The sequence below is a fragment of the Mesorhizobium sp. M1428 genome (genome assembly GCF_040317515.1).
Lineage (GTDB): Bacteria > Pseudomonadota > Alphaproteobacteria > Rhizobiales > Rhizobiaceae > Mesorhizobium.
Window position 1 is genome coordinate 111436 of the sequence record NZ_JAMYKT010000005.1, and the last position, 57106, is coordinate 168541.

Annotated in this window: 52 protein-coding genes (2 of these 52 running past the window's edge); 24 read left to right on the plus strand and 28 right to left on the minus strand. The window is 62.0% G+C overall.

The genetic code is table 11. From position 1 onward, the window contains the following. Both dusA and NKG60_RS09395 read right to left on the minus strand, forming a co-directional pair. Nucleotides 1-121: the 5' end (the start) of a tRNA dihydrouridine(20/20a) synthase DusA gene (dusA, locus tag NKG60_RS09390; RefSeq protein WP_352974875.1), read on the minus strand. The gene continues 872 nt to the left of window position 1, outside the view; 121 of the gene's 993 nt are visible here — the first part of the coding sequence; it begins with the start codon at nucleotides 119-121; its stop codon lies beyond the left edge, outside the window. A 200-nt stretch (nucleotides 122-321) separates the two neighbouring features. Beyond that, on the minus strand, nucleotides 322-993 hold the full coding sequence (locus NKG60_RS09395; protein ID WP_352664994.1) for a GntR family transcriptional regulator: 672 nt from the start codon (nucleotides 991-993) through the stop codon (nucleotides 322-324). Between the two features lie 140 nt (nucleotides 994-1133). Here NKG60_RS09395 and NKG60_RS09400 point away from each other — a divergent pair, with 140 nt between their 5' ends. The 8 genes from NKG60_RS09400 to NKG60_RS09435 all read left to right on the plus strand — a co-directional run bounded on the left by NKG60_RS09400 (nucleotide 1134) and on the right by NKG60_RS09435 (nucleotide 9954). Beyond that, nucleotides 1134-1721: an amino acid synthesis family protein gene (locus tag NKG60_RS09400; RefSeq protein WP_352664996.1), complete on the plus strand. Its 588-nt coding sequence runs from the start codon at nucleotides 1134-1136 to the stop codon at nucleotides 1719-1721. Next, nucleotides 1714-3513, plus strand: a complete 1800-nt coding sequence (locus tag NKG60_RS09405) for an alpha/beta fold hydrolase (RefSeq protein WP_352868198.1) — start codon at nucleotides 1714-1716, stop codon at nucleotides 3511-3513. Before NKG60_RS09400 ends, NKG60_RS09405 begins: the two co-directional genes overlap by 8 nt. A gap of 5 nt (nucleotides 3514-3518) precedes the next feature. Then, entirely contained in the window at nucleotides 3519-4577 is a 1059-nt protein-coding gene (locus tag NKG60_RS09410) for an LLM class flavin-dependent oxidoreductase (protein WP_352665000.1), read from the plus strand. Beyond that, on the plus strand, nucleotides 4574-6049 hold the full coding sequence (locus tag NKG60_RS09415; RefSeq protein ID WP_352665002.1) for an aldehyde dehydrogenase: 1476 nt from the start codon (nucleotides 4574-4576) through the stop codon (nucleotides 6047-6049). Before NKG60_RS09410 ends, NKG60_RS09415 begins: the two co-directional genes overlap by 4 nt. A gap of 83 nt (nucleotides 6050-6132) precedes the next feature. Continuing rightward, nucleotides 6133-7152, plus strand: coding sequence for an ABC transporter substrate-binding protein (locus tag NKG60_RS09420; protein ID WP_352665004.1), 1020 nt, complete (start codon nucleotides 6133-6135; stop codon nucleotides 7150-7152). Between the two features lie 66 nt (nucleotides 7153-7218). After that, on the plus strand, nucleotides 7219-8079 hold the full coding sequence (locus NKG60_RS09425) for an ABC transporter permease (RefSeq protein WP_502911915.1): 861 nt from the start codon (nucleotides 7219-7221) through the stop codon (nucleotides 8077-8079). 1 nt (nucleotide 8080) lies between these two features. Beyond that, the gene (locus NKG60_RS09430; RefSeq protein ID WP_352665006.1) at nucleotides 8081-8881 is read left to right on the plus strand and encodes an ABC transporter permease; all 801 of its coding nucleotides are present in this window, start codon (nucleotides 8081-8083) and stop codon (nucleotides 8879-8881) included. Beyond that, nucleotides 8878-9954, plus strand: a complete 1077-nt coding sequence (locus tag NKG60_RS09435; protein ID WP_352665008.1) for an ABC transporter ATP-binding protein — start codon at nucleotides 8878-8880, stop codon at nucleotides 9952-9954. The genes NKG60_RS09430 and NKG60_RS09435 overlap by 4 nt, the downstream gene beginning before the upstream one ends. A gap of 591 nt (nucleotides 9955-10545) precedes the next feature. Here the strand turns inward: NKG60_RS09435 and NKG60_RS09440 are convergent. The 4 genes from NKG60_RS09440 to NKG60_RS09455 form a co-directional block, all read right to left on the minus strand. Then, on the minus strand, nucleotides 10546-11583 hold the full coding sequence (locus NKG60_RS09440) for a phosphatidylglycerol lysyltransferase domain-containing protein (protein ID WP_352665010.1): 1038 nt from the start codon (nucleotides 11581-11583) through the stop codon (nucleotides 10546-10548). A 273-nt stretch (nucleotides 11584-11856) separates the two neighbouring features. Beyond that, nucleotides 11857-12579 (minus strand): glycosyltransferase, encoded by a 723-nt coding sequence (locus tag NKG60_RS09445; RefSeq protein WP_352974876.1) that lies wholly within the window; start codon nucleotides 12577-12579, stop codon nucleotides 11857-11859. A gap of 89 nt (nucleotides 12580-12668) precedes the next feature. Further along, nucleotides 12669-13460 carry a glycosyltransferase family 2 protein gene (locus tag NKG60_RS09450; RefSeq protein ID WP_352665014.1) on the minus strand — a complete coding sequence of 264 codons (792 nt, stop codon included), beginning with the start codon at nucleotides 13458-13460 and terminating at the stop codon, nucleotides 12669-12671. 113 nt (nucleotides 13461-13573) lie between these two features. After that, a complete protein-coding gene (locus NKG60_RS09455; RefSeq protein WP_352665016.1) occupies nucleotides 13574-14737 on the minus strand; it encodes a glycosyltransferase family 4 protein in 1164 nt (387 codons plus the stop codon). On the opposite strand from NKG60_RS09455, the gene NKG60_RS09460 reads away from it, so the two are divergent. Further along, on the plus strand, nucleotides 14705-15919 hold the full coding sequence (locus NKG60_RS09460) for a glycosyltransferase family 2 protein (protein ID WP_352665018.1): 1215 nt from the start codon (nucleotides 14705-14707) through the stop codon (nucleotides 15917-15919). The genes NKG60_RS09455 and NKG60_RS09460 overlap by 33 nt on opposite strands. Before the next feature lie 30 nt (nucleotides 15920-15949). On the opposite strand, the gene NKG60_RS09465 is transcribed toward NKG60_RS09460, so the two are convergent. From NKG60_RS09465 to NKG60_RS09515, 11 genes are all read right to left on the minus strand, one after another. Then, nucleotides 15950-16645, minus strand: a complete 696-nt coding sequence (locus NKG60_RS09465) for a sulfotransferase family protein (protein WP_352665020.1) — start codon at nucleotides 16643-16645, stop codon at nucleotides 15950-15952. Nucleotides 16646-16659: 14 nt separating this feature from the next. Continuing rightward, on the minus strand, nucleotides 16660-17439 hold the full coding sequence (locus tag NKG60_RS09470) for a sulfotransferase domain-containing protein (RefSeq protein ID WP_352665022.1): 780 nt from the start codon (nucleotides 17437-17439) through the stop codon (nucleotides 16660-16662). Between the two features lie 302 nt (nucleotides 17440-17741). Next, entirely contained in the window at nucleotides 17742-18920 is a 1179-nt protein-coding gene (locus tag NKG60_RS09475; protein WP_352665024.1) for a glycosyltransferase family 9 protein, read from the minus strand. After that, nucleotides 18910-20097 carry a glycosyltransferase family 9 protein gene (locus NKG60_RS09480; protein WP_352665027.1) on the minus strand — a complete coding sequence of 396 codons (1188 nt, stop codon included), beginning with the start codon at nucleotides 20095-20097 and terminating at the stop codon, nucleotides 18910-18912. The genes NKG60_RS09475 and NKG60_RS09480 overlap by 11 nt, the downstream gene beginning before the upstream one ends. A 9-nt stretch (nucleotides 20098-20106) precedes the next feature. Continuing rightward, on the minus strand, nucleotides 20107-21288 hold the full coding sequence (locus NKG60_RS09485) for a glycosyltransferase family 9 protein (protein WP_352868209.1): 1182 nt from the start codon (nucleotides 21286-21288) through the stop codon (nucleotides 20107-20109). A 6-nt stretch (nucleotides 21289-21294) separates the two neighbouring features. Further along, entirely contained in the window at nucleotides 21295-23007 is a 1713-nt protein-coding gene (locus NKG60_RS09490) for an ABC transporter ATP-binding protein (protein WP_352974879.1), read from the minus strand. Nucleotides 23008-23320: 313 nt separating this feature from the next. After that, the gene (locus NKG60_RS09495) at nucleotides 23321-23863 is read right to left on the minus strand and encodes a class I SAM-dependent methyltransferase (RefSeq protein ID WP_352665034.1); all 543 of its coding nucleotides are present in this window, start codon (nucleotides 23861-23863) and stop codon (nucleotides 23321-23323) included. A gap of 425 nt (nucleotides 23864-24288) precedes the next feature. Then, entirely contained in the window at nucleotides 24289-24543 is a 255-nt protein-coding gene (locus NKG60_RS32230) for a DUF6894 family protein (RefSeq protein WP_353046777.1), read from the minus strand. Nucleotides 24544-24758: 215 nt separating this feature from the next. Further along, the gene (locus NKG60_RS09505; protein WP_352868216.1) at nucleotides 24759-24983 is read right to left on the minus strand and encodes a hypothetical protein; all 225 of its coding nucleotides are present in this window, start codon (nucleotides 24981-24983) and stop codon (nucleotides 24759-24761) included. Nucleotides 24984-25247: 264 nt separating this feature from the next. Further along, the gene (locus tag NKG60_RS09510; RefSeq protein ID WP_352665038.1) at nucleotides 25248-25790 is read right to left on the minus strand and encodes a hypothetical protein; all 543 of its coding nucleotides are present in this window, start codon (nucleotides 25788-25790) and stop codon (nucleotides 25248-25250) included. Nucleotides 25791-25796: 6 nt separating this feature from the next. Beyond that, nucleotides 25797-26138, minus strand: coding sequence for a hypothetical protein (locus NKG60_RS09515; RefSeq protein WP_352665041.1), 342 nt, complete (start codon nucleotides 26136-26138; stop codon nucleotides 25797-25799). A 94-nt stretch (nucleotides 26139-26232) separates the two neighbouring features. On the opposite strand from NKG60_RS09515, the gene NKG60_RS09520 reads away from it, so the two are divergent. Together NKG60_RS09520 and NKG60_RS09525 are read left to right on the plus strand one after the other, a co-directional pair. Further along, entirely contained in the window at nucleotides 26233-26775 is a 543-nt protein-coding gene (locus tag NKG60_RS09520; RefSeq protein ID WP_352665043.1) for a hypothetical protein, read from the plus strand. Beyond that, complete coding sequence (locus NKG60_RS09525; protein WP_352868225.1) at nucleotides 26775-27590, plus strand: methyltransferase family protein; 816 nt, start codon at nucleotides 26775-26777, stop codon at nucleotides 27588-27590. Before NKG60_RS09520 ends, NKG60_RS09525 begins: the two co-directional genes overlap by 1 nt. Here the strand turns inward: NKG60_RS09525 and NKG60_RS32235 are convergent. Beyond that, a complete protein-coding gene (locus NKG60_RS32235) occupies nucleotides 27511-28083 on the minus strand; it encodes a DUF982 domain-containing protein (protein ID WP_502911914.1) in 573 nt (190 codons plus the stop codon). The two genes, NKG60_RS09525 and NKG60_RS32235, sit on opposite strands and share 80 nt — an antisense overlap. Between NKG60_RS32235 and NKG60_RS09535 the strand changes: the two genes are divergently transcribed. From NKG60_RS09535 to NKG60_RS09555, 5 genes are all read left to right on the plus strand, one after another. Beyond that, nucleotides 28069-29130: a glycosyltransferase family 4 protein gene (locus NKG60_RS09535; RefSeq protein ID WP_352665049.1), complete on the plus strand. Its 1062-nt coding sequence runs from the start codon at nucleotides 28069-28071 to the stop codon at nucleotides 29128-29130. The two genes, NKG60_RS32235 and NKG60_RS09535, sit on opposite strands and share 15 nt — an antisense overlap. A gap of 47 nt (nucleotides 29131-29177) precedes the next feature. Continuing rightward, the gene (locus NKG60_RS09540; RefSeq protein WP_352665051.1) at nucleotides 29178-31340 is read left to right on the plus strand and encodes an amylo-alpha-1,6-glucosidase; all 2163 of its coding nucleotides are present in this window, start codon (nucleotides 29178-29180) and stop codon (nucleotides 31338-31340) included. Between the two features lie 179 nt (nucleotides 31341-31519). Continuing rightward, nucleotides 31520-33301, plus strand: coding sequence for an alpha,alpha-trehalose-phosphate synthase (UDP-forming) (locus tag NKG60_RS09545; RefSeq protein WP_352466252.1), 1782 nt, complete (start codon nucleotides 31520-31522; stop codon nucleotides 33299-33301). Next, entirely contained in the window at nucleotides 33298-34140 is an 843-nt protein-coding gene (gene otsB / locus NKG60_RS09550) for a trehalose-phosphatase (protein WP_352665053.1), read from the plus strand. The genes NKG60_RS09545 and otsB overlap by 4 nt, the downstream gene beginning before the upstream one ends. A gap of 128 nt (nucleotides 34141-34268) precedes the next feature. Next, nucleotides 34269-35726, plus strand: a complete 1458-nt coding sequence (locus NKG60_RS09555) for an NCS1 family nucleobase:cation symporter-1 (protein WP_352665055.1) — start codon at nucleotides 34269-34271, stop codon at nucleotides 35724-35726. A gap of 30 nt (nucleotides 35727-35756) precedes the next feature. Here NKG60_RS09555 and NKG60_RS09560 read toward each other — a convergent pair whose 3' ends face one another. The 5 genes from NKG60_RS09560 to tpiA all read right to left on the minus strand — a co-directional run bounded on the left by NKG60_RS09560 (nucleotide 35757) and on the right by tpiA (nucleotide 40781). After that, nucleotides 35757-36296: a DUF1697 domain-containing protein gene (locus NKG60_RS09560; RefSeq protein ID WP_352974882.1), complete on the minus strand. Its 540-nt coding sequence runs from the start codon at nucleotides 36294-36296 to the stop codon at nucleotides 35757-35759. Between the two features lie 11 nt (nucleotides 36297-36307). Next, nucleotides 36308-37936 (minus strand): CTP synthase, encoded by a 1629-nt coding sequence (gene pyrG, locus NKG60_RS09565; protein WP_352448839.1) that lies wholly within the window; start codon nucleotides 37934-37936, stop codon nucleotides 36308-36310. 147 nt (nucleotides 37937-38083) lie between these two features. Next, the gene (locus NKG60_RS09570; RefSeq protein WP_352665059.1) at nucleotides 38084-39205 is read right to left on the minus strand and encodes a L,D-transpeptidase; all 1122 of its coding nucleotides are present in this window, start codon (nucleotides 39203-39205) and stop codon (nucleotides 38084-38086) included. 199 nt (nucleotides 39206-39404) lie between these two features. Then, nucleotides 39405-39851, minus strand: coding sequence for a preprotein translocase subunit SecG (gene secG / locus NKG60_RS09575; RefSeq protein WP_352665061.1), 447 nt, complete (start codon nucleotides 39849-39851; stop codon nucleotides 39405-39407). A gap of 162 nt (nucleotides 39852-40013) precedes the next feature. Further along, complete coding sequence (tpiA, locus tag NKG60_RS09580; protein WP_352665064.1) at nucleotides 40014-40781, minus strand: triose-phosphate isomerase; 768 nt, start codon at nucleotides 40779-40781, stop codon at nucleotides 40014-40016. Nucleotides 40782-40923: 142 nt separating this feature from the next. Here tpiA and NKG60_RS09585 point away from each other — a divergent pair, with 142 nt between their 5' ends. The 5 genes from NKG60_RS09585 to NKG60_RS09605 are packed head-to-tail and all read left to right on the plus strand — an operon-like array spanning nucleotide 40924 to nucleotide 46354. Next, on the plus strand, nucleotides 40924-42816 hold the full coding sequence (locus NKG60_RS09585; RefSeq protein WP_352665066.1) for a SurA N-terminal domain-containing protein: 1893 nt from the start codon (nucleotides 40924-40926) through the stop codon (nucleotides 42814-42816). Continuing rightward, on the plus strand, nucleotides 42813-43823 hold the full coding sequence (gene trpD, locus NKG60_RS09590) for an anthranilate phosphoribosyltransferase (RefSeq protein WP_352665068.1): 1011 nt from the start codon (nucleotides 42813-42815) through the stop codon (nucleotides 43821-43823). The genes NKG60_RS09585 and trpD overlap by 4 nt, the downstream gene beginning before the upstream one ends. Nucleotides 43824-43827: 4 nt before the next feature. Next, nucleotides 43828-44640: an indole-3-glycerol phosphate synthase TrpC gene (gene trpC, locus NKG60_RS09595; RefSeq protein ID WP_502903390.1), complete on the plus strand. Its 813-nt coding sequence runs from the start codon at nucleotides 43828-43830 to the stop codon at nucleotides 44638-44640. A 2-nt stretch (nucleotides 44641-44642) separates the two neighbouring features. Continuing rightward, nucleotides 44643-45149 (plus strand): cyclic pyranopterin monophosphate synthase MoaC, encoded by a 507-nt coding sequence (gene moaC / locus NKG60_RS09600; protein ID WP_352665071.1) that lies wholly within the window; start codon nucleotides 44643-44645, stop codon nucleotides 45147-45149. Further along, the gene (locus NKG60_RS09605) at nucleotides 45149-46354 is read left to right on the plus strand and encodes a molybdopterin molybdotransferase MoeA (RefSeq protein WP_352665073.1); all 1206 of its coding nucleotides are present in this window, start codon (nucleotides 45149-45151) and stop codon (nucleotides 46352-46354) included. Before moaC ends, NKG60_RS09605 begins: the two co-directional genes overlap by 1 nt. Before the next feature lie 7 nt (nucleotides 46355-46361). On the opposite strand, the gene NKG60_RS09610 is transcribed toward NKG60_RS09605, so the two are convergent. Together NKG60_RS09610 and kynU are read right to left on the minus strand one after the other, a co-directional pair. Then, complete coding sequence (locus tag NKG60_RS09610) at nucleotides 46362-47192, minus strand: hormone-sensitive lipase (protein WP_352665075.1); 831 nt, start codon at nucleotides 47190-47192, stop codon at nucleotides 46362-46364. Between the two features lie 96 nt (nucleotides 47193-47288). Beyond that, a complete protein-coding gene (kynU, locus tag NKG60_RS09615; protein WP_352665077.1) occupies nucleotides 47289-48536 on the minus strand; it encodes a kynureninase in 1248 nt (415 codons plus the stop codon). Nucleotides 48537-48984: 448 nt separating this feature from the next. Between kynU and lexA the strand changes: the two genes are divergently transcribed. Continuing rightward, nucleotides 48985-49719, plus strand: a complete 735-nt coding sequence (gene lexA / locus NKG60_RS09620) for a transcriptional repressor LexA (RefSeq protein ID WP_352448829.1) — start codon at nucleotides 48985-48987, stop codon at nucleotides 49717-49719. On the opposite strand, the gene NKG60_RS09625 is transcribed toward lexA, so the two are convergent. Further along, nucleotides 49713-52178: a ComEC/Rec2 family competence protein gene (locus tag NKG60_RS09625; protein ID WP_352974883.1), complete on the minus strand. Its 2466-nt coding sequence runs from the start codon at nucleotides 52176-52178 to the stop codon at nucleotides 49713-49715. The two genes, lexA and NKG60_RS09625, sit on opposite strands and share 7 nt — an antisense overlap. 96 nt (nucleotides 52179-52274) lie before the next feature. On the opposite strand from NKG60_RS09625, the gene gltX reads away from it, so the two are divergent. Then, nucleotides 52275-53696 (plus strand): glutamate--tRNA ligase, encoded by a 1422-nt coding sequence (gene gltX, locus NKG60_RS09630; protein WP_352868237.1) that lies wholly within the window; start codon nucleotides 52275-52277, stop codon nucleotides 53694-53696. Nucleotides 53697-53875: 179 nt separating this feature from the next. After that, nucleotides 53876-55204, plus strand: a complete 1329-nt coding sequence (gene gltA, locus NKG60_RS09635; protein ID WP_254817305.1) for a citrate synthase — start codon at nucleotides 53876-53878, stop codon at nucleotides 55202-55204. A 78-nt stretch (nucleotides 55205-55282) separates the two neighbouring features. Here the strand turns inward: gltA and lpxB are convergent, their stop codons facing one another. Continuing rightward, the gene (lpxB, locus tag NKG60_RS09640; protein ID WP_352974885.1) at nucleotides 55283-56449 is read right to left on the minus strand and encodes a lipid-A-disaccharide synthase; all 1167 of its coding nucleotides are present in this window, start codon (nucleotides 56447-56449) and stop codon (nucleotides 55283-55285) included. Beyond that, nucleotides 56439-57106 carry the 3' portion of an LpxI family protein gene (locus NKG60_RS09645; protein ID WP_352665083.1) on the minus strand. It continues 235 nt past the right edge of the window, so the window shows 668 of its 903 coding nt (coding positions 236-903); the start codon falls outside the window, past its right edge; the stop codon is at nucleotides 56439-56441. The genes lpxB and NKG60_RS09645 overlap by 11 nt, the downstream gene beginning before the upstream one ends.

Sequence of the window (57106 nt, forward strand, 5' to 3'; positions counted from 1 at the left end):
CCACCACCATCTCGGTGTAGAGCAGCGCCTCGCGCGTCAGCTGGCGATGGAAGAACCGGCAGTGCCGGTCTGTCCAGTCCATCATCGGCGCCACGGCAAGTTTGTGACGTAGCATATTCATTTTACTATTTTCTCTGTCTCAGTCCGTCCGATACTCCGTTCGAATGACAGAGCAATTTGGCAAGAGATGCACACCCAACTAAACCCGATATACGATTTTGCCGCCGCAACTGAAAGCAATTTGGTCACGTCACACACCTCGCTGTACGCACCAGTTAGACGCCTTCCATGGAACGATGAACCGCGTTGGCGGCAAACCAGTCAGCCAAGGCGAAGCGTGTTGCGGGCGATCTGCCACGCGGATTCGACATGCCGCCGCGCCGCCGCCTCCGCCTCGTCCGGCTTGCGCGACCGGATTGCATCCATGATTTCGGTCATTTCGGCGATCGCCGGCTCGCGGCGGTTCTCCGATGCGATCGTCATTGAGCGGAGCTGATTGATGCGGACATTCAGCCCCGTCACGATTTCCCAGGCAATGCGCTTGTCGGCGGCCTCGAACAGCGTTTCGTAGAACTTGGTCGTTGCCCGCATCACCTCGACAGGCGCACCGAACGCCCACGCCTCAAGCAGGTTCGTCAAGGCGTCATCGAGCAAAGCGATCTGCGCGTCCGTGGCCGTTAGGGCGCAAGCCCGCGCCGCGATGCCCTCGAGCAGCGCCCGCAATTCATAGATTTCGTCGGTGCGGCCGAGATCCGGCTTGGCCACGGCGGGTCCGTGGCCCGGTATCATCTGCACCAGGCCTTCCGCCTCCAGCTGCCGCAGGACCTCGCGCACGACGGAACGGCTAACCCCGAGCTGATCGCATAGCGGCCGCTCGACCAGCCTTTCACCAGGCTGGAAATGGAAGCCCATGATCGCTTCACGCATGCGCTCCAGCGCCAGCGTCCTCAGCGTCTTGGCAGAGCGGTCGATCCGCAGCGTATCGCCTGACATCTTCTCTCCCTACCCCGATCCGGCCACAAAACAGATTCCATAGCCGATTGACAAGGCTCCTGGTGCTCCATAGTATGGTATACCATAATATGATGTAAAGATTTCGGCGTTGCACAGCGCCATGGCGACCGAGGACTTTCATGAAACCAGCCATTCGAAAGATCGTCACCTACATCGAGAACACGCTAGTCGAGGGCGGTAAGGAAGCCCCAAAACCGTTGCGTCTGATCGGCGTCGCCGCCGTGCTGACAAACCCTTGGGCGGGCCGCGGTTTCACCGACGACCTGTCGCCGGAGATCCGTGTCATTGCTCCCGTCCTCGGCGAACTGCTGACCCGCGAGATTATCGCCGTTGCCGGTTCCGGCGAGGCAATAGAGGGTTATGGCAAGGCCGCGGTCTGCGGCACGGCGGGCGAGATCGAGCACGCATCGGCGCTGATCCATACGCTGCATTTCGGCAACCATTACCGTCGCGCGGTCGGCGCCAAGACCTATCTCGCCTTCACCAATCTGCGCGGAGGGCCGAACACCCCGATCATGATCCCGCTGATGGACAAGAACGACGAAGGCCGCCGCTCCCACTATCTGACCGTACATTTCCAAATCGGCGACGCGCCCGCGCCCGACGAACTGGTGGTGGCGCTTGGCGCTTCGATTGGCGGCCGCCCGCACCATCGTATCGGCGACCGCTATCAGGACCTCAAGGAGGTCGGAGACCTGCATGGCTGACGTCGCTGCCACCGCATGGGTCCGGGACACGGCTCCGGACGGCACCGGCTTCATCCGCGCCGGCTCCGACGCGCCGGTTCTGCTCATTCACGGTGTCGGCATGAACGCCGCGATCTGGCACGATCAGATCGCGGCGATGAAAGACCATCATGACCTGATCGCCATCGACATGCTCGGCCACGGCGTTTCACCGCTGCCGCCGGAAGAAGCCAGCCTGTCGGATTTCGCCGATCAGGCGGTTCGCCTGCTCGACCATCTTGGCGTGGCGTCGGTGTCGATCGTCGGCCATTCGATGGGCGCGCTGGTCGCACTGGAAATCGCCCTTCGCGCCCCTTTGCGCGTTCGCGCCATCGTGTGCCTCAACGCGGTGTTCCGCCGCCCCGCGGCCTTGACGCAGGCCGTGCGCGAGCGGGCGGCCGCGCTTGGCCCCCGTGGCAATCCTTCCGCCATTGCGGCAACACTTGCCCGCTGGTTCGGCGACCCGCTGCCTGCGAACCTTGTCGACGCGGCCTCTACCGCGCGCGCCGCCCTTGAAAGGGTCGAACCCGAAGGCTACGCGCGCACCTATCGCCTCTTTGCCCGTGCCGATGCCGAGCATGCCGATGCCCTCCCGAGTCTTGCCGCACCGGCCCTGTTTATGACCGGGTCGCAAGACAGCAATTCGACCCCGGCCATGTCGGCGGCGATGGCGAGGCTTGCGCCGCACGGTCAATGCCTCGTGCTCAATGGAGAAAGGCACATGATGGCAATGGCTTCACCTGAAAAAGTGACCAAACACATCATGGAATTTCTCGACACGGCAGGAGACGCTGGCGTGAACCCGGAGACGGATGCAGTCTTTGACAGCGGCGAATTCCGGCGCGCGCTCGGCTCCTTCCTGACCGGTGTCACCATCGTCACAACGATCAGCACGGAAGGCGAACCGCGCGGCTTCACCGCCAACTCGTTCACCTCGGTCTCGCTCGAGCCGCCGCTGGTGCTTGTCTGCATCGCCAAGAGGGCGCTGGGGCACAGTGCTTTTTCGACGTCGAGAGGTTTCGCCATCAACATCCTGTCAGAGGACCAGAAGGCCCATTCCGGCATCTTCGCTTCCAAAGCAGCGGACAAGTTCGCGGCCGTGAGCTGGCAACCGGGCCGGACCGGCAATCCGCTGATCGACGGCTGCGTTGCGGTGTTCGATTGCGGCATGGAGCAGCTGGTCGATGCTGGCGATCACTCGATCCTCATCGGCCGCGTCCGTGACTTCAGTCACAACGGAGCTCAGCCCCTCGGTTATTGCAGAGGCACCTACGTCACGCCTGGCCTCAGCCAGGAGGCCCTGGCGGCGGCGCCCCCCGATACGGAGATCGGCGCCATTCTCGAGAATGAGGGCCGTGTGCTGTTCTTCGCAACGGCCGATGGGTTTCATGAATTGCCAGCCGGACGCGGATTGGGCACGCCGAACGATGCGCGCAGTCTCAAGGGGCGCCTTGCCGCCAAGGCCATAGACGCCCAGCTCGGCTTCCTGTTCGCGGTGTGGGACGATGCCGCCGAACCCTGGCGCACGCATGTTTATTATCGCGGAACGGTCGAGGGACCCTATTCCGACGATCGCCAGATGCGGCTTGTCGACATCGAGAAGATCGCGGATCTGAAGATCGCCGATCCCGCAGTGCGTTCGATGCTTGCCCGCTATGCGCGCGAACGTACGGAAGATGCATTCGGCGTCTATGTCGGCAACGAGGTCGAAGGCGAAGTCCGGCCGCTCGCCAAGCCCTCTCCTTCTCAAATTCGTCTTTCCGGCCGCGGGTGAAACCGATGAAATTTTCGCTTTTCGTCCACATGGAGCGGTCGGATCTGGCAAAGCCGCATTCCGAGCTTGTCGGCGAGTTGGAGGAGCTGGTGCTGCAGGCCGAAAAGGCAGGATTCGAGACTGCCTGGATCGGCGAGCATCACGGGATGGAATTCACCATCTCGCCGAATCCGTTCATCAACATCGCCTGGCTCGCCGCCAAAACCAGGCGCATCCGGCTCGGCACCGGAACCATCGTCGCGCCATTCTGGCACCCGATCAAGCTTGCCGGCGAAGCGGCGATGGCCGACGTCATCACCGGCGGCCGTCTCGACATCGGCATTGCGCGCGGCGCCTACGCTTATGAATACCAGCGACTTTTCCCAGGCCTCGAGGCCTGGGGTGCCGGCCAGCGTATGCGCGAGATGGTGCCAGCGATCCGGGGCCTTTGGGATGGTGACTTCGAACTCGCCGGCGAGTTCTGGTCGTTTCCTGCAACCACCTCGTCGCCCAAGCCGTTGCAAAAGCCTTATCCGCCGATCTGGGTGGCCGCACGCGATCCGAACTCGCACGACTTTGCGGTTTCCAGCAAATGCAACGTCCAGGTTACGCCGCTTGCCTCGGGCGATGACGAAGTGGCCAGCCTGATGGAGCGTTTCAACGCGGCGTGCAATGCCCACCCCGACGTACCAAGGCCGGAGATCATGCTGCTTATGCATACTTTCGTCGCCGAGGACGCCGCGGATGCTGACCGGCTCGCGCAGGATCTGTCGCAGTTCTACTGCCAGTTCGGCGCCTGGTTCCAGAACAAGAAGCCGGTGCACCAGGGCATGATGGAAGCGCTGACCGAAGACGAGATCGGGGCCATGCCGCAATATGCGCCTGACAAGATCAAGCAGAACCTGGTCATTGGCGAAGCCGACGAGGTGATCGCCAGGCTGAAGGCCTACGAAGCGCTCGGCTACGATCAGTATTCGATCTGGATCGACAGCGGCCTTTCCCATCAGCGCAAGAAGAAATCGCTGCAGCTCTTCATCGACAGGGTGATGCCGGCCTTTTCCGAGCCGAAAGCTAGATTGCGATGAGCACCACTCAATTCAGGAACTATATGGACGGCAGCTTCGTCGAAGTGGCGGCGACCTTCGACAGCATCGATCCCTCGACGGGCGCGCCATGGGCGACGATGCCCGCTGCATCATCTGATGATGTCGACCGCGCCGTCGAAGCCGCTCACCGGGCGCTGCGCTCCGCCCCGTGGGCAGCGATGACGGCAACGGCACGCGGCAAGCTTCTGGTGAGGCTCGGCGATCTGGTGGTCGCCAATGCCGACCGGCTGGCTGAACTCGAGACACGCGACACCGGCAAGATCATCCGCGAGACCCGCGCCCAGATCGCCTATGTCGGCGACTACTACCGCTATTATGGCGGGCTGGCCGACAAGCACGAGGGCTCATTCGTCCCCATCGATAAGGCCGACATGGAAGTAACCATCCGGCCCGAACCGATCGGAGTGGTCGCCGCCATTGTGCCGTGGAATTCGCAGCTCTTCCTGTCCGCCGTCAAGCTCGGGCCGGCGCTGGCGGCCGGTTGCACCATCGTTCTGAAAGCATCGGAAGACGGCCCTGCCCCGTTGCTGGCCTTCGCCGAGCTCGTCCATGAGGCGGGATTTCCCGCCGGGACCGTCAACATCCTGACCGGCTTCGGCCACGATTGCGGTCACCGCCTGACCAGTCATCCGCTCGTCGCCCGCGTCGCCTTCACCGGCGGTCCCTCGACCGCTCGGCAGATCGTCAGGAATACGGCGGAAAACCTCGCCTTCACGACGCTCGAGCTCGGCGGCAAAAGCCCGGTCGTGGTGTTTGCCGATGCCGATCTGGACAGCGCCGCCAACGCGGTCGTTGCAGGCATCTTCGCTGCCACCGGCCAGAGCTGCGTCGCCGGCTCACGGCTGCTGGTCCAGCGCTCCGTGAAGGACGAACTCCTCGCCCGGCTCAAGCGCAAGGCCGAGGCGATCAGGATTGGCGATCCGCAGGATCCCGCGACCGAAATGGGACCGCTCGCCACCTCGCGCCAGCGCGAATGGATAGAGAAGATCGTTGCTGAAAGCCTGGCCGCCGGCGGGCGGCTGGTCACCGGCGGCATCCGCCCCACGGGCATGGCGGGCGGCTTCTATTACGCGCCGACGATTATCGACGCGCCTGATCAGACCCTTGCCTGCGTGCGCGAAGAGCTCTTCGGCCCGGTGCTCTCGGTGCTTGCCTTCGACAGCGAAGCTGAAGCGCTTTCGCTCGCCAACGACACGAAGTTCGGCCTGGCGTCCGGCGTGTTCACCACCAATCTGGCAAAAGCCCACCGCATGGCGCGCGGCATCCTTGCCGGCGTGGTCTGGATCAACACCTATCGGGCGGTCTCGCCGCTGGTTCCGTTTGGCGGCTACGGCCAATCCGGGCTCGGCCGCGAGGGCGGCCTCGATGCGATCCGCGACTACACGCGTTCGAAATCGGTGTGGATACGCACCTCCGACGACCCGATTCCCGATCCTTTTGTCATGCGGTAGCCGCCGCTGGCCGGAGATGCGCGATCAAGGCGAAAACGACCGATCGCGAACAGACAACAACGAAAACAACAGAGGAGAACGACATGAAACTGATCATCACCGGCATCCTTGCCGGATTTATTGCAACGACAGTTCTGGCAACGACGGACGCAAAGGCCGAGGACATGGTGTTCACCAGCTGGGGCGGGACGACCCAGGAAGCGCAGACCAAATCCTGGGCCGAGCCGTTCACCGCTGCATCCGGGATCAAGGTCATGCAGGATGGCCCGACCGACTACGGCAAGCTGAAGGCGATGGTCGATAGCGGCAGTGTCAACTGGGACGTCGTCGACGTCGAGATGGATTTCGCCATCAAGGCGGCCAAGGACGGTCTGCTCGAGCCGATCGACTTCAAGACCGTGCCGAAGGCCGACCTCGATCCGCGCTTCACCACCGATCACGCCGTCGGCAGTTTCTACTATTCCTTCGTGCTCGCCTGGAACAAGGGCGCCGTTTCGGGTGAACCGGCCGGCTGGGCCGACATGTTCGATCTGACGAAGTTCCCGGGCAAGCGGACCTTCTACAAATGGTCGGCGCCCGGCGTCATCGAGATCGCGCTGCTGGCCGATGGTGTTCCGGCGGACAAGCTCTATCCGCTGGATCTCGATCGCGCCTTCAAGAAACTCGACACCATCAAGTCGGACATCGTCTGGTGGGGTGGCGGGGCGGAGTCGCAGCAATTGATCGCATCTGGCGAAGCAACGTTCGGCCAGCTGTGGAACGGCCGCGTCTTCGCACTGAACAAGGATGGCGCCGATGTCGGCGTCTCCTGGAACCAGAACCTGACCGCAGCCGACGTTCTGGTGGTACCGAAGGGTGCCAAGAACAAGGATACGGCGATGAAATTCCTCGCCGCGGCGAGCGGCCCCGCTGGCCAGGCCAAATTTGCCGAAGCCAGCGGTTATGCGCCGATCAACACCAAGGCCAGGGCAGAGATGCCGGCCGATGCCGTGAAATCGCTGCCGGATGCTCATGTCGACGGACAGATCAATCTCGACATGAACTACTGGGCCGCCAATCGCGACACCATCGCTGCGCGCTGGTATGCCTGGCAGGCGAAATAAGCCCGCCCTTGAACCGCAATGGACGAGACGGTTCGTACCGTCTCGTCCCGTAGCCGGGTCGCTGTCATGTCGGTCGAAACACGCCGGAACTTTGGAACGGTGCGGGTGCCGGCAGGTCTCAATGGCCTGCTGCCGGCCCTGATTCTGATTATGCTGTTCTTCGTCGTCCCCGTGCTGGCGCTGCTTTTGCGCAGTGTCACGGAGCCCGAGCCAGGCTTGCAGAACTATGCTGCCCTGCTTGGTGACGGCACCTATGCGCGGGTGTTCTTCAACACATTCCTGGTCGCGGCGTTGGTCACCATCGTCACGGTCCTTGTCGCCTTTCCGGTCGCCTGGATGCTGGCGATCATGCCTTCGGGACTGGCCTCGATCATCTTCGGCATCATCATCCTGTCGATGTGGACGAACCTGCTCACCCGCACCTATGCCTGGATGGTGCTCCTGCAGCGTACCGGCGTCATCAACCGGACGCTGATGACCATCGGCGCCATCGACCAGCCGCTGCCGCTCATCAACAATCTCACCGGCGTCACCATCGGCATGGTCTATATCATGCTGCCCTTCATGATCCTGCCGCTGGTCGGCACGTTACGGGCGATCGATCCGATGACGCTGCGTGCGGCGTCGCTGTGCGGCGCAAGCCCTTTCCAAGCGTTCCGCCGCATCCTCCTGCCGCTGTCGCTGCCCGGTGTCGCCGCGGGTGGCCTGATGGTCTTCGTCATGTCGCTTGGCTACTTCGTCACGCCGGCACTGCTCGGCGGCACGTCGAACATGATGCTTGCCGAAATGATCGCGCAGATGGTCCAGTCGCTGCTTAACTGGGGGCTCGGCAGCGCCGCAGCCTTCATCCTGCTTGTCGTCACCATGGCTCTATACGCGCTGCAGGTGCGCCTTGTCGGTGCCGGGCGCATTAGCGGAGGCATCTGAGATGCTGCTCGACTATGACCGCATGGGTGGACTGCGGCTTGCCCTGCTCGGCTTCACCGCGCTGGTCGCCGGCTTTCTTCTGCTGCCAGTGGTCTTCATTGTCCTGCTCTCCTTTGGCTCGTCGCGCTGGCTGGCTTTTCCGCCGCCCGGCTGGACGCTCAAATGGTACCAGGAGCTTTTTGCCGATCCGGCCTGGCTCGACGCCGCGCTGACCAGCGCTCGGATCGCCACCATGACGGCGATCCTGGCAGTAGCGATCGGCCTGCTCGCCTCCTTTGCCCTGGTTCGCGAAAGGTTTGCCGGACGTGAGATCCTGCGCGGCCTGCTGCTGACGCCGATGGTGCTGCCCGTCGTTGTCTTCGCCATCGCAATCTACGCCTTCTTCCTTCGCCTCGGCCTCGGCGGTACCACCACCGGCTTCGTCATCGCCCACACCGTGTTGGCGCTGCCCTTCGCCATCATACCGATCGCCGCGGCGCTCGAAGGGTTCGACAAGTCGATCGAGGACGCGGCAATCGTCTGCGGGGCAAGCCCGCTCGAGGCCAGGCTCAGGATCACCTTGCCGTCGATCCGGATCGGCATCTTCTCCGCCGCGATCTTTTCCTTCCTCGCGTCGTGGGACGAAGTCGTGGTTGCGATCTTTATGGCCAGCCCCAGCTTGCAAACCTTGCCCGTCAAGATCTGGAGCAGTCTGCGGTCGGACCTCAGTCCGGTGATCGCAGCCGCCTCAAGCCTGCTTGTCGGGCTGACGCTTGCCCTGATGGTGGTGACGGCGCTGCTGCAGCGAAAGTTCCGGACATGACCCACCCTTTCCTCTCCATCCGCAATCTGCGCAAGGCGTTCGGGGCGATTGTCGCCGTGCACGATGTCACGCTGGACATACCCAAGGGTGAGTTCCTGACCTTTCTTGGGCCCTCCGGCTCGGGAAAATCGACGACGCTCTACGCGATCGCCGGCTTTCAGGACCCGACTTCCGGCGATGTCTTGCTGGAAGGAAGATCACTGCTTGCAGTGCCCTCGCACAAGCGCAACATCGGCATGGTCTTCCAGCGCTACACCCTGTTTCCGCATCTGACGGTGGCCGAAAACGTCGCTTTTCCGCTGCGGGTTCGCCGCCGGCCGGACGCCGAGGTGAAGAAAAAGGTCGCCGACATGCTGGGCCTGGTGCGGCTCGAAAGCTTCGCCGGGCGCTTACCCGGCGCGCTGTCGGGCGGCCAGCAGCAGCGCGTCGCGCTGGCCCGGGCGCTGGCCTACGATCCGCCGATCCTTTTGATGGACGAGCCATTGTCGGCGCTCGACAAGAAGCTGCGCGAGGAAATCCAGGGCGAAATCCGCCGCATTCATCGCCAGACCGGCGTCACCATCCTCTATGTCACCCACGATCAGGAAGAGGCGCTGCATCTGTCGGACCGGATCGCCCTGTTCAAGGATGGCCGCATTGAGCAGACCGGCACCGGCGAGGATCTCTATCTCAGGCCAGCGACCGACTTCGTCGCCGGCTTCATCGGCAATTCAAATTTCCTCGCCGCCGAACATCTCGACACCACCAACGGCACGACAACGATCCGCATGACAGACGGTTCGGTCATATCCGGAGTGAGGTCCAACGGCACGTTCGGCAAAGGCCAGAAGAGCAGGCTGATGATCCGGCCCGAAGCCTTTAGCATGGAGCGGAGCCCGGCGAGCGCTGAACTGAATGTCGAGATCGTCGATATCGCATTTTACGGCGAGCGCCGGCGGATTGTCGCGCGCACCGCCGCTGGACAGGAGGTTGACATCAGGCCGACCTCCGCCGCCATGCAATCGCAGGGTGTGTCGCCCTGCAGCCGGCAGGTCTTTTTCGATCCGGCGGCGGCGTTCCTGTTTCAGGCTTGACTAAGCCGCGGTGGATCGCCGCCATCCAACGCTTCGCAGCGATGGAGGCGTGCGTAGGATAAGTTGTGGTTCGGTCCATCATCAACTGCGGTCGGCAAGCGCGTAACGTGGTCGACGCTACCGGCGGCTGATTGGATGGCGGGGGCAGCTCCTCTGTCCATTGACAGTCGTGATGCTCGGTTGGAAGATGAAGAAGGTCAGTGGCGATAGCCATACGGGAAGGCAATGGTCCAACCGCCAGATACCGGACACCATCCTGGCAGCGTCGTCGCGGTCATCGTCATTTGTTTGGTCATCGTTGCTTTGTTCTTCATAGGCTTCAGATACTCAAGGCCGGGTCAGGGTACTCTCGTTATTCCTGGCGGTGCGCAGCAGCAATAGTGAATCCGCTCGCTGGCGCGCTGATGCGGAGCCGGTGTCGGGCTGCCAAAGTGCTCCGGCGGACTGGGGGACGCCGCAGGGTGCTCCGGCGTTCGCAGCCGGTCTTTTAGTATCCCGCCGCGGCATTCCTTTCCCACCTAAACGACCAAGCCTGGCCGCTGTGAGGTCGACCATACTGGGAGACGACGAGCCCTCATCCTCCACCAAGCACTAGACGGCCCTGATCAGCCGGAGCAGAGAAAGCGCTTCGAAAAAGCTCCCCTTGCGAAAGGCGAGATAGGTCGGCTCTTCGACACCATGGAACCGGCGCTTGAAGGCCGCTTGCCCCTGCAGGTTGAAGCGGGTGCGATTGACCCAGGGCGAGTCATAGGCACGCTGGAAGGCGTGCCGCCAGAAATCGCTTTCGGCAAAACCGCTAGGTCCGATTTCGACAAGCGGCGACAGGCCCAGGGTGACGACGGAAACACCTTCGTTGCGAAAGCGGTCGACCGCGAACTTGGTCAGGCCGATCTCGGCATGCGCCGAGGCATCGATGTGCTTGCGCTTGAACGAGGTGGTGTAGCCGATGATCTTACCGTCGCTGAACAGCGGATCGAAATCCAGCAAGGCCACGAGTTCCCCATCCGGACCGTGCAGGACGAAACGGCGCATATCGACGCCAAGGTGATCGGCAAAGGGCCTGTTGAGAAATCTCATCTCCCAGCGCTTGACGATGCGGTCGGCCCGCCAATTCTGGGAGAGCCTGGCAATCTCGTCGAGGAAGATAGTCCCGTTGTCCTCTGCGAAAGAAAACCCCTTCCTCAAGAGCCAGCGTTCGGAATAGCGCACTGTCTCGTTGCGCTTTCCGGAAAAGTCGTGTCCAGGCAGGACAAGCCTGGTGTCGACGCCGAGGCGGTTGACCTGATAGCCAAGCCCGGCAAGCACGCGCGCCGTCTGTTCGCCGATCTGCACGAACCACGGGCTGCCGGCAACCTCGATGAAACGTTTGATGTAGTCGCGCCGATCGGCCGGGGCAGCCACTGGATCACCGAGCGCGAAATGATGTCGCGTTTTGCTGCCGTAAGCGATGTAGCCCCGGGCATCGCCGAAGTAGTGAAGCCCCTTCTGCACAGCGGTCGAATAGGCAAGGGAAAAATCACCATGGCGACGGACCAGCGCCAGGCGCTCGACATGGTTCAGCTGCAGCCGCGGTACTTTGGGCCCGCGGTTCTCCAGGAAACGATCGAGGCGTCTTCGCAGTGACGGCATGGTCGACTTTCGCGTGCCGGCTAGGCCGATGAAAGAGCTGACGGACCCCAAACCAATCATATTGCCGCGAGCTGATCCTTACCTGGGTGCGGCATGCTTACCCTGCCGAAACTGCCAGATTCCTAGGCGAAATCAGCCCCCATCCCGCCCCACGGCCGCACCATGCATTGTTGTCGACGCCCAGCGCCTGACGGCTGGTTGCTGCGCCCTTGGCGACACGAAAATCAATGCCACTTTCGCAAGCGCCCAGGTCACCCGCCAAACACGATGTTCTTATCGAACTGCGCTCTGAGAAGATGCCGCTTGATCGGAAGCCAGGAACTCGTCGCGTTCTGCTATCCACAAGTCGGCGTAGTCGACATTCTGCCACTCGGCAAACCACGGGCCGCCGCTCGTATAGTGGACCGCCTTGGGTGTGCCGACCGCAGGCTTTTCATTCCAGCCTTCGAGCCAATTCCACTCTACCGGCAATGAGCCCAAATCTTTGTCGGCAACCCACTGCATTCGGTGAAGATAGGCGCCACTTTCCTGATTCACGACGTCTGTCGTGAGCGATCTGACTGAAGGATGCGCGCAATTGAACAGCATCAGCGACGACCAGTTTTTCCGAGGATAGGACGTCTGGACCACGCCATCCATCTTGGTTGTGGCCTTCGGCGTATAGTCATGCTGGACGCAATAGACCGCCTTGTCCGAGTCCGTATATTTCAGCAGGCCTGCGACGTCACCAAGCCACAGGAAATCGCAATCGCAAAACAGGGCCCAACCCGTGTAGTCGGCGAGAAAGGGCGTGAGGAAGCGCGTGTAGGTGAACTCCGTTGAGGCGAGCGGATCTTTTTCCCGCCAATACAGCCCGCGGGCACGCATCTCGTCCTGTTTGATCGGAATGACGGAGACAGGCGCCGACGCATGTTTGAGCAGCGAGTGTCGCGCGACGTCGCACGCGATCGGCTCGCGGCTGTCCCATCCGATAAATACCCTAAACGCATCAGTCATATTCACTACCCTGGCTTTCGATTTTAACGGTCGTACACTAACTAGTTGGCGATGGCTCGGCAACAATTGCGGTCAACCAAGCCGGTTTGTCACAGATTTGTCCTGGCCTCAGCCTTGCTTTTTTGGTGGCCCTGGCCTCGCATTCCCACTGCGACACGCGCCCATTTCTGATAGGTGTAGCTGGCCGAATACGCGGCCACCATTGCACCAATGGAACCGTCCAGAAATCCCAGCCGGAAAACATAGCTGCGCACATAGGCCCAGACGGAGCGTAAGACCGCCTTGCCTATCGAGCTTTTTTTGCCCTCGGCAAGCAGTTGCGCGGCGGACGCTTCTGCGTACCGGCCGATCTTGTCGTGGGCATCTGCCAAGTCGGTGATGGAATCGTGCTCGATCGGCTGGGATAATCGGCTGACCTTCCCGTTCACCAATACCTTCTCGTGCACGGTGTCGTCGCTGAAGCGCCCGGAGCGGCGACGGAAGAGCCTGAGCACCAGATCGGGCGACCAGCCGCTATGGCGGACAATGTGACCGCAAAAGCGCGATCTTCTCGGTATTTCGAAGCCGTCATAGGCTTTTGCGTCGGCGATTGCGGCCCTTATTTCCGCGCCGAGCGGCGCCTCCACCCACTCATCTGCATCCAGCGAGAGGATCCAATCCCCCGTTGCCGCGGCCAGCGCACGGTTTTTTTGCGCGCCGAAACCGGGCCAATCAACGGTCATCAGAACCTTGGCCCCCAGAGCACCGGCAATCTCCCTGGTTCTGTCGCTGCTGTTGTTGTCGAGAACGACGATCTCATCGGCAAAATGGACCGACCGAAGGCATTGCGCGATGGACGCCTCCTCGTTGCGGGTGATGATAATGACCGAGAGCGCCGGCACGGTCAGAATGTTCCGGCATCAAAGCTGCCACTGTCATTCGAATGCATCTGCAGCATCGGCTCCCGGCCTGTTGGCACACTGACGGTACTAACCCAATTCAACAAAGTCGAAAATCATTTCAGATCAAGGCTTTCATACAGCGCCATCATTCGCTTGATCATGACATTGAAATCATAGTGTTCGGCCGCCGCCCTCACCCGGGCTGCGGTTTCAGGTCGTGACGACAACTGCAGCGCGTGCGCGAGCGCTGCTGCGAGGTCGCTTTCGCTGGCCGCGTCGCAAACGAGCGTCGGCTCGAACCGCTCGACAAGCTCGCGCGCTCCGCAGCCGGTGCTTACCACAGCGGGCAAGCCGCTGGCCATGGCTTCGATGACCACTGTGCCGAAAGGATCATAGATGGAAGGCAGCACTGCAATATCGGCCGCGCCGTACCACGGCAGCATGTCTTTCTGCGGCCCCAGCATCTTGAGCCGTGCGCCGAGACCGAGCCTGTCACCGGCCTGCCTGAAGGCGTTGGCGCGCGAATCATGGCCGATGACCCACAATTCAGGCTCGTCATCGAGCCTGGCGACCGCCTTCATCAGTGCGAGCAGCCCCTTTCGCGCAAAGCCCGAGCCGACAAACAGGACGACCGGCCTGTTTGCGTCGACGTCAAGGCGCGCGCGGATTGTCGCCCGATGCAATTGGCGCAGCTGCGGTTTGAAGCGGTCGAGATCCACCCCGTTGGGAATATGGTGCACATTTTCCGCCGGATAATCGTAGTGACGGACAATGTCCTCTGCCACCATTTTCGAAATGGCAATGACAGCTTTGAGCCGCGAACTGGCATAGGTTGCGCGCTCGAGGCGCAGCGTCTGGCGGTGAAAGGGGCTCAGCGCCATTGCCGCCCTGCCAAGCCGCGTCTCGAAACGCCGCCGCTCGGCAAGATAGGCGGCATGAACGCCCTCCCCGGCCCGGAAGACATCGCAGCACGGCAGGCGATCGTTGCTCTGCACCAGAGCCGGCGGCATCTCGGCGATCTTGCGGCAGGCGGCTTGAGCAAAGGACGTCGCCCGCAGCGAACGCGGAAACCGGCGGCCGGCACAATGGATGAATTCTATGCCGTCGTTTCGCGGCCATTCGCCGGAGAGCACGGCCACCGGCCGCTGACGCGCGGCAAATGCGGCCATGATGTTTTCCAGCATGATCTCGCCGCCACCAAAAGGCGCATAACGCTGGCGCACGAACAGGATCGGCCTGTCGAATTGAATTTCGGTGCCACGAATGCCGGCGTACATGGGGTCTGGGCTCCGGCCTGTTGCCATCCGACGATGTCTATAGAGGCCAGCGCGCATCGGCAACACTTGGAAAGCTCACCCGCCGGAACTCCGCAACTGCTTGCGATTTGCCTAACGGTGCTGCATGTAGAAATTAACTGCAAACAGCGGATCAGCGCCAGCTCCAGCCGGGCGGTGACCGCCATGAGGGGAATCGACGGCTTGAGCAAAGCAACCTGGCCTGCCATTGTCCGCCGGACGATTACCGACACCGCCATATATCGGCTGAGACACACCTTCGGAAGACGGGCAGAAGTGTCATCGCTGCGGCCGATAACGCCCCTTAAAGCGAATGACTTGCCTTTGATCCTCGTCATCCGCAACGAGGCGGACAGGCTACGCCCGTTCCTGAAGCACTATCGCGAACTCGGCGTCACCAGATTCGCCGTCCTCGATGATCGCTCGACCGACGGCACAGCTGAGCTTCTGGCCGAGCAGCCAGACGTCGATCTGTTCAGCTCGCCGATCACCTATTCGCAGTCGGACCTGGGAAACCTTTGGCGGCAGCGTATTGTGCAGATTTATGGTCAGCCTCGCTGGTATCTGACCGTGGATGCGGACGAATATCTTGTCTATGACGGCATGGATCAGCATCCGCTCGGTGCGATGGCCGACTGGCTCAAGCGGCGCGGAATGACACGCCTGCTGGCGCCGATGATCGACATGTATCCGAGCGGAAACATCTGGGACGTACCCTTCGATCCCATCGTGCCGCCATGGCAAGTTGCGGACCATTTCGACGGCAGCGGCTACGAGGTGACGAGGAGCCCCCGGCATCTCAAGATCACAGGCGGCCCGAGAACCCGGCTTTTCGCCAGGCAGCACAAGTTGACCAAGTTCCCTCTGATATATGTTGATCGCCAGACGATTTTTACGTCGATTCACTCACCGCTGCCCTACTGGCGAAACTATATAAAGGGATTGGCCGGCCTGCTTCATTTCAAGTTCTTCGCCGATTTCAACGATAAGGCGCAGGTCGCGGTGGCGGAAGGTCAGTATTGGAACGGCGCTTCCAAATATCGCCAGTATCATGAGGTATCGAGCGGTAAAGCCGCTCTCAGCGCGATGAGCGAACAGTCAATGCTGTACGAAGGAGCTCACAGCCTGTTCAAAACGGGTTTGATCGACAAGATTGATTGGTAGACGGCATTTCCAGCAGATGCCGAACCGGCATCATGCATAACCGAATGCTTTCATAAGCTGGGCACCTCGTCCTTGTACCAGGTCCTGTAACTCGGCGTTTCCAAGTTCGGAGCGCCATCTCCCGCTTCCGTCGTAGATCGGCTGATTGACCTGCTGGTTCCGGAGCACCTCATGTTGCGTCTCGACGCTGGCGTCGGTCGGCTTGAACCATTGCTGCGGGTTCTTGTGGTAGTCGAGGAGATCCGGGCTGAAGCTTACATCGAGAAAGCCGCATATCTGCTCGACGACTTTGGCCGGATTCTCGACCAGGTCCTCATAGCGATAGATCAGCACATCCGGCTTTCCCTGTTCCGCAAGCACCAGCGCATTGTCGTTGATCCAGCGGTCGAGAGCCTCCTTTGGGTCGCCAAGTCGTTTGATCAGGGACGCTACCACGTCGCGCCCATCTCGCACCGGCATGACGAAACGCGCGCCGGGCACGAGCCGGCGAATGCGGGCGACACGGCGGATATGCCGCGGTGTCTTTTCAAGCAGCACGTTCTTTCCAGCATCGAGCGCCGCCCGCTTCAGTTTCCAGAAGCGGAACATGGCCAGTGGCGTCCACTTGAAGAAAATGTTGGTTTCCTGGAGCGGCAAGTAGACGTCGGGATGCGACGCAAGGATCGTCGCCATCAACGTCGTCCCGCTATGGCCGCAGCCGCAAATGAATCCGGTCCGCATCACCATGTCGGCAATGCTCCCTAACCCAAGGCGATCCGGGCGCCGTTATCGACGCGAGAGTAGCACAAGCCGTTCGTGCTAAAGACCTTGTCCAGCTTCTCCCAATATTCGAACTTAGCCAACTGCTCGTCACAATAGGCCACGTCGTCGTCGGAAAGATATTCGCCGTAACCGCCTATCTTGCCCTTGCGCACCTTGAAGCTTTCGGGATCATTCGCATCGCGCGGCTGTAATATCTTGCCGTATCGATCGGACAGATCACCGGTCGATTCACTCACTTTCATCTTGTCGAACGTTCGGTTGTTCGCCACCTCGACAAGCGTCCGATCGTCAGCCTGCTGGTTCAGGAATCCAAGGATCGCGCGAAGGACACCAGCCGTATCCCGATGCATATCTTCATATTGAAGATACCGGATTTCGCGCATCCGGGGCATGGCCGCGAACCATTGCAGATTAAATCTGATGATCTTTTCAATCCCATGATTGTCGCTTCTGATAAAATCGCTGAACGATCCCGCTGGAAGCATGTGGCGCTTCTGAACCTGAAAGTACCCTGAGACCACCGTATCTCTTGGGTCGCGAACAAGCATTATTGTTCTTCTTTTCTTGTATCGAGATTTATTCTCCTTGAGGCTCGATTTCGGTCGAAGTAACTTGTGGTCGGTTCCGTCGTGAATGTATTGAACTTCAACGCCGAGATCGTCCAGCATGACACGCAGCCAGGTGCGCCCTGATTTTGGAAAGGATACGATAAGAGGAAGAGGCGGCGCTTTGGCCTGGAAAAATTTTAGAAAGGACATGGGAGAGACCTCCTTTAGATTATCAGAGCTGGCGCCCGAACCGCTGCCGGCCAGACGAACCCAATTACTGGGCGCCTAAGCCTACGGCTGATTCGAACACAAGGCAGAAATGCCAGCAAGAATTGCGATCCTCTGCGGGGCGAATTGGGCCTTTACTATATCCCGGTTCGGAATGCCTTATGTTTTTTGGCCTGTTGCGACGACTGTTCGACACGGGCGCTCCATTCCGCGGTCCGTCGGCCGAACCCCTTAATGCGCATCGCGTCGAAGCCTATTCAGTGACGCGCTTTGGACGACACGCATTAGCCACTCACTTTTGTGACCCATGGCGCCAGAATGGACTCGGCCTCGTCCATCACCACGGACCAGGGGCGTTCCCGTTTCGAGACCAGCACGGCCGATGGATAGTAGGGCGTGCGGTCGCCCTCGACCGGCCAGGAGCGCTTGAAGCCGTCGCCCAGAATGAAAACCGAGGGGATGCCGAGCGCACCAGCCAGATGCGCTCCGGTATTGCTGATGGTCACCACGGCGTCCATCGCGGCAACCTGCGCGGCGAAAAGGTCCATGTCGACGAGCTGATCGACCGATCTGTCATGAAGAATGCGCTCCGGCTCACCGTCGGTCAGGATCTTCAGATCGGTCTCGATCTGGCCGTACTGCAGCGAGACGAACCGGAGGTCCGGGCGGCCGATCAGGTTTCGCCAGGCGGCAAGCGGCGGCAGGTCTTTGCCGGGATTGGAGCTGCCCCATGCGATACCGACCAACGGCCGTCCTTCCTTCCGGTAGCGGGCGCGAAGTTCAGCGACCCGGGCCGGATCCGGCTTCAGGGGCACGAAATGCTCGCGGATCGTCGCCTCGTCGGTTTCGAAAACGGCAGTCAGATGCTGGACGCCGGCGAACGCCTGCGCCTCGGCATAGGCGGCCTTGCCGCCAGCGCCGACCGGCCGCACATCGGCGGTCGGAAAAGTGCGCTGGAAGAGCGGTACCAGGCGGCGCTCGACCAGGACGATCGAGCGGGCGGTGCGCCCCAGGGCACAGCCGACGGAACTCGCATGATGGATCGCGGTGGCCAGCCCCTGCTTTTCGGTTTCCATCAGATCGATCAGCAGTGTCTGGCCAGAAATATCCTGGCCCAGCCACTCGCCATCGACGCGGCCGTTGACGATGTGGCGTCGTGCGATCCTGAGTTCGGCGGCTGCGCCATAGGCGCCCATCCGCATCAGCGCCTTGCTGAGCTCGTCGATCAGGTGGACTTCGCCCCTCGACTTCGCAATGGATCCAAGAGCCAGGGCTTTCGGCAGTGCCGCCGGCCAATCGCGGGACTCGACGCTTCGCCGATAATCCGCCATCTGATCGGCAATGTCGCCGTCGCGCCAGCGCAGGAAGAGCTGCCGGCGGTGACGTCGGAACCAGACCTTGTACTTGTAGCCTGCAAGCGCGACAGCGCGGCGCAACCGGCCGAGAAGTAGGCTACCTTCCATCGCCAGCTCCGCTGATGATTTGCATGACCCGTCCGCTTGCTTCCTGTACTGCCGACGCCCAGGCTCGGCCGCCTTTTCGGACCAGTCGAACGCTCGGATATGCAGCGACGGTCTCGCCGAAGGCAGGCCAGGACAGTCGAAACCCGTCGTCGAGCATGACAATCGTCGGCACGCCGAGCGCTCCGGCCAGGTTGGCGCCGGTATTGCTGATCGTCACCACCGCGTCGAGCGCCGCGATTTGGGCGGCAAAGCGGTCCATGTCCGTCAACTGGTCGACGGAAGCGTCATGGATGATGCGCCCCGGCGCGTGGCGCTCGAACTCGGAGAGGGCCGGCCCGACATCGCCATATTGCAGACTGACGAGGCGCCCCGGCAGGCTGGCGAACAGCGTCTGCCAATCGTCGAGAGCCGGCAGATCCTTGCTCTTGTTGAGGCTTCCCCAGGCAAATCCGATCAGGGGACCTGGGCCGCCATCGAGATAGGTGCCGCGCAGTTCGGCAACCAGTCGGCGGTCCGGCTCCAGCGGAACGAAGGGCGCGCGTGCCGCCGGGTCGTCCGGCCAGAAATGCTTTGCCAGTGTCTCGAAACCGGCAACGACATCGGCGTCCACCGCCGCCATGTCCTCTGCCCCTTCAATCCTGACATCGAGCGCAGGATATGTTCTGCGATAAAGCGGCACCAGTCGCGGCTCGACGAAGACGATGCATCGACCGGCAGCCGCGGCCACTGGACCAAGCAAAGACGCAAACTGGAAAAAGATCGCCAGGTCGCCTTCGCGACGATCGACGAGAAGCGTGCGACCCGCAAGATCACTGCCATCCCAATCGGGCCTGCCGCGCAGCTGCTTGCTCGCCGCCATCAACTGCCAGACGCGATTTCCTCCGTCGAGACGCCTCAGTCCACGCCCCGCTTTCTTGATCAGGCCGAGATCGCCAAGCTGCTCACCAAGCACGCCAAGCGCCAGTGCATGGTCGCGAGCAGTTTGCCAGTCACCACGCTGCACACTTTCCTCCATCAGCCTCATGTGCCTTTCGGCACTTTCGTCGCCGTGGCGCGAGGGACGTCTAAGAAGTTCCTTTGCCCGCTCGAGAACCTTCTGCAGCCGCTTGCCGACGGCGCCCTGCGGGCGCAGATCGGCGGTTTTTGCCTTCTGAAGGATGGTTCGTCTGTTCTGCACGGCGATGTTCTATCGTCCCCGGGGAGTGTCGGAAAGCGTCGTCAGGATCAACGAGAGCCGCCGGCCGGCCTCGTCGAGCACCAGCGACCAAGGGCGCCCCTCCTTGCGAATGACAATGCCCTTCGGATACCAGGGTGTCCGGTCGCCGGTCACTGGCCATGCCGTCTGAAAATTATCGTCGATGAGGAAAACAGTCGGCACGCCAAGGGCTCCGGCAAGATGGGCCGCCGTATTGCTGATGGTCACGACAGCATCGAGTGCGGCGACCTGTGCGGCGAAACGGTCCATGTCGACCATCTGGTCGACGCTATCGTCAAAGATAAGACGTCCGTCGTTGCCCTTGCGAAGGCGCCGCAACGCCGGCTTGATCTGTCCGTACTGGAGCGAAACGAATGTCGCTTGTGTCTGGGCGATGAACCGTGCCCATTCAGGAAAATCAGGCACGTCCTTGGTGTGGGATTTGCTGCCCCAGGAGAGACCGACCAACGGCAGATCCGTCATCGAGCGATAGCGCTTGCGGAATGTCTCGACGAGTTCAGGATCTGCCCGCAGCGGCACGAAGTCGGCAGCAAGTTTTTCGGCATCGCGTCCGAAAACCCAGGCGAGATCTTCGAAAGTCGCACGTTTGTTGCCGACCACATCCTGCTGCGCCGGGACCACGGTCGCCTTCGGGAACGTTCGTTGCACAATTGATACCAGGCGCGGCTCGACCCGAATTGTTGCGCTTTGCGAATAGGAAGCGGCAGCGCCGGCCAGTCGCGCGTGGCGGATAATCCGGCCAAGGCTGCGCGGGTCATCCTCCACAAGATCGATCAGCAGTGTATCCGATCCGAGATTCTCGCCGGTCCATTCGTTGGCGCTTTTCCCTTTCCGCAGCCGGCGCGCGGAAAGCCGAAGCTCAGCTGCCCGCGCAAAGTTGCCAAGCCGTTCGAACGCCTGGCCCGCCTTCTGCATCAGCTCCGGGTCGCGATTGTGATCGGCCGTGACAGCCATCTCATTGCTACCGGCTTCAAGGCCTTTCCAGTCCCTGCGCACGATCAACGCCTCAACCTTGGCCTGCAGCTCAAGAATGGAACGCGGCTGCCTGGGACCGGAAAACAACCTGCGCACCGCCTTTTTGTACCGGCGCACCTGGAGGCCCAGTCCACCAATCACATACCGGACATAGGAACCGTGATAAAAGCTGGTCATCGGCCTTCAGCGCAATACGCTCTGCCGCAGCTTTTTGCCGCTTTCGGCCATCGGATCGGGCGTCTCCAGGTGGAATATCGAACGATATATCTCGCTGTGCTTGGCAAGCTGGTCATGCGTTCCACCATCGACAAGCTGTCCGGCGTCAAACACGAGAATACGATCGGCCGCCTTGATCGTAGACAGCCTGTGCGCAATGCAGATCACCGTGCGCTGAAATGTGTTGTCGAAGGCTGCCTCCATAACCGCCCGTTCGTTTTCACCGTCAAGCGCCGATGTCGCTTCGTCATAGACGATTACCGCAGCATTCTTGAGCAAGGCGCGTGCGATGGCGACGCGTTGTTTCTGCCCGCCCGACAGATTGGTGCCGCTCGGCCCGACAAGCGTGTCGAGCCCGTTTTCGAGCGCCGATGCAAAGCTGGTGACCCGGGCGAGGTTCGCAGCGGACTCGATTTCCTGATCCGTGGCGTTCGGGCGGCCGTCGCGAATGTTGTCGCGGATCGAGCCTTCGAACAGGAAGACGTCCTGTGACACAAGTGCGATATTGTCGCGAACGTCGGCCAGGCTGATCTTCGAAATGTCCTTTCCGTCGATCAGGATCCTGCCCTTGTCAGGCTCCATCAGGCGCAGGATCAGATTGACGATGGTGGTCTTGCCGGCGCCGGAGCGGCCGACGATCGCCAGCTTCTCACGAGGTCGCACGTCGAAGGAAACACCCTCCAGTGCCGGGCTGTTGCCGTCATAGGAGAAGGCTACATCTTCAAAGCGGATACCACCATCGATGTCGGTCAGGCGCTCGCCCGCGATTGCGAGTCGCCGCTGCTCGGGCGTGTCGATCAAATCATACATCTGCTCGACGGCGACCATTTGCTTCTGGATGTCGACATTGACCCGGGCCAACCGCTTGGCAGGTTCATAGGCAAGCAGGAACGCGGTAATGAAGGCCATGAATTCGCCGGGCGTCTTGCCGTTGTCGAGGGTCTGCCAGCTGGCGTACATAACGAAAAGCCCGATGATCACGCCGCCGCCGGTCTCCATCAATGGGCTCATCAATGCTGACGTCCGGTTGATCTGGATGCCACGTCTTTCCATCTTGCGGACGGCCTTTGCAAAGCTGGCAACCGCCTTGTCCTCGAGCTGGAAGGACTTGATGGTGCGGATGCCTTCGACGGCTTCCGTGCCGATCGACTGGACCTGCGCGGCCAATTCCGTCTCGCCCCTCGCCAGCGCCTTGAGCTTCCTGGTTATCGCGCCGACTGACAGGAACAGCATCGGCAGAACCGCCACGGATATCAGCGACATCACCGGGTCCTGCTTGACCATGACGCTGGCCAAGGCAATCAGGGTCAGCAGATCAGAGACGGCGCTGCTCGTGAGGGTGAGAATAACGGTCGCCCCGGCGCGCGCGTTGAACATGATTTTGGAGATGAATTTTGCCGGATGCTGGTTCGCGAAACGGCTGATGTCGAAACGCACCATTCGAGAAAATTGACGGTTTTGCAGGTCCGAAACGATAGCCCGGCGAATCTTTCCCGTCGTGACGGTCTGGCAGTAGGCAGCTATGCCCTTGACCAGGAAAATGCCGATGATGACGACGCTGATACCCGATACAGCGGCAGCGTCTCGCTCGACATAGATGGTGTTGATCATGACTTTCATGATCCAGGCCGTCGCGCCGACCGCGGCAGCAGCAGCGATCGAGCACAGCAAACCTGTCACATACAGTATCTTGTGCGGCGGCAGATTTTCGCCAATCAGACGCTTGATCAGCGGATATGCTGGGGCCGTTGACACTCGTTTCTTTGCAATCATCTCGTCGCCGCCCGTTGCGATCCCGTCCGGTCTTCGTGTTGTCTTGAAGCACGAGACGGTTTCGATCACCTGTCTGTGGCTTCGTTCCCGACCGCAGTCAATGCCGAACCGGATCCTTGCACGTCATCGGCCCCATGACCGTCGGTTCCTCGCATGCGAGCATGGCGGACCCCAGCCACGCGGCTCTTGCGCCATTCGTCGTCGGCCGCGCTATGCCTGGTCAGTGTTTCACGAGGACCATGAGATGGCTTCCAAGAGGCGATGTGTGATTGCTTTTAATTGAAAAGCCCACATCCGAAAGCACCGCGATCATCTCCTTATCCTTGCCAGGAGGGACGCGGGCAACGATCGTTTGAGCACGCCTGGCGATATCGCACAGCACGCTTCGCGCCTTGTCCGCGCCGAGGCTCCACTGCATGTGATGGTAGACCGCCAGCAGCATGACGATGTCGTACTGCGGTTGGAGAACATTTTGCAGCTTCCGGCTGCCAAGATCGAGACAATCGAACCGGCTTTGGACTGGACAACCCAGGAAGATCATCCTGGCCGTCTCGATATGCGGCTTGAGAATGTCGATCCCATGGATCGAACTCGGTCCTAGCTTGGATATCTCATAGGCGACAACACCCATGTTGCAGCCAACATCGAGAATGGATTTCCTGGCGTAGTCGACCTCTGCTGAGAACAGCCCGTCCAGTCGGTCATCCCACGTTCCCTTGAATCTCTTTTGCTTATTTGACCACCACAAATCATTGTTCTCCAAAAACGACGCCGCACTGGTTCCTCTACGGAGGAGGACTGTGCGCCGGGCCTAGCCCGGTCCAGTTGCTGGCGCGCAAACGACACTGTCCAGAGCGTCCTGTAAACGTAACCGCGGGAGAAAGGAACTCCTGATCACAGCATCCTGCGAAGACGTTTCGGGAAGTTGACGAACACCCGGCCCGACAAATCGACACATCGGTTGGAAATCGCAATGTCGCTTGGCGCCCCTTACCGGCGCCTGCCCTCGAATTCCTGAAACGCACGCCTTTTAGGCAAGGCAAGCCATGTTTGTTCTTGCTTTGTGCCGGCAGCTATGCTACTAATTTGGCTATGGTGCTGATTTGCACCAACGACCGTCTTGCCGCGACATGCGGTTTTTTAGCCAGGCTCGATCAAAGCTCGCCCGCATTGCAGGGCTTTTGGCCATCACGGTCGAGTGCCAGCCTTTTCGGCAGCTTCCGAGAAGGGAAATCGGAAAAGCAGCTGCCGGTTCTCGTCGCAGATTTCGAAGGAAAGACCTGTCAGGACCGGGCTGCCGCTGAGCAGGCCCTCGGCCAGGATTTCCTTGGCCGAAGCCATGGCGTTATCCTGAGCCGCGGACAAACCGTCCAACTCCTGACCCTCGAAATCTTCCGTCAAGCGGCCCTCATTGTTTCGGAAATGGAAAAAATATCTCGGCATGGCTGCTCCGGTTGGTCGGTTTGTCTAATGCATGTCGCGCAAAAATGTGCAGCGGTTCTGCGATAACAACATGTATCAAAACAAGAACCTGAAGCACATCGCATGAGGCCGATCGACGCGACGCGCCGTAGTCGCAAGCGCCTCAGGAGCAGCCTCGAATTCGTACACGACAGCACCGCGCGATTTTGGCGTTGGGATTCATGGCGTTTAGGCTTTCATGCGTCAGGTCGATCGAACAGCACCCCCAGCCCATGTTCGAACGCACATGCCGCAATCATTTCGTCAAGGGCTTTTCGCGAGACCGGGCAATTCGGCATGACAGCCCTGATCGCGATCTCAGCCGCTGCGGTAGAAACCACATCGTGGCGCCTCTTCCTGGTCTCCATATATCGCTCGATCAGGATTTTCAGGCGCCGCGCTGCAATCTCGTCAACGACCATCGTTCTCCCTCGATTCGGCACAATGTCCGTCTTCCGGGGTCCGCCCTCCGGTGAAGGGTCCGCTGCCGTTGGGTAGCAGCGGACCACTCGGCTGGGTGAGCCAGTGGCCCGAGGCGGGGGTGTCTCGGACCGCCACCACAATAGCTTCGGCAGGCCACTCGTTCCACAGAACGCTGTCGTTGGTAATTTTCGTACACTGAGCATTGCCGCAGGCAGTCTGCGACCGTGGGAGTTTTGGGCTATGCCGCGTCGCCGGGTACCGGATCAGTTCCGGTTTTGATAGCTGTAGATGCCCGCGCCGATCGCGACCGCTCCTACGGTGATCAGAATCGATGGCACACCCATCGACGTGGCGACGATCCCCCAGACAATGGCGACGGCAATTGCGCCGGCGGTTCCCAGCACCAGTCTAAGCCGTTTCGACATGATCCATTCCCCCAAAAGTGCATCTTTGGCCTTTTCCGGTCGAAATACCGCAATGCGGCACCATTGTCTGCGCTTCGTCCAACTTTTTATGCCGCCACTAAGCCCCGATCGCTGAGGCGTAAGCGATCCGTATGCCGCCTTGTCGCAAACACCCACTCGACAACGAGGAAGCTTGGGCGTGAGCCCGAGAAGCGAGGCGTCAGAAAGCGAGGTATCTATGCACAATTTTCGGAATTTACTCCGGTTCACGATCACGGGCATGGCGGCCACGACAACCGCAATAGTCATCATGAGCCTTACCCCCGAGACAACCGAAGCGACTTTGATTTGCCATAGGTTGGTCTGCCAGAAGGCGAGCAATGAAGGCAGTGCCTTCGGCACCAAGTATCAGCGCAAGTGCACCTGCGAAAATGTAAGCGAGGGCGCCAACAACCATCCCTCCCCACGCAACGTCAACAAGGGACCCATCGGCGGCTCTAGCAGCAGCGGATCGAGCGGCACCAGTAGTTCCAGCAGCTCAAGCGGCAGCAGCGGCTCAAGTGGCACCACCAGTTCGAGTGGCACCACCAGTTCGAGTGGCAGCAGCGGTTCGAGCGGCAGCAGCAGTTCGAGCGGCAGCAGCGGATCAAGCGGCAGCAGCGGATCAAGCGGCAGCGGATCCAGTGGCGGCAACGACGGAACAAGCAGCGGCGGGTCTAACGGCAGCGGCGGAGTGTAGCGGCTGCTCAAGCGGCTCCGGTGGCGGCGCCACTCGAGTTGAACCGTGGCGGCGACCACGCGGCCGGCAACGACGATCGATCCTCACGACAACGGGAGTAGTAGTATGACGCTCCAACCGAAATCGGCGACCGCGCCCCTCACCGGCCTTGCAGGATTGCTTGGTCTTGCGCTGGCCGTCGCGATGCCCGTCGACAGAAGCTGGCCTGCGCATTTGCAGGCCATGACTGTCATTGCAGCTACTGCTGCAGCAATGATCGCGGTCGACACGGCTTATTTCCAGACGTTTCGAAGGCGTTCAACGGGATTGCAGGCCAAGCCGATGCGAGCGCTTGAAGCCGAGCGTGTCGTGCGCAAGCTCATCGGCTTCTTCGTTACGCTCACGACCATTGCCGCAGTCTACTGGATAGTGCCGGAATACCGGCGTGAGTTTTACGCCCCTACTGGACAGCGCTCTACGACACCTTGCCGGCGCTGCTCGTCGCCACGCCGTTTTATGTTGCTTATGTCGACCGCCGGCAGACCGATCCGGAAGATTCATATGCCGAAATCGGTGCATTCGTTCTTAGCGGCGCCGTGCCGCAGCGAACCGAGCAGATATGCCAGCATGTGCGGGGCTGGATCGTCAAAGGCTTCTTCCTGCCGCTGATGTTCGTCTATCTGTGCTCCACACTGGGTTCGATCCTGGCCGGGCTGGAACAACCGTATCAGTTCGACATCATGCGCTGGCACGCTTTTGCAATCGATCTCCTGTTCATGGTGGATGTTCTTGTCGCGGTCGTCGGCTACGTCTTCACGCTGCGTGTCCTCGACAACCATATCCGCGGCGTCGAACCCACCGTGTTCGGCTGGCTGGTTTGTCTTGCCTGTTATGAACCCATCAACGCCGCTACCCGTGCCTACCTGAACTACGAAACGGGCGCCAACTGGACAGCGGTGATGCCCTCACCGGCGCTCCAGGTTTTCTGGGGATCGGCGATCCTCTTCTGCATCTTGATTTTTGTCTGGTCCACCGTGAGCTTTGGCCTGAGATTTTCCAATCTCACCAATCGCGGAATCATCACCTGCGGACCGTATCGCTGGATCAAGCATCCGGCCTATGTTTCGAAAAACCTCTGCTGGTGGCTGATCTCCGTGCCTTTCCTCACCGCCGCAGGACCCGCTGAAGCGCTGCGGCATTCCGCCATCCTGTTCGGGCTCAACTCCGTCTACGCACTCCGCGCCATCACCGAGGAACGCCATCTGTCACGCGACCCCGATTACATCGCCTATTGCGATTACATCAGCGAAAACGGCGCCGTTGCTCAGCTCAAACGCCTGTTCGCGGTCGCCGATCGGGCGCTCAGGCTGAATACCCTTGCTCTGACGATCTGCGGCAGTTGGCCTATCGCCTCAACGCGTGATCGCGATGCCGATCCTCGCCGCTCATCGGCAACGGCCTATCGCCCTCGAGCAGGCGGGTGATCCGGGCGAAGCCGGCAAAAGCCTTTCTCGCTTCCTCGGCCGACATCCGGCCGGCCATGGCCGCAGCGCAGCAATTCACGGCGCACTGGTAAACCGGCCCGCGCCGCCCGGCCGGCCATTTTCGCAAGAATGCCATAGCTTCGGCAACGTTGTCGATCTCCTCCACGGGCTGTCCCTGTCCGCGCAAAATCCGCACGGGCGAAAAGAATTGCAAGCGGTCCATCATTTCCTCCCCGTCGACCGGATGCGTGCGATCGAACCCCACTAAACTCGCGAACTCGACTTTGGTTCCCGGCAAAAGAGGGCTTGGCCTGGAAAATGTTGGCTGGACCAGACGAGCAGCGGTGGAAGCGCCCGGCAGCTCCAATTGGGTGACATCTTGCCCCAATTGAGTGACATCTTGCCATTGTACGGGAACGTTAGCGCGGCTGATGCATTTCGATGCCACGAGCAGTCTTTTTGAGGGAAATGCCAAAACATGAGAATAGCCCATGTGGCGCCGCTCCATGAATCCGTGCCACCCCGGTTCTATGGAGGGACGGAGCGCATCGTCTCCTATCTGACCGAGGGATTGGTCGAGCTTGGCCATGACGTGACCCTGTTCGCCAGCGGCGATACCAAGACGTCGGCGAAATTGGTAGCGTGTCGCGAGCGGGCGCTCCGTCTCGATCCGCGCCCGCACAAATCCGAAACCGCGGCGCATCTCGCGATGCTGGCCGAGGTGAGGAACCGAGCGCAACAGTTCGACATTATCCATTTCCATCTCAGCCACTTCCTGCATTTTCCTTTCTTCGAACACATGCCCGACCGGACGGTGACGACACCGCATGGCAGGCTCGACTATGTCGACCTGGCCCCGGCCTACGAGCGTTTTCCGCGCTTTCCGATGATCTCCATTTCGCGCAGCCAGAGAACCGGGTTACCCAGGGCCAATTGGCTGGCGACCATCCATCACGGGCTGCCGATCAATATCTACGAGTCGACTTTCGAGACGGATGCAGACGAGCCGTATCTGGCCTTTCTCGGCCGGCTGTCGCGCGACAAGCGCCCGGACCGTGCCATCGAGATCGCCTTGCGCTCCGGGCTGAAACTGAAGCTTGCGGCAAAGATCGGCGATGACGACCGCGCCTTTTTCCACGACACCGTCGAGCCGCTGATCGACGGCGACCGTGTCGACTATGTCGGCGAGATCGAAGAGGACAGAAAAGCGGAATTCCTCGGCAAGGCGGCCGGCCTGCTGTTTCCGATCGATTGGCCGGAGCCGTTCGGTCTTGCCGCGATAGAGGCTATGGCCTGCGGCACGCCGGTAATCGCCTGGAAATGCGGTGCCCTGCCGGAGATCATCGACCACGGCGTGACCGGTTTCCTTGTCGATTCAGTCGATGCTGCTGTCGCCTCGATACCGGAATTGCTGCGCCTCGACCGGCGACAGGTGAGAGCCGTATTCGAAAACCGTTTTTCTGCCACGAGAATGGCCCACGACTATGTGGCTGCCTATTCGCGCCTGATCGGCGCTCCCGGTGAAGCGAGAGCATCCTGATCGGCGTCATTGTGGACGTTGGAACGAAACGACAGAGCTTGTGACGTATGAATCAACTCGACGAGCGTAAGCTTGATCCAGCCGTAGCCCTTGCCTCCCTCGACGAGGTTGCGCCCCGGGAGCCGCACCGGCTGTTCGCCCTCAAGCAAGGCGACTGCTTCGCGGTGGCCGACGCCTATGGCGACATCCGCGGCGCCGGCGACGGCTTTTTCCGAGACGACACGCGTGTGCTTTCGGAATTCCGGCTGACGGTGGGTGGCCGGCAAATGTCGCTGCTGGGCGCATCGCTCAGCCAGGACAATGTGCTTTTCACCTCGAACCTGACCAATCTGCCGATCCAGAGTGTCGGTGGTCGCGACATTCCGCAGGGCGCGATCCACATAGAACGCGTCAGGCTGCTTTGGCAGGACCGGCTGTTCGAGCGCATCACCCTTTCCAACTACAGCCAGGAATCGTCGGCCATTCGGGTCTCGTTGCATTTCGCAGCAGATTTCCGTGACATGTTCGAGGTGCGCGGTTCGACCCGGCTCAAGCGCGGAATAGCCCACGCCGCCGAGACCAGTCCGACATCCGTGGTGCTTCGATATGACGGGCTGGACCAGCTCGTGCGCCTGTCGGCGATCTCGTTCTCGCGGGCACCGGACAATTTGACCGCCAGCCGTGCGGATTTCCTGGTTGCGGTGACGAAGCGCAGCAGCGAGGTCCTCTATATCGAGGTCGGCCCGGAAGTGGCGGAGACACCCGACCGCGACCGTTTTCGGGCTGCCGCCGCCCGCGCTCGCTTTGGCATGCGCGCCAAACGCCGCCACGGTGCGACGGTGCACAGCTCCGGCCGCGTCTTCAACGACTGGATCGAACGCGCGCGCGCGGATGTGGCGCTGCTGACCACCGAGCTTGCAACCGGACCTTACCCCTATGCCGGCATACCCTGGTTCTCGACGGCATTTGGCCGTGACGGGGTGATCTCCGCACTGCAGATGCTGTGGCTGAATCCTGGGCTGGCGCGCGGCGTACTCGCCTTTCTCGCACAGCATCAGGCAACCGAAACGTCGCCGTTCAGCGATTCGCAGCCGGGCAAGATCATGCACGAGACCCGCAAGGGCGAGATGGCGGCACTGCGGGAGCTCCCGTTCGGCCGCTACTACGGCGGTGTCGATACCACGCCGCTCTACATTCATCTCGCTTGCGCCTATGCGGATCGTACCGGCGACATGGCGTTCGTCGACAGCCTGTGGCCATCGCTCTGTGCAGCGGCCGAATGGACGGAGGAGACAAGCCGCGCGACCGGCTTCGTGACCTACCAGCGCGGCGCCGAGACCGGCCTCGCCAACCAGGGCTGGAAGGACAGTTTCGATTCCGTCTTCCATGCCGATGGCCGCATGCCAAAGGGGCCGATCGCCCTGGTCGAGGTGCAAGGCTATGTCTTTGCCGCGTTCCGTGGGCTGGCGGCGCTCGCCCGCCGCCGCGGCGAGGACGACAAGGCCGATCATTGGGAGGAACGCGCCGAAACCATGCGCGCCGCGGTGGAACGCCATTTCTGGATGGACGATCTCAATTTCTATGCACTGGCGATCGATGGTGCAGGCGAGCTCTGCAAGGTACGGACGTCGAATGCCGGCCATCTTCTCTATGTCGGGCTGCCCGAGCCGGAACGGGCGCAGATGGTCGCCGATCAGCTGCTCTCCGCGTCGTTCCACTCTGGTTGGGGAGTGAGGACGCTGGCCGACGATGCGATATTCTTCAATCCGATGTCCTACCACAATGGCTCGATCTGGCCGCACGACACCGCCATGTGCGGTGCCGGCCTGGCACGTTATGGCGTGCGCGACAGCGTGGTCCGGCTGATGAGCGGCACGTTCGAATCGGCTGTCCATTTCAACATGCGGCTGCCGGAACTGTTCTGCGGCTTTACCCGGTCGCCGGGCGAAGCGCCCATCGCCTATCCCGTCGCGTGCCTGCCGCAAGCCTGGTCGGCGGGATCGGCCTTCATGCTGATGCAGGCCTGCCTTGGCCTCGAAATCGACGGCTGGAACAGCGAAATCCGGGTCACCCGCCCAAGGCTGCCGATCGGCATCGACACGTTGACATTGCGGCATCTGGGTGTCGGCTCGACGGTGGTCGACCTCACATTCCAGCGTGTCGGCGACCGGGTCGTCGCCTTTCTCGCCGATCGGTATGAAGGGATGGTGCCGCTCATCGTGCGCACTTGATGCCGCCGCGCTGCGGCGCGTCGAAAATGACGCCCGGCATTGCAATCGTCCGGAACCGATAGCCTCTTTGTGCGTTGCAAAAATGGGGAGCGGGGGAAGCTGTTTGTCGTCACGCGGCAGCGAACCAGAAAAACAAATAAAAAACGGCTATCGGCCGGCCGGAGGCGAGATCACATTCCATGTCAGATTATACCGTAAACCTGCTCTGGGTTTTGCTGATTGCAAGTTTTGGCTTTTCCGCTTTTGCCATTCTCCTATCGATATCCCGCCAGCGCCGCGGCCGCGCAACGGCGGCCGCATACACGCCGAGCGAGGATGTCGCGTCGGAAGCGGCACGCAAGGTGCTGCGCGAGTTCGAAAAGAACGGCCAGTCGGCCGATGCGGCACTGGTCACATGGTCGCCCGACACCTTGCGCAAGATCCTGGCCGACGACCTGCCGGACGCACAGGTCATCGTGGTGTCCAACCGCGAACCCTACATCCACAACATCAAGGATGACGGGGTGCAACTTTTGGTACCGGCCAGCGGGCTGGTTTCGGCACTCGAACCCATCACCCGCGCCTGTGCCGGCACCTGGATCGCCTATGGCGGCGGCACGGCAGACCGCCTCACCGTCGACAAGGACGACCGGGTGCAGGTGCCGCCCGGCAACCCGTCCTACACGCTGCGCAGGGTCTGGCTGACGGAGGAGGAATATCAGGGCTATTATCTGGGCTTCGCCAATGAGGGCCTATGGCCGCTTTGCCATATCGCCTTCACCCGCCCCGTGTTTCGCGCCTCGGACTGGGACGCCTACGAGGCCGTCAACCGCAAGTTCGCCGATACGGTGGTTGCCGAAGCCCGCAACGAACGGCCGATCGTGCTGGTGCAGGACTACCATTTCGCGCTGCTGCCGCGCATGATTCGCCAGCGCCTGCCGGACGCCATCGTCATCACATTCTGGCATATCCCGTGGCCCAATTCGGAAGTGTTCAGCATCTGTCCGTGGCGTGAGCGGATCCTGGAAGGACTGCTAGGCAGTTCGATCATCGGCTTTCATACCCAATTCCATGCCAACAACTTCACCGAAAGTGTAGACCGCTTTCTGGAGAGCCGGATCGAACGGGCAGACGCGGCAATCTCCTATGGTGGACAGACCACATTGGTCCACGCCTATCCCATTTCCATAGAATGGCCGGCCCAATTGCTGGCAAAACTGCCGTCTGTGGAGGAGTGCCGCGCCAGCGTGCGCGACAGATTCGGCCTGTCTGCGGATACCAAACTCTGCGTTGGCGTCGAGCGCCTCGACTACACGAAAGGCATTCTCGATCGCTTCCATGCCCTGGACGAATTGTTCACGAGATATCCCGAATGGATAGGCAAGGTGGTTTTCCTGCAGATCGCGGCGCCGAGCCGGGGGACATTGCCCGCCTACCAGCAACTCCATGACGAATGCCGTCGCTGTGCCGAGGAGCTCAACCGGCGCTATGGCAGCGAGACATACAGCCCTATCCTGATGGTCGCCGAACATCATCGGCAGGAGCAGGTCTACGAGGTCTATCGCGCCGCCGACATCTGCATGGTCACCAGCCTGCATGACGGCATGAACCTTGTCGCCAAGGAATTCGTCGCAGCGCGCGACGACGAACAGGGCGTGCTTTTGCTCAGCACCTTTGCCGGTGCCTCGCGCGAACTGCTGGAAGCACTGATCGTCAACCCCTACGATGCGGCCATGATGAGTGAGGCGCTGTTGCAGGCGCTGACGATGACGCCGGACGAGCAGCGCGAGCGTTTGCGGCCGATGCGCGAGATGGTCCGCGACAACAATGTCTACCGCTGGGCCGGCAGCATGCTGCTGGATGCGGCGCGCCTGCGCAAACGCGGCGATCTCGACAGGGTGACCGGAACCGGCGAGCGCCCGCCATCGAACACCAACAACGTCATCTCGATGTTCGAGCGGGCACGGAAGGCAGCATCGTGAAAAGCTTTGAACAACCGCCGGCGTTGAACCTGCCGGCAGGGCAATGGGCGCTCTTCCTCGACATCGACGGAACTCTGCTGGAGCACGCTGCCCATCCCGACGCAGTGTTCGTCGGCGAGGAATTGCGCAATCTGCTCGGACGCATAGAGCGGCGGCTGGATGGTGCGGCCGCCTTCATCACCGGCCGATCGATTCCCGCCGTGGACAAGCTGTTCCATCCGCTGAAGCTGCGGATCGCCGGACTGTATGGCCTGGAGCACCGGCTGACGCCGAGCGGTCCGATCGATGCCGCCGACGCGCCGGCCGACATCGCCGCCCTTGCCGACGAGATCGAGGCCGAACTGGGCAGCGGCAAGGTGTATGTCGAACGCAAGGGGCCGGTCCTTGCCGTTCATACAAGAGCAGCCCCGCAACTGCTTGCGCCCGCAATCCAGCTCGTCGAACAGGCTTTGGCCCGGCTTCCGAAGGGTTATCGGGTGCTTCCGGGAAACGCCGGCGTCGAGCTCATGCCTTTGGAAGCCGTCAAAGGTGCTGCCATCCGACGTTTTATGGACATTCCGCCCTTTGTCGGCCGGCGGCCGATATTCCTCGGAGACGATACATCGGACGAACACGGTTTCGAGGCGATCAATGAAATTGGCGGCATCTCCATCCGCGTGAAGCCGAACGGACCGACGGCCGCAAACTATGCCCTCGATGACGTGACCGGCGCGATAGCCTGGCTCGAAGCCAGTTTCGAGACGTCGGCGGTGGCCGGTGCTCGACCGGCCGGCAAGCAAGCAGCGACCGAATCAGCGGCGAAGCTCAATATCGCAGCCACGGCATCGTCCGACCGATAAGCGCGTTTCTCATTGAAGGTCTTTGAGTCCAAAGCCGGCAAATCGTCTGCTTGCCGGTTCCCCCGCGTCAGGCTTAACCTGCGTGCAATGCGTGGAGGCGCGGGTCGTAACAAGGGGAGGACATTGCAATGACCATACAAGGCGCATCACCGGACCTGTACAATGAGGATCTCGCTCCGGCGAAGGTTCGAAACTGGGGACCGTTCTCGATCTTCAACGTCTGGACGTCGGACGTCCACAGCCTGTGGGGCTATTATCTGGCGGCCAGCCTGTTCCTGTTTTGCGGCGGCTTCGTCAACTTCATCATCGCCATCGGTATCGGTTCGCTGATCATCTATGCGTTGATGAACATGGTCGGCTATGCCGGCGTGAAGACCGGGGTGCCCTACCCTGTCCTGGCGCGTGCCTCCTTCGGCATCTGGGGCGCCAACATACCGGCGCTGGTGCGCGCCATCGTCGCCTGCTTCTGGTACGGCGCGCAGACGGCGGCCGCCTCCGGCGCGATCGTAGCCCTGCTGATCCGCTCGCAATGGTTCGCCGACTTCAACCAGAGCACACATTTCCTCGGCCACTCCGGGCTCGAGGTGATCTGCTTCGTCGTCATCTGGGCGCTGCAGCTCCTGATCATCCAGAAAGGCATGGAAACGGTGCGCCGCTTCCAGGATTGGGCCGGACCGGCGGTGTGGGTGATGATGTTGATCCTGGCCATCTACCTTTGCATCAAGGCAGGCACCTTCGCCTTCACCAGCGACATCCCGATGGATGTCCTGCTGGAAAAGACAAAGGACGCGGGCGTGCCGGGCACGCCGGGCTCCTGGACCTCGCTGTTTGCGGTGGCGGCGATCTGGGTGACCTATTTCTCCGCGCTCTATCTCAACTTCTGCGATTTCGCGCGCTACGCCCCGGACAAGGCATCGCTGCGCAAGGGCAACATCTGGGGCCTGCCGATCAATCTTATCCTGTTCTCGCTGGTCGCCGGCGTCACTACGATCGCCGCCTTCGACGTATATGGCGAGGTGCTGCTGCATCCCGACCAGATTTCGGCGAAATTCGATAGCTGGTTCCTGGCGGCGCTCGCAGCCCTGACCTTTGCGGTGGCGACGCTCGGCATCAATGTGGTGGCGAACTTCGTGTCGCCGGCCTTCGACTTCTCCAACGTCTTTCCACGCCAGATCGACTTCAAGAAGGGCGGCTACATCGCGGCGCTGATCGCGCTTGTGCTTTATCCTTTTGCGCCCTGGGAAGGCAGTGCTGCCTCCTTCGTCAACATCATTGGCGCGACGATGGGGCCGATCTTCGGCGTGATGATGGTCGACTACTACCTGATCCGGAAGGGCGAGGTCGACGTCGAGGCGCTCTACCGGGAAAATGGCGAATTCCGCTTCCAGGGCGGCTGGCATGTCAATGCCTTCATCGCCGCCGGAATAGGCGCGGTCTTCTCCTCGATCCTGCCCAACTTCACCAGCCTGCTGCCGTCATGGTGGGGCGTCTATGGCTGGTTCTTCGGCGTGGCAATTGCCGGCGTCATCTATTACGTGCTGCGCACGATGGCACTCGGCGCTGGAGCCAGGATAGCCAAGGCTTGAGCGGATTCGGGGCGGCGCGAGCCGCCCCGTTCATTCTGCGACCATCTCGGCCAGGCGGCGCACGGTATTCCAGTTGCGCGAGGTGCCGATGCCGAGGCGTTTGTGGCTCACCGCCGCAAGCAGCCGCGAACTCGGCGTCTCGCGGGAAAAGACGATCCAGATGTCGCCGCCGACAATCCGCAGCTTCTCGCCCTTGCCGGCATAGGCGTCAAGCGCCGCGGCGGCCTCGGCGGGAACGGGCGCCCGCATCACGCGCACCGCCACCTGGTCCGCCGCGTCGGCCGATTCGGCTGGGAACGGATTGCCGGCCGCCAGCCTCAGCCAGCCGTCGGCGCGACGCACGATGATGTCGACGTGGCGGCCGAAAGTCTTTGCGAACGCCGCCTCCAGCCGCTGCCCCAACGCCGCGAGTTCTGTTTCTTGCGCCTCAAAAACCAGATTGCCGGTCGCTACCAGCGTGCGCGGGTTATTCAGACCCAGGCCTTCGGCCATCGCTTTCAGATCGGACATGACGACCCGCCGCCCCTCGCCCAGGACAATGCTGTAGAGCAGCGCGACGTAAGTTTGCATGGGCGGCTAGTCTAGACCAGCCGCGACTGCTCTACCGCCGCCTCGATGAAGCTGGCAAACAGCGGGTGCGGATCGAGCGGCCGGCTTTTCAGCTCGGGATGATACTGCACGCCGATAAACCAGGGGTGGTCGGGATATTCGACCGTTTCCGGCAGCACGCCGTCCGGCGACATGCCGGCAAACACCAGGCCGCAATCCTCGAGCCGCTCCTTGTAGTCGACATTAACCTCATAGCGGTGACGATGGCGTTCGGAAATCTGCGTATCACCATAGATCTCGGCGATCTTCGATCCCTTGGCGAGGTCGGCCTGGTAGGCACCGAGTCGCATGGTACCGCCGAGGTCGCCGGTTTCCCTGCGCTTTTCCAGCATGTTGCCCTTCAGCCATTCGGTCATCAGACCGACGACCGGCTCCTCGGTTGGACCGAACTCGGTCGATGATGCGTGCTCGACGCCGGCCAGCGAACGTGCTGCCTCGATGCAGGCCATCTGCATGCCGAAGCAGATGCCGAAATACGGCACCTTGCGCTCGCGCGCGAACTTCGCCGCCAGGATCTTGCCCTCCGAGCCGCGTTCGCCAAAACCGCCGGGGACGAGAATGCCATGGACCTTTTCCAGCCACGGCGCCGGGTCTTCCTTCTCGAATATCTCGCTTTCGATCCAGTCAAGCTTGACCTTGACCCGGTTGGCGAGGCCGCCATGCGACAGCGCCTCGATCAGCGATTTGTAGGCGTCCTTGAGGCCGGTATATTTGCCGACGACGGCAATGGTCACTTCGCCTTCCGGATTGTGGATGCGGTTGGACACCGCTTGCCAGCGTTCCATGCGCGGCTTCGGCGCCGGATCGATGCCGAAGGCGGCCAGCACTTCCGAATCCAGCCCTTCGTTGTGATAGGCCATCGGCACGTCGTAGATATGCGGCACGTCGAGCGCCTGGATGACGGCGCTTTCGCGGACATTGCAGAACAGCGACAGCTTTCTGCGCTCTTCCTTGGGGATCGGCCGGTCGGCGCGGACCAGCAGTATGTCGGGTGCAATGCCGATGCCGCGCAACTCTTTGACCGAATGCTGCGTTGGCTTGGTCTTCAGTTCGCCCGCCGTCGGGATATAAGGCATCAAGGTCAGGTGGACGTAGACGGCGTTGTTGCGCGGCAGGTCGTTGCCGAGCTGGCGGATCGCCTCCAGAAACGGCATCGCTTCGATGTCGCCGACGGTGCCGCCGATCTCGCACAGCACGAAATCGTAGTCGTCGTTGCCGTTGAGGACGAAGTTCTTGATCTCGTCGGTGACGTGCGGAATGACCTGCACGGTGGCGCCGAGATAGTCGCCGCGCCGCTCGCGCTCGATGATGTTCTTATAGATGCGGCCGGTGGTGATGTTATCTTGCTGGTTGGCCGAGCGGCCGGTGAAGCGCTCATAATGGCCAAGATCGAGATCGGTCTCGGCCCCGTCATCGGTCACGAAGACTTCGCCGTGCTGGTAGGGCGACATCGTGCCGGGATCGACATTGAGATACGGGTCGAGCTTTTTGATGCGTGCGCGATAGCCCCGCGCCTGCAAGAGAGCCCCAAGGGCCGCTGCAGCAATGCCTTTTCCAAGTGAGGAAACCACGCCGCCTGTGATGAATACATATCGCGCCATGGGAGTCATCGCTTAACGCGGCCGAATTGATTCCGCCAGAGAAAAAACCGCCGCGAAGGCTTTTTCCCAAGAAGGCGCTCTGGTCGTTGGCGTATCAAAACAAAAGGGCCGGCGAGGCCGGCCCTTTTGGCACGATCTGTCAAAGCGTCAGATGATGACGACTTTGGTGCCTACTTTCACCCGGCGGTAAAGGTCCATGACGTGCTCGTTGATCATGCGGAAGCAGCCATTGGAGGCGCTGGTTCCGATCGACTGCGGCGCGATGGTGCCGTGAATGCGCAGGTGGGTATCTTTCTTGCCGTCGTAAAGATAGATGGCGCGCGCACCGAGCGGATTGTCGCCGCCGCCGGGCATGCCGTCCTTGTACTGGCCATAGTGCTTGGGTTCGCGCTTTTGCATATCCAGCGTCGGAATCCAGCGCGGCCATTCCTGCTTGTCGCCGACGGCAACCGTACCCTTGAACTGCAGGCCTTCCCGGCCGACCGCGATGGCATAACGGCGGGCGGTTGACGATGATTCGACGAGGTAGAGACGACGGGCGCTGGTATCGATGACGATCGTGCCGGGGTTGTAGCCGGTGAATTCGACCTCCTGCGGCACGAACTCCGGCTTGACCTTGAACTGCCGCTTGGCTTGCTTCCTTTCGAGCGCGGCGTCGAGCGCGCGTGTTTCCGGAAGCAGCGACATCGACGAAGAGGATGTGCCGCCGAACAGTCCCGCAAATAGCCCGACGCTCTGCGGCTTCTGCCCGATCGGTTCGCTGCGCAACTCGCCATTGTTGCCGGTCAGCGCAACGTTCATGGCCTCGGCCGGGATCGGCTCGGCCGACTGGATCGGCGCAATGGGTGCAATAGGTTCGATGATGTTGAGGGTCTTCTTCTTGGCCGGCGTGGCGCTAGCCACCTTGGCCGTCGCGAGCGGCTGGCTCTTCTTGGCAAGGAATGCCTGCCGTTCCGCATCGGCTTTGGCTTTCGCCGCCTCGCGCATCGCCAGCTTCCTGGCTTCGAGTGCCTTGGCGCGAGCGGCTTCCTTGTCGGCTGCGATCTTGGCTTCGATCTTGCGAATCTGTGCAAGGTCGTCCGGCGTCGGATCTTTCTTCTTCTTGAGAAGCTTCAATTGCGCTGCATCGCTTTTGGCAGCGACGTTGACGACGTCGGTTGTTGCTGCGGCTTTATGGGCCGAATTTGCCGTCGGCATGGCCGCGTAAGCGGGCGCACCTAGGCTGAGCACGGCACAAAGGCCGGCAAAAATGAAGCTGCGAAGCTGCATGGGGAAGATCCGATCGTTCAATGCTTGTTGCCCACGGCGTCGCCCGGCGCCCCCCAAGGACGCCGAGAATGCCGCGTGCAACGTATAATCGATTAGCCGGAAGCGCCTCAAGCGTGAGGCGCAGTCGAATCTTCGTGATCGTGCGGCATTTGCCGCGACTGTGTTCAAACGACAACAGATCGCGGCATAAGTTGCCCGATTACTGGTTGGGGACCTGCGGCGCGGCCGGCGCGGTGGCGCCGTTTGTCGCTGGCGGCGTCGCCGGAGCGGTTGCCGGCGGCGTCGTTGCCGCGCCGTTGCCGGACGGCGGGGTCGGCGCCGTGGTGCCCGAAGGCGGCGTCGGCGTCGTGGTTCCGGGCAATTGGTTGAGTACGCCCTTGCCGTCCGAGGTCGCTGGCACGCGATCGAGAATGTCGATCGGCTTCTCGCCATAGCGCGCAACGATCGACAGTGTCAGCGAAGTGACGAAGAAAGCGGCAGCCAGGATCGCCGTTGCCCGCGTCAGCGCATTGGCGGCGCCACGCGCGGTCATGAAGCCCGATCCGCCGCCGATGCCGAGGCCGCCGCCTTCAGAGCGCTGCAGCAGCACCACGCCGACAAGCGCGAGCACGACCATGAGGTGGACGACGATCAGTACGGTTTCCATAATTTATCCTGGCAAGGCCTTGTGCGGCCGCTGATTTGGAGGCGGCTCAATACAATGCTTTGACGGCATTTCCAAGCCCGTGGCCGGAATATGGGAAGCAATGCGTCCTTTGCAACGATTTCGGCGCCGACCGTCCGCTCAAATGCAGCAAGCAGCTCCTGTTCAAGCGATGTTTCGATAGGCTTCCGCGATGCCGAGGAAGTCCGCCGCCTTCAGGCTGGCGCCGCCGACCAGTGCGCCATCGACATTCCTCACGCCGAGCAACTCGACGGCGTTGGACGGCTTGACCGAGCCGCCGTAGAGAATGCGCATCTTGGCCGCCGTATTGCCAAGCTTCCGCACCAGTTCTTCGCGGATATGCGCATGTGCCTCGGCGACGTCGGCGGCGGTCGGGGTCAAGCCCGTGCCGATCGCCCATACCGGCTCATAGGCAATGACGGTGTTGGAAGCCGTGGCGTTTGGCGGGACCGAACCAGCGACCTGGCGCGACAGCACGTCGAGCGTGGCTCCGGCTTCGCGTTCGGCTCTTGTCTCACCAATGCAGACGATGGCCACCAGCCCGGCGCGCCATGCGGCGGAGGCCTTGGCCTGCACCAAGGCATCGTCCTCCTTGCGATCGGCGCGGCATTCGGAATGGCCGACGATGACATGGCTGGCACCTGCATCCTTCAGCATCTCGGCCGAAATGCAGCCGGTATAGGCGCCGCTTTCCTCGGTGTGGCAATCCTCTCCGCCGGCCCGCACCGGCGTGCGCGACAGAATTTCGGCGGCATGCGCGAGCAAGGTCGCCGGCACGCAGACCACCGCTTCGGTCTCGGCGTCGAGCCCGCTCATGAAGCCGTTGCCGATCATCCTGAGCTCGTTGAGCGAGGCGCTGGTGCCGTTCATTTTCCAGTTGCCAGCGACGAGTGGGCGGATTCCAGGCGTCATGGGATTTGTTTCTCCGGGCAATTTCAAGCTGGCCCTCACTATCAAAATCAGGCCACAAAGCAATCGACAGTGGGCAGGAAGGGCGCTATTGCGCTTGTTTCAGACTCGGCGCATGCGAAATGCGCAAAAATCGGAAGTACTCATGCTTGGTATGTTGAGAAGCGCGGCGGGGACCTGGGTCGCGAAACTGCTGCTGTCATTGTTGGTGTTGAGCTTCGCCATCTGGGGTATCTCGGGACGGCTGATGGGCGGTCTTGCCGGCCATGATGCCGTGATTACGGCCGGAGGCACCAAGGTCTCGATCAACGAATACCGCCTCGCCTACGATCGCCAGCTCAGCGTCATGTCGCAGCAATTCGGCCAGCGCATCAGCCGCGAGCAGGCGACGGCGCTCGGCATCGACAACCAGGTGCTGGCGCAACTCGTGTCGGGCGCCGTCCTCGACGAGCAGGCCCGCAAGCTCGGCCTCGGCCTGTCCAAGGACCGGCTCGCCGAACTGACGCGTGAAGACCCGGCATTCAAAGGGCCTGCCGGAACCTTCGACAGGAGAAGCTTCGAGTACCTGCTTCGGCAGATTGGCATGCGGCCGGAAGATTATTTGAAGAACCGCGCCCAGGTCGCGGTCCGCCAGCAGATCGTCGAGGCGGTTTCGGATGGCCTCAAGGCCCCGGATACATTCTTCAAGGCGGTCGCGCTCTATCGCGGCGAAGATCGCACCATCGACTACCTGACCTTGCCGAAATCGCTTGTCGAGCCGATAGAAGCGCCGTCCGACAGCGTGCTTTCGGCCTATTTCGAGGAAAACAAGAAAACCTACGCCGCGCCCGAATACCGCAAGTTCTCCTATGTCAGGCTCGAACCGGAAGACATCATGGATTTGAGCGCGGTGACCGACCAACAGGTCAGCGACGACTACAACAAGAACAAGGCGCGCTACACCACGCCGGAGATGCGCACCATCGAGCAGCTTGTATTCAAGACGCCTGATGCCGCAAAGGCGGCGCTCGATTCGCTCAGGACCGGCGCCACCTTCGACAAGATCGTCGCTGCCGAAGGCAAGGCGCCGGCCGACACGCTGCTCGGCACGCTGGCCAAGGACAAGATCGCCGACAAGGCGGTCGCCGATGCTGCCTTCAAACTCAACGTCAATGAGGTCAGCCCGGTCGTGCAGGGCGCCTTTGGCCCCGTTCTGCTGCGCGTCACCGAGATCAAGCCCGAAGTGGTGAAGCCGCTGGCCGAAGTGTCCGGGCAGATCCGCAAGGATCTGGCACTGGGCGAGGCAAGCCGCATCTTGCTGGACGTGCACGACAATTACGAGGATACGCGCGCCTCGGGCAGTTCGCTCGCCGAGGCAGCCGCCAAATTGAAGCTGAAGGTCGTCACCATCGACGCTATCGACCGCACCGGCCGAAGGCCGGATGAAAGCATCGTCAAAGACCTGCCGGAATCGCCGGCACTCATCAAGGCGGTTTTCGAATCCGAACCCGGAACCGACAATGAAGGCCTCACCACCGCCGATAACGGCTTCGTCTTCTACGACGTGAGCGGGATCACGCCGGCCCGTGACCGCACATTGGACGAAGTCCGCCAGAAGGTCGTGGCCGACTGGACCGCGGCTGAGACCACCAAACGGCTCACCGCCAAAGCACAAGAGCTCGAGAAGCGTCTCAAGGCTGGCACCACGCTCGAGGTGATCGCCGGTGAGCTCAAGCTCGAAAAGCAGACCAAGCGCGGCGTCAAGCGCGATGCGGACGACGTCGATTTCGGCAAGGAAGGCGCCGCCGCGATGTTCGGCGTCGGCGAAGGAGGCACCGGGCTGATCCCCTCACCTACGGGCGACGGACAGATCCTGTTCAAGGTTGCCGAGGTGTTCGAGCCTGCCGGGGCCGATGCCAGCTCAGTACCCCAGGACGCTCAGAAATCCTTCACCTCCGGCATGTCCGACGACCTGCTCGACCAGTTGGTGGCGCAGTTGCAGACGCAATATGACGTCCGCATCGATCAGGCGGCCGTAACCCAAGCCTTGGCCAGATGAGCGCGCTGAAGATCCACATCGCCAAGGTCGCCGCCGGCAGCGCCCTTTCTTTCGAGGAGGCGCGCGAGGCCTTCGACATCATCATGTCCGGCGATGCTACCCCCGGCCAGATCGGCGGCTTCTTGATGGCATTGCGCGTGCGCGGTGAGACCGTCAGCGAGATCGCCGGCGCCGTCGCCACCATGCGCGCCAAGATGCTGCGCGTCGAAGCCCCCGAAGGCGCCATCGATATTGTCGGCACCGGCGGCGACAATTCGCACAGCGTCAACATTTCGACCGCATCCGCCTTCGCCATCGCCGGCAGCGGCGTGCCCGTCGCCAAGCACGGCAATCGCGGACTGTCCTCGCTGACTGGCGCCGCCGATGTTCTGATCGCATTGGGCGTCAAGATCGACATCCCTCCGGAAACGATCGGCCGCTGCATCCACGAGGCCGGCGTTGGCTTCATGTTCGCGCCGGCGCATCACCCGGCGATGAAGCATGTCGGCCCGACCCGGGTCGAGCTCGGAACCCGCACCATCTTCAACCTGCTGGGCCCGCTTTCCAATCCGGCCAGTGTAAGACGGCAGATGGTCGGCGTGTTCCTGCCCGAATGGATCATGCCGGTGGCAGAAACGTTGAAGGAACTTGGTGCCGACCACGCCTGGATCGTCCATGGCGACGGCTATGACGAGATCACTACCACCGGCGAGACACTTGTCGCCGAACTGGCCGGCGGCGAGATCCGCAGCTTTACGCTGACCCCGGAAGCAGTCGGGCTGAAGCGTCACACCAAGGACGAGTTGCGCGGCGGCGACGCCGCCCACAACGCCCAGGCACTGCGCGACATGCTGGGCGGCGCTGCCGGCGCCTTTCGCGATACGGTGCTGATGAATGCCGGCGCCGGGCTGGTGGTGGCCGGCAAGGTGACGACACTTGCCGACGGCATGGTGACGGCGGCGCAGGCAATCGACAGCGGCCGCGCGCTGAAAGTGCTCGACAGGCTGGTCGAGATTTCGAACGGTTAGAATTATGTCCGACATCCTGCGCAAGATCGAGGCTTACAAGCGCGACGAGATCGCGGCGGCCAAGGCGCGCGTGCCGTTTGCCGAGATCAAGGCACAGGCGACGGATGCCGACGCGCCGCGCGGCTTTCTTTCCGCCCTTGAGGCAAAGCGCAAATCCGGCGGGTTCGCGCTGATTGCCGAAATCAAGAAGGCTAGCCCATCGAAAGGCCTGATCCGCGCCGATTTCGATCCGCCGGCGCTGGCCAGGGCCTATGCGGAAGGCGGTGCCGCCTGCCTTTCGGTACTGACCGACGCGCCCTCCTTCCAGGGGGCGCCCGCGTTCCTCACCGCTGCGCGCGCTGCTGTCGACCTGCCTGCCTTGCGCAAGGATTTCCTGTTCGACCCCTATCAGGTCTACGAGGCCAGGGCATGGGGCGCCGATGCCATCCTGATCATCATGGCCAGCGTCGACGACGCGTTGGCAAGAGAACTCGAAGCGACAGCGTTCGGGCTCGGCATGGACGCGCTGGTCGAAGTGCATGACGAGGCTGAAATGGAACGCGCGCTGCAGCTGTCGTCGCGGCTGATCGGCATCAACAACCGCAATCTCCGGACCTTTGAAACCAGCCTACAGACCTCGGAGCGGCTGGTAGCGATGGTGCCGGCCGACCGCCATCTGGTCAGCGAGAGCGGTATTTTTTCGCACGTCGATTGCCGCCGGCTGGAGCAGAGCGGCATTGCGACTTTCCTGGTCGGCGAGAGCCTGATGCGCCAGCAGGACGTGGCCGCGGCAACGCGCCTGCTGTTGACGGGCAAGGCGCCGGCAGAGGCCGTTTGAGGATGGCGGCCGCCCTCACCCATCTTGGCGCGCAGGGCGAAGCCAATATGGTCGATGTCGGCGACAAAGCTGAGACGGTGCGCACGGCAGTTGCGGAAGGTTTTGTCGCGATGCGGCCCGAGACGCTGGACATGATCCTCGCCGGCGACGCCAAGAAGGGCGACGTGCTGGGCACCGCGCGCATTGCCGGCATCATGGCGGCCAAGAAGACGCACGAACTGATCCCGCTTTGCCATCCTCTGCTGCTGACCAGGATATCTGTCGATATCGAGGCGGACGCCGCGCTGCCCGGCCTGAAGGTGACAGCATTGACCCGCGTCACCGGCAAGACCGGCGTTGAGATGGAGGCTCTGAGTGCCGTCTCGGTCGCTTGCCTGACCATCTACGACATGGCCAAGGCGGTCGACCGCGCCATGGTCATCTCCGGCATCAGGCTGGTTGAAAAGACCGGCGGCAAATCCGGCGACTACAAGATCACCGGAGGCGGGGCCACCGGGGCAGGCCGATAATGGCGCTGGTCCCGGTTGCCGAGGCGCTCGAGCGCCTGCTGGACGGCGCAGCAGCGCTGCCGGGCGAACGCGCCGCACTGCTGGATGCCGCCGACCGCGTGCTGGCGGAGCCGGTTGTGGCGCTCCGCACCCAGCCGCCGTTCAACGCCTCCGCCATGGACGGCTATGCCGTGCGGGTGGCCGACATCGCGTCCGTACCGGCAAAGCTTTCGGTGGTCGGCATGGCGCCGGCCGGACGCGGCTTTGCCGGAACGGTGCAGCAGCGGCAGGCCGTGCGTATCTTCACCGGCGCGCCGCTTCCCGAAGGTGCCGACACCATCGTCATCCAGGAGAACGTCCGCGATCTCGGCGGCGGTGTCGTAGAAGTGACGGAGCCGACGGTGCAGGGGCGAAACATCCGCCGCCTCGGGCTCGATTTCGCCAAGGGCGATGTCCTGCTGCCCAAAGGCCGCCTGCTCGATCCGGCGGCCTTGTCGCTCGCGGCGTCGGCCAACCATCCCGAGGTCGCCGTGGTCAAGCGGCCGCTGGTCGCCATTATCGCGACCGGCGACGAATTGCTGCCGCCGGGCAGCAATCTTGGCCCCAACCAGATCATCTCCTCCAACGCCTATGGTGTCGCCGCCGCCGCACAGTCGATCGGTGCGCGCGCGCTCGACCTTGGCATCGCGCCGGACCGCAGGGAGGCGATCGCTGCGCTGGTTGAAAAGGCCGTGAAGGCTGGCGCGAACGTCATCGTCACGCTGGGCGGTGCCTCGGTCGGCGACCACGACCTCGTCCATGACGTCCTGACCGGGCAAGGCATGACGCTCGATTTCTGGAAGATCGCCATGCGGCCGGGCAAGCCGCTGATGTTCGGGCGGCTGGGCGACATTCGCTGCATCGGCCTGCCCGGCAATCCGGTGGCAAGCCTGGTCTGCACCCAGCTCTTCCTCAAGCCGCTGCTGGCGCGGCTCGGCGGCCGCGCCTTTCAGCAGGATATACGTCAGGTGCGGCTCGGTGCTGCCATGCCGGCCAACGATCTCAGGCAAGATTATGTGCGGGCTGTTGTCACAGACGATGCCGGTACGCTCGTGGCGACGCCGTTCGGCATCCAGGACTCCTCGATGCTGAAAATGCTGGCCGATGCCAACGGGTTGATCGTCCGCGCGCCGTTCGCGCCTGCCGCGGCGGCGGGCTCCCCCTGCGACGTGCTGATGCTACGCTGAACCTGCCTCACTCCGAGATCAAGGTCCGGGTCAGCGGATGGTCTGGATCGGCCAAACCGTCGATGATGTTGAAATGATGCCGGTCAGGCTCGACCACCGAGCTGGTCGCGGCACCCAGGCCGATCCAGATGTTGGCCAGCAACGCGCTCTGGCGCAGGAATTCGGCGCGCTCGCCGCCGCCGGCCCAGCAGGTCAGGCAGGCCTTGTCCATCGGGCGCAGCAGCACCGGACTTTCGGCCTGCGCCTCGGCCTCATCGATCGCCAGCGTCTCGTTCATGCCGGTGCGCATGATCGGGCGCAAATCGTGCACCCCCGAGATCGACACCACGTGACGAACGCGCCGGACCACTTCGGGCGCCAGCGGCGTCGTCGCCGTAACCATCCGGCTAACAAGATGGCCGCCGGCCGAGTGTCCGGTCAGCATCAGCGGCCCTGCGACCATCGCCGCCGCTGTGCCGATCGCCGCGCCGACTTCCTTGACGATGCCGGCAACGCGTATCTGCGGACAGAGCGTGTAGGACGGCATCGCAACCGCATAGCCGCGATCAACAGCGCCAGCGGCAAGATGCGACCAGAAACTCTTGTCGAATGCCATCCAGTAGCCGCCATGGACGAACACCACGAGTCCCTTGGGCTTGGTGGCCGGCAGGATAAGATCGAGCCGATTGCGTGGCTTATCGCCATAGGCCAAGTCGAGCCGCGCCCTGCCCTCGGTCGAAAGCACGTCGCGGAAAACCCGAGCGGGCTCAACCCAGGCCGCCGGCCAGCGATCGCTGCTGGCTATGTTGGCGCCGTTGGCATAGGCGTTGTCCCAATCGGCAATGTGACGTTCGAACACCCTGCGCCCTCCCCTGGCAATATGGCCTTGCGACGTAGCGTGAGCATCGCGCGGCGCGTCGTCGCCAGCCTCACGGCTCCAGCTCTCGCATCAATCTCAAGTGACAGCCGTCTTGATGGCGAAGCGCGCATCCTTCCATGCACCGGTGCGCAGGATGTCCTCAAGTACTTCGACGGCCTGCCAGACATCGGCATAGCCGACATAGAGCGGGGTGAAGCCGAAGCGCATGGTCGATGGCGCGCGAAAATCGCCGATCACGCCACGTTCGATCAGCGCGCGCATGATCTGGTAGCCATGCTCATGCATGAATGAAATCTGGCTGCCGCGTTTTTCCCCATCGCGCGTGCTTTCGAGCGTGAGCCCGTAAGTGCCGCACTTTGCCTCGACAAGCTCGATGAACAGATCGGCCAGCGCGATGCTCTTCTTGCGCACCGCCGTCATGTCGACATCGTTCCAGATGTCGAGCGCGCCCTTAAGCGTGCGCATCGACAGGACCGGCTGCGTGCCGCACAGAAACCGGCGGATGCCGGTGCCGGCCGCATAGCCTGGCTCGAAGGCGAAGGGCCGTGCATGGCCCCACCAGCCGGTGAGCGGCTGCTGGATGTCGGCAAGATGCCGCTCAGCCGCATAGATGAAAGCAGGCGCGCCCGGGCCGCCATTCAGATATTTGTAGGTGCAGCCAACGGCAAAATCGGCGTTTGCCTTGTCGAGCTCGACTGGCATCGCTCCAGCGGTGTGGCAGAGATCCCAGACGATCATCGCCCCGGCTTCCTGGGCTCTGCGCGTCAGCGCCGGCATGTCGCGCAGTTCGCCCGACTTGTAGTTGACGTGGTTGACCAGCACCACAGCGGTGCGTTCGTCGATCAGCTCTTCGATGCTCGGCGCGTCGACCCCCGAGAGGCGCAGCAGCGTATCCTTTCGCGTCGAAGCCACACCCTCAGCCATGTAGAGGTCCGTCGGAAAACTATCGCCCTCGGCGACGATGACCTGCCGCTCCGGTCGCATGGCCATGGCGGCGTGCAGCAGTTTATAGATGTTGACCGACGTCGTGTCGCAGACCACCGTCTGGCCGGCCGCGGCACCGATCAGGCGCCCGAGCTGGTCGCCAAGTTCAAGCGGCATGTTGAACCAGCCGGCCGTGTTCCATGCGCGGATGAGATCATGCGACCATTCTTCGGTCGCGGCCTTGCGCAATTCATCGAAAGCGGCACGTGAAGCAGCTCCTAGCGAATTGCCGTCGAGATAGATCACTCCTTGCGGCAACACAAAGCGGTCGCGCATCGCGCGCAGCGGATCTGCGGCATCCATCGCCTTTATGGCCGCGAGATCGGGAATTCCTGTCATGATTTGCCTGCTCCCCCAAAATTCAATGCAACGCCGGATACGCATCGACTGTTCTTCCATCACCTGGTTGCGCGCAGGAAGGCTCCACCGGCGAGAAGCAGCCTAACCAGGCGGTGGAAACCAGGACTTAACCCGAGGTTGGCGTTTTGAGTTCGTTTCGTTCACGGTGCATTGACCAAACCGCACACTCGATAGGGGTTCACTTCCGTGCCCTCCGCCGACCGACGGCCGATGCCAATGTGGCCTTCCGGGAAGCCAGAAGGGCGCAAACGAAAGCAGAATCAAGGCGATGAGGCTCGCGACGGTGAAAGTGGGGTACCCCGGTTAGGGGACGTCGTTTGTTTCCCGAGCCTTAACGCATTCATTAAACTTTAAACAGTTGCGGAACACAACTGGAACAGATAGTGTTTGTTCTGGGTTTGTTTTTCTGATTCTGTTGGGGGTCGCTATGCTGACACGCAAACAACACGAACTGCTTATGTTCATCCACGAAAGATTGAAGGAAAGCGGTATCCCGCCTTCCTTCGACGAGATGAAGGAAGCGCTCGACCTGGCTTCCAAATCGGGAATCCACCGGCTGATTACGGCACTGGAGGAGCGCGGCTTCATTCGCCGTTTGCCCAACCGGGCCCGTGCGCTGGAGGTGCTGCGCCTGCCTGACTCGATCGCCCCCGGCCTCAATGCGGCACGCAAGTTCTCGCCGAGTGTCATCCAGGGCAGTCTTGGGCAAGGCGGTCCGCGGCAAGGCAAGCCGACATCGTCGCGCGTCCCTGCGGCCGGAAATGACGACGATGTCGTCGCCGCCGTTTCGATCCCGGTGATGGGCCGCATCGCCGCCGGTGTGCCGATCGACGCCATCCAGCACCAGACGCATTCGATTTCGGTGCCGCCGGATATGATCATGGGCGGCGAGCATTATGCGCTCGAGGTCAAAGGCGATTCGATGATCGAGGCTGGCATTTTCGACGGCGACACGGTGATCATCCGCAATGCCGATACGGCGAGCCCCGGTGAGATCGTGGTGGCACTGGTCGACGAGGAGGAAGCGACGCTGAAGCGGTTCCGCCGCAAGGGCGCTTCGATCGCCCTGGAAGCCGCCAATCCGGCCTACGAGACGCGCATCTTCGGACCAGACAGGGTCAAGGTGCAAGGCAAGCTCGTCGGACTGATCCGCCGCTACTGAGTTCCGCCCTTGGCGCCGGCTTTGGGTTTGTCGGCCCTGCGGTATGGCGGCAGGCCCCGTGCCGCGCGTGAAAATTTCCGCTGCACGTGCCAGGGCCGGTATGATTTTTCGACCGCGAAACGGATTTCGGCGCGTGTTGCAGCTTGTGGATCGAAATAGACGGCGGCACTTCCCGCGCGCGCCAGTTGCCGTTTGGTGACGACGAGGACCAGCCGGTCGTAGTAGCAGGGGTTATGGGCGGTGGCGTCGTCGATGACGATCAAACTGGCAAAGGCGCAGGCTGGCCGCGCAGTATCGCGGTCCTTGGCTTGTGCGATGATCGCGCCGGATGGATGCCTGGCAAGGCAGAGGCCGTCCGTGCAAATGAACGGCATACCCGGCGGTAGGTCGGCCGGATCGGCAATGTCGAATTGCGGATCGTTCTTTCCAGGTGTTTCCGGCGCGACGATAGCCTCTGATGTGAGCGCGCGTTTCCAGTTGTCGATGGTGAACTCATTCGGGCGTGCCCGGTTGACCGCGAGTTCACCGCTGTCGATCGGCAGCGCGACCAACCGTGCGTCCTCCGAGATCAATACATCGGGTACGCGCGTCTGGGTTGTCGTTAGCAAGCCGGCGAGCGCAAAAGGAAGTGCCGCCAGCCGCAACCAGGTCGTCGCCATGCTGGCAATGACAAGGGCGATCGTCACCAAAAGGACGGATCTCAGCGAAATCAGCCCAACCGCATCGATTGGCGAGCGCTCGGAGATCCACCCGGACAGGGCGATCATCGCCGTCAGCCCCTTGCCCATCACGTATAGGAAAGGCCCATCCGCGCCGAACGGCATCGCCAGCGCACTGAGGACGGCGAAGGGCATGACGACCAGTGAGACGATGGGCATGATGGCCAGATTGGCCAACAGGCTGAGCGGCGCCACGCGCTGGAAATGCCATATGGCGAAAAGCGCCGTGGCGCTCCCTGCAATGATTGAGGTCATCGCCAGGCCGCCCATGCCCAGCAGGACCTTTCGCGTGGCGAGGCGTAGCGGCGACCGCCGCGGCGGCGGCGTGGTGGCCCTGCCGGCGCGGTAGTCGGACCAGCCGGCATAGGCGCCGACAAGGGCCGCCGTCGCGGCGAAGGACATCTGGAAGCTCGGACCGACCACCTCGTGTGGCGACACCAGAATGACCGCGATGGCCGAGATCGCCAGGTTGCGCATGGTGAGCGCGGCCCGGTCGAACAGCACGGCGATAAGCATCACCGCCAGCATGATGAAGCTGCGTTCGGCCGCTACCACAATGCCGGAAAAGACGAGGTAGGCCGCAATCGAAAAAAGCGCGGCGGCCGCGGCATATTTCTTGACCGGCCGTCGCGATGAGAAATCGGGAAACAGCGCAAAGGCGCCGCGTAGCAGCGCCATGATGGTGCCGGCGACCAACGCCATATGCAGCCCCGAGATAGAGATGATGTGATAGATGCCTGTACGCCGCATCGCTTCGTTGATCTCCTCGGGAATGCCGGCGCGCACGCCGACGATCAGCGCAGCAGCAATCTCGCCCTCGGCGCCGCCGATGCGGCTGCGGATATGGTCGGCGATGGATTCGCGCGCGTCTTCGATCGCAGAAGAAAGCCGCGCGGCAAGCGGCATGCTGCCCGACGACACGACTTTCGGATTGCCGAGAAAAAAGCCGCTGCCGCCGATACCGGCGAAATAGCTGTCGAAGGAGAAATCATAGCTGTCGGGCCGCACCGGCCCGGTCGGCGGCAGCAGCCGCACATAGCCGGCGATCTCGGAACCGGCGGTCAGCTCAGCCGGTATTTTCATCGCCGAAACGCGGACCCGTTCCGGCATGTAACGCAGTGTCGGCCTGGCGGTTGAGATCACATCGATCGTCAGCCTGATGCGGCCGCTCGCCATGGGCTCGTACGATACGACGCGACCCGTCAGCCGCGTCGAGATTTCGGAACCGAGCATATGCGTCCCGACACGCCAGGTCTCGAACTTGGCGGCAAGCACGCCAAGCGCGCAGAGCAACGCCACTATGAAGCACAGGCGCGTCCTGGGCCATGACCGCGAGACGACGGCACAAAGGGCTGCCAAGGCGACGATAGCGATCGGCTGTGGGAAGGCCGGCTCGGCCGCCATCGCGAAATACACGACCACCCCGCATGCGAGGAACACCGGCACCAGCAGGAAGGCGATGCCGCGGTCGAGTTCCAGGCCGGCCGCCGAGGTTATGCTATTGCGGATACGGGACGGTGACGGGAGGCGGAAGCGACGGCGTAGGCGCACGATGGGCTCGCCCGCGGGCACGGGAACCGTTGCGGGGTCGCTGGCCGGCAGCGACGGAGCATCAAAGCGCGGAGCGGGCAGCAATGCCGGTGCCGGAAGGACAGGCAGGGGAGCGGCAAACAGCAAGCGTTCGCTGACGCCGCTGCCAGCGTCCTCGCCCTCGCCCGCACCACGGCCTCGCACAGCCATCGGGTCTGCCCCTTGCGCCCTCGACCTCCTATGCTACATGAACGCGCAACGCGCGAAAGTCCGCAAACCCACTTCCTTCGCCCGCCTGAGAGTTCCATGCCCGATAAGGTCGTCACCCGTTTTGCCCCCTCGCCCACCGGCTATCTGCACATTGGCGGCGCGCGCACGGCGCTGTTCAACTGGCTGTATGCCAAGCACACAGGCGGCACGATGCTGCTGCGCATCGAGGACACCGACCGCGAGCGCTCCACCGATGCGGCAACCGCGGCCATTCTCGACGGGCTTTCCTGGCTTGGCCTGACATGGGACGGCGAGCCGGTGTCGCAGTTCGAGCGTGCGCCGCGCCATCGCGAGGTGGCCGAGGAGCTCGTTCGCACGGGCAAGGCCTATTATTGTTATGCGACGCCTGCCGAGCTGGAAGCAATGCGCGAGAGCGCACGGGCCAAGGGGCTGCCTCCCCGCTATGACGGACGCTGGCGCGACCGCGACCCGTCGGAGGCGCCGCCCGGCGCCAAGGGGGCGATCCGCATCAAGGCGCCGACAGACGGCGAGACGGTGGTACATGACCGCGTCCAGGGCGACGTGCGCTTTCCCAACAAGGATCTCGACGATTTCATTATTCTGCGCTCGGACGGCAATCCAACCTACATGCATGCCGTCGTCGTCGACGATCACGACATGGGCATCACCCACATCATCCGCGGCGACGATCATTTGACCAACGCCGCACGCCAGACCGTAATCTACCAGGCCATGGGCTGGGAGGTGCCGTCGATGTCGCATATCCCGCTGATCCACGGTGCCGACGGCGCCAAGCTGTCGAAGCGGCACGGTGCGCTTGGCGTCGAGGCCTATCGCGCCATGGGCTACCTGCCGGAGGCGCTGCTCAACTATCTGGCGAGGCTTGGCTGGAGCCACGGCGACGATGAGATCATGTCGATCGCCGACATGATCGCATGGTTCGACATTGGCGACGTCAACAAGGGCGCCGCCCGTTTCGACTTCGCCAAGCTCGAGGCGCTTAATGGCGTGCATATGCGCCGGATGAACGACACCGCGCTGCTCGACATCTTCGTCGCCACTCTGCCCTATCTCGAAGGCGGCCCGGCAATCGCCGCGCGCCTCGACGACGGACGCAGGGCGCAACTGCTTGCCGCTTTGCCGGGCCTGAAGGAGCGCGCCAAGACGCTGGTCGAACTTGTTGAAGGGGCTGCATTCCTGTTCGTCGAGCGGCCGCTGCCGGTCGACGAGAAGGCGGCGGCGCTACTCAGCGGTGAGGCGCGCGCGATCCTGCAGGGCGCTCATGCGGCACTAGCCATGGTGTCGGACTGGTCTGCCGCCTCAGCGGAAGCCGCGATCCGCGACTATGCGCAGGCAGGCGGCCATAAACTCGGCGCCGTGGCCCAACCTTTGCGCGCCGCGCTCACCGGCAAAAGTACCTCGCCAGGTGTCTTTGATGTGCTTGCCGTGCTTGGCCGCGAGGAAAGCCTGGCGCGGATCGCTGATCAAATCGATTAGCAAACTGGCCCAAGAAGATTGGCATTGAAAGGTGTGTTTCGCAGTGCAACATTGGGTCTTGGCCTAATCTGGCGCGCAGATTCAATTGCGGGCGCAAATGTGCGTATTCCGATGCTTTTGACGTGTTGGGTTCAGATATTTTGCCTTTGCCGGCCTGAGGAAACAAAAAGGAGTTTGCTATGACCGAACCTGCGACAAAAATGGAATTTGGCGGCAAAACCCAGGCATCCACGGCAAAGCTGGAACTCGGCGGCAAAACCCATGAATTCAAGATACGAAGTGGTTCGGTAGGACCTGACGTCATCGACATCGGTTCGCTCTACAACACTGCCGGCGTCTTTACCTACGATCCCGGCTTTACGTCGACGGCGAGCTGCGAATCGGAAATCACCTTCATCGATGGCGATGCCGGCATTCTTTTGCACCGCGGCTACCCGATCGACCAATTGGCCGAGCACGGCGACTTCCTCGAAGTCTGCTATCTCTTGCTCTATGGTGAACTACCGACCAAGGCGCAGAAGGACGATTTCGACTACCGGGTGACGCGCCACACCATGGTGCATGAGCAGATGTCGCGCTTTTTCACCGGCTTCCGCCGCGATGCGCATCCGATGGCGGTGATGTGCGGCGTGGTTGGCGCGCTGTCGGCCTTCTATCACGATTCCACCGACATCTCGGACCCTTATCAACGTATGGTCGCCTCAATGCGGCTGATCGCCAAGATGCCGACGATCGCGGCGATGGCCTATAAATACCACATCGGCCAGCCATTCATTTACCCGAAGAACGAGCTGAATTTCGCAGCCAATTTCCTGCATATGTGCTTCGCCGTGCCTTGCGAGGAATACAAGATCAATCCGGTGCTGGCGCGCGCGATGGAGCGCATCTTCATCCTGCACGCCGATCACGAACAGAACGCCTCGACTTCGACCGTCCGCCTGGCTGGCTCGTCGGGCGCCAATCCCTTTGCCTGTATTGCTGCCGGCATCGCCTGCCTGTGGGGTCCCGCACATGGCGGCGCCAACGAGGCAGCCCTGAACATGCTGGGCGAGATCGGCCATGTCGATCACATCCCGGAATTCATTGCGCGCGCCAAGGATAAGAACGATCCGTTCCGATTGATGGGATTTGGCCACCGCGTTTACAAGAACTACGATCCGCGCGCCAAGATCATGCAGAAGACCGCGCACGAGGTCCTGGGCGAGCTCGGCATCAAGGACGATCCGCTGCTCGACATCGCCATGGAGCTGGAAAAAATCGCGCTGACCGATTCCTATTTCATCGAGAAGAAGCTCTATCCGAACGTCGATTTCTATTCCGGCATCACGCTGAAGGCGCTGGGCTTCCCCACCACCATGTTCACCGTGCTGTTCGCGGTCGCCCGTACCGTCGGCTGGATCGCGCAGTGGAAGGAGATGATCGAGGACCCGCACCAGAAGATCGGTCGCCCGCGCCAGCTCTATACCGGCGCGCCGGAACGGGATTACGTGCCGATCGCGAAGCGGTGAAGATGGTGAATGGGAGCAGCGAAGCGTCGCTCCCTGTCCATGGAAACCACTATTCACAATTCACTATTCACCGTTCACTCACTTCCTCACCATGCCCATCACCACCCCAGCGGCAATCTCGCCTGACGGCTTGGCGGTTGCCATACGCCCGGCAATCTCGGCAAAACCGTGCTTCTGCCAGGTGCGGTAGGCGGTATCGGAGAACAGCGCTTCCAGCTGCCGCGCCAGATAATGCGGCCGCACATATTGATTGTAGTGTTCCGGCACAACCGGCCGGTCGGCAATGAGATTGGGCAAGGCTGCGCTCCATACTTTGATTAGCGGCTGCGCCATGCGCATGACCGGATCGAGCCGGTAGCAGGAGATCATCGGCACACCCGCCAGTGCCAGTTCCAGCGATACCGTCCCCGATGCGATCAGCGCCGCGTCCGCCTTGCCGAAGGCCTGCCATTTGCGTTCGGCATCAAGTATGATCTCAGGCTTCTCGTCCCAGCTCGCGACCGAGGTCCTGACCAGGTCGGCGACGTGTGGCACCGTCGGCAACAGCAGGCGCAAGCGGTGCCCGCGTGCCCGCAGGATCGACACCGTCTCGCCGAACGGCCCAACCAGGCGCCGCACCTCGCCGCGACGCGAACCGGGCAATACAAGCAACGTTTTCACTCGGTCAGCGGAGACGTCACGCGGCTGCGCCTGCGCCCTGGCGGCACTGACTATGCCCGGATCGTGTGCAAGGCGATGCCCGACATAGGTGCCGGGCGGCCCGCCCAGGCGAGCGAGTTCCTTCACCTCGAACGGCAGGATGCAAAGAATGTGATCGACATATGGCTTCATCGCCGCCGCCCTGCCCGGTCGCCAGGCCCACACGCTCGGGCAGACATAGTGGACGGTCGGGATGGTCGGATCGGCGGCACGCACCTTCTTGGCGACGCGCAGCGAGAAATCCGGGCTGTCGATGGTGATAAGGCAATCGGGCTTTTCACCGCCAATCGCGTTTGCCGTCTGGCCGATCCGCCGCATCAGGCGCGGCAGGTCGCGCAGGATGGCGCTAAGGCCCATCAGCGCGATCTCGCTGCCGTCGAACAATGGCGCCAGGCCGAGCGCCTGCAAATGGCGGCCGCCGATGCCGACAAGCCGAACGTCGCGCCCAGTCATGAGCTTGAGCGCCTGCACAAGGTCGGCGCCAAGCAGGTCGCCTGACTCCTCGCCGGCGACGACGGCTATCTTCAACGGCCGCTCATTCGCCATGCGCCGGCTCCGCAGCAGGCAGCCCGATCACGAAGAGGCCGAGCGCATTGGCACACCCGATGGTGGCGGGACCTTCGAGCACCAGCGAGCGGCCGGCTTCGACGGCAATGCCGGCCAGTCCGGCGGCATGCGCCGCCTCGACCGTCAGCGGACCGATGGAGGGCAGATCGGCACGCAGTTCCTGACCGGGCTTGGCACATTTGACCAAAACACCACGGCTCCTGCCAGCCAGCCTGCCGTGCCCGCGTAATTGTTTTGTCCGCTCGAGCAGCCCGTCGGTGCCTTCGACGCCTTCCAAGGCAATGGCGCGGCCGCCGACCGCAACAGCCGCCTGGCCGATATCCAGCGCACCGATTGCTTTTGCTGCAGCGTGCGCCGCCTCGATGTCGCGCCAGTCGGATTTGCGTGGCGCCGCCTTGGTCAGCAGGCCTTCGGCAGCGACCAGGTCCGGCACGATCTCGTGAGCGCCGACGACCTTGATGCCGCTGCGCTCGATCCTGCGCACGAACAGTTTCAGCACCGTGTCGTCCCCCCGGGTTACACCGACGAACAGGCTGGGTAGCCACGCGAGCAGGCCCAAATTGAGGCGCATGGCGCTCAGCCTGGGGCGCCGCGTGATATGACCCGCGGTCACCACATGCGTAACGTGATGCCGCT

What these genes read in the sequence shown, in the direction of transcription:
- NKG60_RS09395 (WP_352664994.1), bottom strand. Translation starts at nt 993, where the DNA reads ATGTCAGGCGATACGCTGCGGATCGACCGCTCTGCCAAGACGCTGAGG.
- NKG60_RS09400 (WP_352664996.1), top strand. Translation starts at nt 1,134, where the DNA reads ATGAAACCAGCCATTCGAAAGATCGTCACCTACATCGAGAACACGCTA.
- NKG60_RS09405 (WP_352868198.1), top strand. Translation starts at nt 1,714, where the DNA reads ATGGCTGACGTCGCTGCCACCGCATGGGTCCGGGACACGGCTCCGGAC.
- NKG60_RS09410 (WP_352665000.1), top strand. Translation starts at nt 3,519, where the DNA reads ATGAAATTTTCGCTTTTCGTCCACATGGAGCGGTCGGATCTGGCAAAG.
- NKG60_RS09415 (WP_352665002.1), top strand. Translation starts at nt 4,574, where the DNA reads ATGAGCACCACTCAATTCAGGAACTATATGGACGGCAGCTTCGTCGAA.
- NKG60_RS09420 (WP_352665004.1), top strand. Translation starts at nt 6,133, where the DNA reads ATGAAACTGATCATCACCGGCATCCTTGCCGGATTTATTGCAACGACA.
- NKG60_RS09425 (WP_502911915.1), top strand. Translation starts at nt 7,219, where the DNA reads ATGTCGGTCGAAACACGCCGGAACTTTGGAACGGTGCGGGTGCCGGCA.
- NKG60_RS09430 (WP_352665006.1), top strand. Translation starts at nt 8,081, where the DNA reads ATGCTGCTCGACTATGACCGCATGGGTGGACTGCGGCTTGCCCTGCTC.
- NKG60_RS09435 (WP_352665008.1), top strand. Translation starts at nt 8,878, where the DNA reads ATGACCCACCCTTTCCTCTCCATCCGCAATCTGCGCAAGGCGTTCGGG.
- NKG60_RS09440 (WP_352665010.1), bottom strand. Translation starts at nt 11,583, where the DNA reads ATGCCGTCACTGCGAAGACGCCTCGATCGTTTCCTGGAGAACCGCGGG.
- NKG60_RS09445 (WP_352974876.1), bottom strand. Translation starts at nt 12,579, where the DNA reads ATGACTGATGCGTTTAGGGTATTTATCGGATGGGACAGCCGCGAGCCG.
- NKG60_RS09455 (WP_352665016.1), bottom strand. Translation starts at nt 14,737, where the DNA reads ATGTACGCCGGCATTCGTGGCACCGAAATTCAATTCGACAGGCCGATC.
- NKG60_RS09465 (WP_352665020.1), bottom strand. Translation starts at nt 16,645, where the DNA reads ATGGTGATGCGGACCGGATTCATTTGCGGCTGCGGCCATAGCGGGACG.
- NKG60_RS09470 (WP_352665022.1), bottom strand. Translation starts at nt 17,439, where the DNA reads ATGTCCTTTCTAAAATTTTTCCAGGCCAAAGCGCCGCCTCTTCCTCTT.
- NKG60_RS09475 (WP_352665024.1), bottom strand. Translation starts at nt 18,920, where the DNA reads ATGGAAGGTAGCCTACTTCTCGGCCGGTTGCGCCGCGCTGTCGCGCTT.
- NKG60_RS09485 (WP_352868209.1), bottom strand. Translation starts at nt 21,288, where the DNA reads ATGACCAGCTTTTATCACGGTTCCTATGTCCGGTATGTGATTGGTGGA.
- NKG60_RS32230 (WP_353046777.1), bottom strand. Translation starts at nt 24,543, where the DNA reads ATGCCGAGATATTTTTTCCATTTCCGAAACAATGAGGGCCGCTTGACG.
- NKG60_RS09505 (WP_352868216.1), bottom strand. Translation starts at nt 24,983, where the DNA reads ATGGTCGTTGACGAGATTGCAGCGCGGCGCCTGAAAATCCTGATCGAG.
- NKG60_RS09520 (WP_352665043.1), top strand. Translation starts at nt 26,233, where the DNA reads ATGACGCTCCAACCGAAATCGGCGACCGCGCCCCTCACCGGCCTTGCA.
- NKG60_RS09525 (WP_352868225.1), top strand. Translation starts at nt 26,775, where the DNA reads ATGTTCGTCTATCTGTGCTCCACACTGGGTTCGATCCTGGCCGGGCTG.
- NKG60_RS09535 (WP_352665049.1), top strand. Translation starts at nt 28,069, where the DNA reads ATGAGAATAGCCCATGTGGCGCCGCTCCATGAATCCGTGCCACCCCGG.
- NKG60_RS32235 (WP_502911914.1), bottom strand. Translation starts at nt 28,083, where the DNA reads ATGGGCTATTCTCATGTTTTGGCATTTCCCTCAAAAAGACTGCTCGTG.
- NKG60_RS09540 (WP_352665051.1), top strand. Translation starts at nt 29,178, where the DNA reads ATGAATCAACTCGACGAGCGTAAGCTTGATCCAGCCGTAGCCCTTGCC.
- NKG60_RS09545 (WP_352466252.1), top strand. Translation starts at nt 31,520, where the DNA reads ATGTCAGATTATACCGTAAACCTGCTCTGGGTTTTGCTGATTGCAAGT.
- NKG60_RS09555 (WP_352665055.1), top strand. Translation starts at nt 34,269, where the DNA reads ATGACCATACAAGGCGCATCACCGGACCTGTACAATGAGGATCTCGCT.
- NKG60_RS09560 (WP_352974882.1), bottom strand. Translation starts at nt 36,296, where the DNA reads ATGCAAACTTACGTCGCGCTGCTCTACAGCATTGTCCTGGGCGAGGGG.
- pyrG (WP_352448839.1), bottom strand. Translation starts at nt 37,936, where the DNA reads ATGGCGCGATATGTATTCATCACAGGCGGCGTGGTTTCCTCACTTGGA.
- NKG60_RS09570 (WP_352665059.1), bottom strand. Translation starts at nt 39,205, where the DNA reads ATGCAGCTTCGCAGCTTCATTTTTGCCGGCCTTTGTGCCGTGCTCAGC.
- secG (WP_352665061.1), bottom strand. Translation starts at nt 39,851, where the DNA reads ATGGAAACCGTACTGATCGTCGTCCACCTCATGGTCGTGCTCGCGCTT.
- tpiA (WP_352665064.1), bottom strand. Translation starts at nt 40,781, where the DNA reads ATGACGCCTGGAATCCGCCCACTCGTCGCTGGCAACTGGAAAATGAAC.
- NKG60_RS09585 (WP_352665066.1), top strand. Translation starts at nt 40,924, where the DNA reads ATGCTTGGTATGTTGAGAAGCGCGGCGGGGACCTGGGTCGCGAAACTG.
- trpD (WP_352665068.1), top strand. Translation starts at nt 42,813, where the DNA reads ATGAGCGCGCTGAAGATCCACATCGCCAAGGTCGCCGCCGGCAGCGCC.
- trpC (WP_502903390.1), top strand. Translation starts at nt 43,828, where the DNA reads ATGTCCGACATCCTGCGCAAGATCGAGGCTTACAAGCGCGACGAGATC.
- moaC (WP_352665071.1), top strand. Translation starts at nt 44,643, where the DNA reads ATGGCGGCCGCCCTCACCCATCTTGGCGCGCAGGGCGAAGCCAATATG.
- NKG60_RS09605 (WP_352665073.1), top strand. Translation starts at nt 45,149, where the DNA reads ATGGCGCTGGTCCCGGTTGCCGAGGCGCTCGAGCGCCTGCTGGACGGC.
- kynU (WP_352665077.1), bottom strand. Translation starts at nt 48,536, where the DNA reads ATGACAGGAATTCCCGATCTCGCGGCCATAAAGGCGATGGATGCCGCA.
- lexA (WP_352448829.1), top strand. Translation starts at nt 48,985, where the DNA reads ATGCTGACACGCAAACAACACGAACTGCTTATGTTCATCCACGAAAGA.
- NKG60_RS09625 (WP_352974883.1), bottom strand. Translation starts at nt 52,178, where the DNA reads ATGGCTGTGCGAGGCCGTGGTGCGGGCGAGGGCGAGGACGCTGGCAGC.
- gltX (WP_352868237.1), top strand. Translation starts at nt 52,275, where the DNA reads ATGCCCGATAAGGTCGTCACCCGTTTTGCCCCCTCGCCCACCGGCTAT.
- gltA (WP_254817305.1), top strand. Translation starts at nt 53,876, where the DNA reads ATGACCGAACCTGCGACAAAAATGGAATTTGGCGGCAAAACCCAGGCA.
- lpxB (WP_352974885.1), bottom strand. Translation starts at nt 56,449, where the DNA reads ATGGCGAATGAGCGGCCGTTGAAGATAGCCGTCGTCGCCGGCGAGGAG.